At 68.1% G+C, this 55,877-nt stretch carries 54 protein-coding genes (2 of these 54 cut by a window edge); 15 read left to right on the top strand and 39 right to left on the bottom strand.

Features of this window, described 5'->3' with window-relative positions; all coding sequences use genetic code 11:
- The 4 genes in view from KGD87_RS20490 to KGD87_RS20475 are tightly spaced (at most 56 nt apart) and all read right to left on the bottom strand, a layout consistent with a single transcriptional unit that may run on beyond the window.
- Positions 1-820 carry the 5' portion of a glycosyltransferase gene (locus tag KGD87_RS20490; RefSeq protein WP_284661986.1) on the bottom strand. Its footprint begins 1,316 nt before the window's first position, so 820 of the gene's 2,136 nt are visible here — the first part of the coding sequence; the start codon lies at positions 818-820; its stop codon lies beyond the left edge, outside the window.
- Positions 817-1,611 carry a glycosyltransferase gene (locus KGD87_RS20485; protein WP_284661985.1) on the bottom strand — a complete coding sequence of 265 codons (795 nt, stop codon included), beginning with the start codon at positions 1,609-1,611 and terminating at the stop codon, positions 817-819. Before KGD87_RS20485 ends, KGD87_RS20490 begins: the two co-directional genes overlap by 4 nt.
- A 56-nt stretch (positions 1,612-1,667) precedes the next feature.
- Positions 1,668-2,627: a radical SAM protein gene (locus KGD87_RS20480; protein ID WP_284661984.1), complete on the bottom strand. Its 960-nt coding sequence runs from the start codon at positions 2,625-2,627 to the stop codon at positions 1,668-1,670.
- On the bottom strand, positions 2,614-3,507 hold the full coding sequence (locus KGD87_RS20475) for a glycosyltransferase family 2 protein (protein WP_284661983.1): 894 nt from the start codon (positions 3,505-3,507) through the stop codon (positions 2,614-2,616). The genes KGD87_RS20480 and KGD87_RS20475 overlap by 14 nt, the downstream gene beginning before the upstream one ends.
- Positions 3,508-3,846: 339 nt before the next feature.
- Between KGD87_RS20475 and KGD87_RS20470 the strand changes: the two genes are divergently transcribed.
- Positions 3,847-4,194 (top strand): ArsR/SmtB family transcription factor, encoded by a 348-nt coding sequence (locus KGD87_RS20470; RefSeq protein WP_284661982.1) that lies wholly within the window; start codon positions 3,847-3,849, stop codon positions 4,192-4,194.
- Complete coding sequence (locus tag KGD87_RS20465; RefSeq protein WP_284661981.1) at positions 4,191-4,667, top strand: SRPBCC family protein; 477 nt, start codon at positions 4,191-4,193, stop codon at positions 4,665-4,667. Before KGD87_RS20470 ends, KGD87_RS20465 begins: the two co-directional genes overlap by 4 nt.
- A gap of 92 nt (positions 4,668-4,759) precedes the next feature.
- On the opposite strand, the gene KGD87_RS20460 is transcribed toward KGD87_RS20465, so the two are convergent.
- From KGD87_RS20460 to KGD87_RS20450, 3 genes are all read right to left on the bottom strand, one after another.
- Entirely contained in the window at positions 4,760-5,110 is a 351-nt protein-coding gene (locus KGD87_RS20460) for a hypothetical protein (RefSeq protein ID WP_284661980.1), read from the bottom strand.
- Positions 5,111-5,542: 432 nt separating this feature from the next.
- Complete coding sequence (locus KGD87_RS20455) at positions 5,543-6,133, bottom strand: DUF4291 domain-containing protein (RefSeq protein ID WP_284661979.1); 591 nt, start codon at positions 6,131-6,133, stop codon at positions 5,543-5,545.
- A 253-nt stretch (positions 6,134-6,386) separates the two neighbouring features.
- The gene (locus KGD87_RS20450) at positions 6,387-7,052 is read right to left on the bottom strand and encodes a DUF4476 domain-containing protein (protein ID WP_284661978.1); all 666 of its coding nucleotides are present in this window, start codon (positions 7,050-7,052) and stop codon (positions 6,387-6,389) included.
- A 239-nt stretch (positions 7,053-7,291) separates the two neighbouring features.
- On the opposite strand from KGD87_RS20450, the gene KGD87_RS20445 reads away from it, so the two are divergent.
- Positions 7,292-7,984 carry a retropepsin-like aspartic protease gene (locus KGD87_RS20445; protein WP_284661976.1) on the top strand — a complete coding sequence of 231 codons (693 nt, stop codon included), beginning with the start codon at positions 7,292-7,294 and terminating at the stop codon, positions 7,982-7,984.
- A 90-nt stretch (positions 7,985-8,074) separates the two neighbouring features.
- Here KGD87_RS20445 and KGD87_RS20440 read toward each other — a convergent pair whose 3' ends face one another.
- From KGD87_RS20440 to KGD87_RS20395, 10 genes are all read right to left on the bottom strand, one after another.
- Complete coding sequence (locus KGD87_RS20440) at positions 8,075-8,839, bottom strand: RICIN domain-containing protein (RefSeq protein WP_284661975.1); 765 nt, start codon at positions 8,837-8,839, stop codon at positions 8,075-8,077.
- Positions 8,840-8,978: 139 nt separating this feature from the next.
- Positions 8,979-10,112, bottom strand: coding sequence for an alpha/beta hydrolase (locus tag KGD87_RS20435; protein ID WP_284661974.1), 1,134 nt, complete (start codon positions 10,110-10,112; stop codon positions 8,979-8,981).
- 169 nt (positions 10,113-10,281) lie between these two features.
- Complete coding sequence (locus KGD87_RS20430) at positions 10,282-10,767, bottom strand: SRPBCC family protein (RefSeq protein ID WP_284661973.1); 486 nt, start codon at positions 10,765-10,767, stop codon at positions 10,282-10,284.
- Positions 10,768-10,771: 4 nt separating this feature from the next.
- Positions 10,772-11,125: an ArsR/SmtB family transcription factor gene (locus KGD87_RS20425; RefSeq protein WP_284661972.1), complete on the bottom strand. Its 354-nt coding sequence runs from the start codon at positions 11,123-11,125 to the stop codon at positions 10,772-10,774.
- A 252-nt stretch (positions 11,126-11,377) separates the two neighbouring features.
- Complete coding sequence (locus KGD87_RS20420) at positions 11,378-13,306, bottom strand: polysaccharide deacetylase family protein (RefSeq protein ID WP_284661971.1); 1,929 nt, start codon at positions 13,304-13,306, stop codon at positions 11,378-11,380.
- A 251-nt stretch (positions 13,307-13,557) separates the two neighbouring features.
- Positions 13,558-14,829: an SBBP repeat-containing protein gene (locus KGD87_RS20415; RefSeq protein ID WP_502887951.1), complete on the bottom strand. Its 1,272-nt coding sequence runs from the start codon at positions 14,827-14,829 to the stop codon at positions 13,558-13,560.
- 457 nt (positions 14,830-15,286) lie between these two features.
- Complete coding sequence (locus KGD87_RS20410) at positions 15,287-16,042, bottom strand: hypothetical protein (protein ID WP_284661970.1); 756 nt, start codon at positions 16,040-16,042, stop codon at positions 15,287-15,289.
- A 32-nt stretch (positions 16,043-16,074) separates the two neighbouring features.
- The gene (locus KGD87_RS20405) at positions 16,075-16,692 is read right to left on the bottom strand and encodes an imm11 family protein (protein WP_284661969.1); all 618 of its coding nucleotides are present in this window, start codon (positions 16,690-16,692) and stop codon (positions 16,075-16,077) included.
- Positions 16,693-16,697: 5 nt separating this feature from the next.
- Positions 16,698-17,513, bottom strand: a complete 816-nt coding sequence (locus KGD87_RS20400; protein ID WP_284661968.1) for an AHH domain-containing protein — start codon at positions 17,511-17,513, stop codon at positions 16,698-16,700.
- Positions 17,514-17,515: 2 nt separating this feature from the next.
- Positions 17,516-18,631 (bottom strand): hypothetical protein, encoded by a 1,116-nt coding sequence (locus KGD87_RS20395; protein ID WP_284661967.1) that lies wholly within the window; start codon positions 18,629-18,631, stop codon positions 17,516-17,518.
- Between the two features lie 504 nt (positions 18,632-19,135).
- Between KGD87_RS20395 and KGD87_RS20390 the strand changes: the two genes are divergently transcribed.
- Both KGD87_RS20390 and KGD87_RS20385 read left to right on the top strand, forming a co-directional pair.
- The gene (locus KGD87_RS20390; RefSeq protein WP_350099296.1) at positions 19,136-19,603 is read left to right on the top strand and encodes an RCC1 domain-containing protein; all 468 of its coding nucleotides are present in this window, start codon (positions 19,136-19,138) and stop codon (positions 19,601-19,603) included.
- Complete coding sequence (locus KGD87_RS20385; protein ID WP_284668668.1) at positions 19,485-19,901, top strand: RCC1 domain-containing protein; 417 nt, start codon at positions 19,485-19,487, stop codon at positions 19,899-19,901. Before KGD87_RS20390 ends, KGD87_RS20385 begins: the two co-directional genes overlap by 119 nt.
- A 130-nt stretch (positions 19,902-20,031) precedes the next feature.
- Here KGD87_RS20385 and KGD87_RS20380 read toward each other — a convergent pair whose 3' ends face one another.
- Together KGD87_RS20380 and KGD87_RS20375 are read right to left on the bottom strand one after the other, a co-directional pair.
- A complete protein-coding gene (locus KGD87_RS20380; protein ID WP_502887950.1) occupies positions 20,032-21,600 on the bottom strand; it encodes an invertase recombinase-like protein in 1,569 nt (522 codons plus the stop codon).
- A gap of 195 nt (positions 21,601-21,795) precedes the next feature.
- On the bottom strand, positions 21,796-22,179 hold the full coding sequence (locus tag KGD87_RS20375; protein WP_284661963.1) for a carbonic anhydrase family protein: 384 nt from the start codon (positions 22,177-22,179) through the stop codon (positions 21,796-21,798).
- A 434-nt stretch (positions 22,180-22,613) separates the two neighbouring features.
- Between KGD87_RS20375 and KGD87_RS20370 the strand changes: the two genes are divergently transcribed.
- Entirely contained in the window at positions 22,614-23,849 is a 1,236-nt protein-coding gene (locus KGD87_RS20370; RefSeq protein WP_284661961.1) for an FAD-dependent oxidoreductase, read from the top strand.
- Positions 23,850-23,931: 82 nt separating this feature from the next.
- Here the strand turns inward: KGD87_RS20370 and KGD87_RS20365 are convergent, their stop codons facing one another.
- On the bottom strand, positions 23,932-25,266 hold the full coding sequence (locus KGD87_RS20365; protein WP_284661960.1) for a KamA family radical SAM protein: 1,335 nt from the start codon (positions 25,264-25,266) through the stop codon (positions 23,932-23,934).
- A gap of 381 nt (positions 25,267-25,647) precedes the next feature.
- Here KGD87_RS20365 and KGD87_RS20360 point away from each other — a divergent pair, with 381 nt between their 5' ends.
- Entirely contained in the window at positions 25,648-26,067 is a 420-nt protein-coding gene (locus KGD87_RS20360; RefSeq protein ID WP_284661959.1) for a GFA family protein, read from the top strand.
- Positions 26,068-26,106: 39 nt separating this feature from the next.
- Here KGD87_RS20360 and KGD87_RS20355 read toward each other — a convergent pair whose 3' ends face one another.
- The gene (locus KGD87_RS20355; RefSeq protein ID WP_284661958.1) at positions 26,107-26,667 is read right to left on the bottom strand and encodes a hypothetical protein; all 561 of its coding nucleotides are present in this window, start codon (positions 26,665-26,667) and stop codon (positions 26,107-26,109) included.
- A 220-nt stretch (positions 26,668-26,887) separates the two neighbouring features.
- Positions 26,888-28,048: an MBL fold metallo-hydrolase gene (locus KGD87_RS20350; protein ID WP_284661957.1), complete on the bottom strand. Its 1,161-nt coding sequence runs from the start codon at positions 28,046-28,048 to the stop codon at positions 26,888-26,890.
- Between the two features lie 72 nt (positions 28,049-28,120).
- Here KGD87_RS20350 and KGD87_RS20345 point away from each other — a divergent pair, with 72 nt between their 5' ends.
- Positions 28,121-28,660 (top strand): TetR/AcrR family transcriptional regulator, encoded by a 540-nt coding sequence (locus KGD87_RS20345; protein WP_284661956.1) that lies wholly within the window; start codon positions 28,121-28,123, stop codon positions 28,658-28,660.
- A gap of 45 nt (positions 28,661-28,705) precedes the next feature.
- Here KGD87_RS20345 and KGD87_RS20340 read toward each other — a convergent pair whose 3' ends face one another.
- A complete protein-coding gene (locus KGD87_RS20340; protein WP_284661955.1) occupies positions 28,706-29,206 on the bottom strand; it encodes a hypothetical protein in 501 nt (166 codons plus the stop codon).
- 29 nt (positions 29,207-29,235) lie between these two features.
- Positions 29,236-29,877 (bottom strand): DUF6585 family protein, encoded by a 642-nt coding sequence (locus tag KGD87_RS20335; protein WP_284661953.1) that lies wholly within the window; start codon positions 29,875-29,877, stop codon positions 29,236-29,238.
- 516 nt (positions 29,878-30,393) lie between these two features.
- On the opposite strand from KGD87_RS20335, the gene KGD87_RS20330 reads away from it, so the two are divergent.
- Positions 30,394-31,512, top strand: coding sequence for an aldo/keto reductase (locus tag KGD87_RS20330; protein ID WP_284661951.1), 1,119 nt, complete (start codon positions 30,394-30,396; stop codon positions 31,510-31,512).
- 39 nt (positions 31,513-31,551) lie between these two features.
- Here the strand turns inward: KGD87_RS20330 and KGD87_RS20325 are convergent, their stop codons facing one another.
- Complete coding sequence (locus KGD87_RS20325; protein ID WP_284661949.1) at positions 31,552-31,980, bottom strand: VOC family protein; 429 nt, start codon at positions 31,978-31,980, stop codon at positions 31,552-31,554.
- Positions 31,981-32,037: 57 nt separating this feature from the next.
- Here KGD87_RS20325 and KGD87_RS20320 point away from each other — a divergent pair, with 57 nt between their 5' ends.
- On the top strand, positions 32,038-32,625 hold the full coding sequence (locus tag KGD87_RS20320) for a TetR family transcriptional regulator (protein ID WP_284661947.1): 588 nt from the start codon (positions 32,038-32,040) through the stop codon (positions 32,623-32,625).
- A 121-nt stretch (positions 32,626-32,746) separates the two neighbouring features.
- Here the strand turns inward: KGD87_RS20320 and KGD87_RS20315 are convergent, their stop codons facing one another.
- The 8 genes from KGD87_RS20315 to KGD87_RS20280 form a co-directional block, all read right to left on the bottom strand.
- Positions 32,747-33,169, bottom strand: a complete 423-nt coding sequence (locus KGD87_RS20315; protein ID WP_284661946.1) for a hypothetical protein — start codon at positions 33,167-33,169, stop codon at positions 32,747-32,749.
- 225 nt (positions 33,170-33,394) lie between these two features.
- Positions 33,395-34,795: a family 2B encapsulin nanocompartment shell protein gene (locus KGD87_RS20310; RefSeq protein WP_284661944.1), complete on the bottom strand. Its 1,401-nt coding sequence runs from the start codon at positions 34,793-34,795 to the stop codon at positions 33,395-33,397.
- A 35-nt stretch (positions 34,796-34,830) separates the two neighbouring features.
- A complete protein-coding gene (locus KGD87_RS20305; protein WP_284661942.1) occupies positions 34,831-36,240 on the bottom strand; it encodes a family 2B encapsulin nanocompartment shell protein in 1,410 nt (469 codons plus the stop codon).
- 27 nt (positions 36,241-36,267) lie between these two features.
- The gene (locus KGD87_RS20300) at positions 36,268-38,535 is read right to left on the bottom strand and encodes a family 2 encapsulin nanocompartment cargo protein terpene cyclase (protein ID WP_284661940.1); all 2,268 of its coding nucleotides are present in this window, start codon (positions 38,533-38,535) and stop codon (positions 36,268-36,270) included.
- 98 nt (positions 38,536-38,633) lie between these two features.
- On the bottom strand, positions 38,634-39,590 hold the full coding sequence (locus KGD87_RS20295) for a helix-turn-helix transcriptional regulator (protein ID WP_284661939.1): 957 nt from the start codon (positions 39,588-39,590) through the stop codon (positions 38,634-38,636).
- A gap of 16 nt (positions 39,591-39,606) precedes the next feature.
- Complete coding sequence (locus KGD87_RS20290) at positions 39,607-40,500, bottom strand: type 1 glutamine amidotransferase domain-containing protein (RefSeq protein WP_284661937.1); 894 nt, start codon at positions 40,498-40,500, stop codon at positions 39,607-39,609.
- Positions 40,501-40,653: 153 nt separating this feature from the next.
- A complete protein-coding gene (locus KGD87_RS20285; RefSeq protein WP_284661936.1) occupies positions 40,654-42,282 on the bottom strand; it encodes an OmpA family protein in 1,629 nt (542 codons plus the stop codon).
- A gap of 36 nt (positions 42,283-42,318) precedes the next feature.
- Positions 42,319-46,188 carry an HYR domain-containing protein gene (locus tag KGD87_RS20280; protein ID WP_284661935.1) on the bottom strand — a complete coding sequence of 1,290 codons (3,870 nt, stop codon included), beginning with the start codon at positions 46,186-46,188 and terminating at the stop codon, positions 42,319-42,321.
- Positions 46,189-46,573: 385 nt separating this feature from the next.
- On the opposite strand from KGD87_RS20280, the gene KGD87_RS20275 reads away from it, so the two are divergent.
- Positions 46,574-47,050, top strand: coding sequence for a VOC family protein (locus KGD87_RS20275; RefSeq protein ID WP_284661934.1), 477 nt, complete (start codon positions 46,574-46,576; stop codon positions 47,048-47,050).
- 35 nt (positions 47,051-47,085) lie between these two features.
- Here KGD87_RS20275 and KGD87_RS20270 read toward each other — a convergent pair whose 3' ends face one another.
- On the bottom strand, positions 47,086-47,904 hold the full coding sequence (locus KGD87_RS20270; protein ID WP_284661933.1) for a spermidine synthase: 819 nt from the start codon (positions 47,902-47,904) through the stop codon (positions 47,086-47,088).
- A gap of 119 nt (positions 47,905-48,023) precedes the next feature.
- On the bottom strand, positions 48,024-49,667 hold the full coding sequence (locus KGD87_RS20265; protein WP_284661932.1) for an MYXO-CTERM sorting domain-containing protein: 1,644 nt from the start codon (positions 49,665-49,667) through the stop codon (positions 48,024-48,026).
- A gap of 257 nt (positions 49,668-49,924) precedes the next feature.
- On the opposite strand from KGD87_RS20265, the gene KGD87_RS20260 reads away from it, so the two are divergent.
- The 3 genes from KGD87_RS20260 to KGD87_RS20250 are packed head-to-tail and all read left to right on the top strand — an operon-like array spanning position 49,925 to position 52,705.
- On the top strand, positions 49,925-52,339 hold the full coding sequence (locus tag KGD87_RS20260; RefSeq protein WP_284661930.1) for an MXAN_6230/SCO0854 family RING domain-containing protein: 2,415 nt from the start codon (positions 49,925-49,927) through the stop codon (positions 52,337-52,339).
- Positions 52,272-52,520, top strand: coding sequence for a hypothetical protein (locus KGD87_RS20255; protein ID WP_284661929.1), 249 nt, complete (start codon positions 52,272-52,274; stop codon positions 52,518-52,520). The genes KGD87_RS20260 and KGD87_RS20255 overlap by 68 nt, the downstream gene beginning before the upstream one ends.
- Positions 52,521-52,540: 20 nt before the next feature.
- Entirely contained in the window at positions 52,541-52,705 is a 165-nt protein-coding gene (locus KGD87_RS20250) for a hypothetical protein (protein ID WP_284661927.1), read from the top strand.
- On the opposite strand, the gene KGD87_RS20245 is transcribed toward KGD87_RS20250, so the two are convergent.
- Positions 52,699-53,352 (bottom strand): M23 family metallopeptidase, encoded by a 654-nt coding sequence (locus tag KGD87_RS20245; RefSeq protein WP_284661926.1) that lies wholly within the window; start codon positions 53,350-53,352, stop codon positions 52,699-52,701. The genes KGD87_RS20250 and KGD87_RS20245 overlap by 7 nt on opposite strands.
- Complete coding sequence (locus KGD87_RS20240; protein WP_284661925.1) at positions 53,349-54,215, bottom strand: TolB family protein; 867 nt, start codon at positions 54,213-54,215, stop codon at positions 53,349-53,351. Before KGD87_RS20240 ends, KGD87_RS20245 begins: the two co-directional genes overlap by 4 nt.
- 224 nt (positions 54,216-54,439) lie before the next feature.
- Between KGD87_RS20240 and KGD87_RS20235 the strand changes: the two genes are divergently transcribed.
- Positions 54,440-54,685, top strand: a complete 246-nt coding sequence (locus KGD87_RS20235; RefSeq protein WP_284661923.1) for a hypothetical protein — start codon at positions 54,440-54,442, stop codon at positions 54,683-54,685.
- A 1-nt stretch (position 54,686) separates the two neighbouring features.
- Here the strand turns inward: KGD87_RS20235 and KGD87_RS20230 are convergent, their stop codons facing one another.
- Positions 54,687-55,154 carry a hypothetical protein gene (locus tag KGD87_RS20230; RefSeq protein WP_284661922.1) on the bottom strand — a complete coding sequence of 156 codons (468 nt, stop codon included), beginning with the start codon at positions 55,152-55,154 and terminating at the stop codon, positions 54,687-54,689.
- A gap of 5 nt (positions 55,155-55,159) precedes the next feature.
- Positions 55,160-55,877: the 3' portion of a hypothetical protein gene (locus tag KGD87_RS20225; RefSeq protein ID WP_284661921.1), read on the bottom strand. 329 nt of this gene lie beyond the right edge of the window; 718 of the gene's 1,047 nt are visible here — the last part of the coding sequence; the start codon falls outside the window, past its right edge; it ends in the stop codon at positions 55,160-55,162.

The following is a 55,877-nucleotide window of genomic DNA, read 5'->3' as shown; positions in this document are numbered from 1 at the left end:
GCGCAATCCAAATTTCGTCGAGGGTCCCCTCTCGCTGAAGTTGCTGCGCTGAGGAGAGAAGGCATGGAAGATCCCCCGGCGCGTACTCGCGCAGAAACGGTCCGGGGAATGGGTCCACCAGGAGGACGCGTCGCGCGAAGCGGCGCGGCGACTCAAGCTGCCCGACGATGTGACGCACCTGGGTGAGCAGCGCTGCTACGTCCATCGCGCACGCCTTGATGAGGAGCGTCACCTCGGAGGCTGGCGCGAGCTGCCTCGGCTCCATCAGCTCCGCGGTTCGCCACTGTCGGAACGCATGCTCGGTGAGCAGTTTCCGGTAGAAGTCGGCGAAGCCGGGGAGGCTCGTGAGCGCACCGTCCTCGCGCAATCCCTGGCTGCGCTGCCGAAGCTCCTCATCTGTCCACCCGAGCGCAGCAAGGGCGAACGCTCGCGCTGCGGCGTCGCGAAAGAAGTCTACGTTCATTGGGACAATCCACACGCCGATGTCGATGAACGTCAGCCCACCCCCTGGCCGTTGGCGGAAGTTCGCACGCTTGATGTTCGCGCAAACAAGATTCTTTTCAAGGCAGAAGAGGAGAAAGTCCCTGACCTCGTCCAGGGAAAAGTCCTCGGCGGGGAGCGTCTCAAACCAGGGGTAGCGCAGCACCCACGTTTCGTCGGAGAGGGTCCACTCCGGCTCGGGAATGAAGGGCATCGTTCCTCGGAGTGCTCCGCCAAACCAGTCCACCTTCGCCGCGTCGATGGTGCCCCGGTGAAATCGCTTCTCGACGTAGTCGCCAACGCGCCGGACGACTCCTTCTCGTCCTTCCCCGAGAATCATCGTCCACCACCCAGCCGCGCCACCCACACCTGTGCCTGCGCGAACAGGGCCTTCCGCGAAGCGACATAGTGCTCCGAACGTCGGTTCACCGCCGTTACTGCGCCCCCCAGGTTGTAATCGCAGTAGGGAGGGGCTGTGAGCACCGCGCCCGAAGCAGTGTGGTTGAGCAGCAGGTCCGTGACAAGCCAATGGTCCTCCGCACTCTCGACCTCCGGGTAGCGCCAGCCCGTTCGTGGACGGAGCAGGAGGTTGCAGGAGGGCAGTTCATTCTCGGCGGTGCCATTGGCCATGGACTTCAGCACGGAGAGCACGTAATCCGGTCGAAGGAGCGCCTCCGTCGCCGGGTTCTCCCGTTCGAGAAGCCGTCCCTCTTGGATGAGCCGGTTTCCTCCCAGGACCCAGCGTGCATCGCAGTGGTCGCCCTGCGCGCACGCCGCGGCCAGGGAGCGCGCGGTCGAGAAGCAGTCGTCCGCGTCGAGGCGAGCGACCCATCGTGTATTCCGCATCGCTTCGTCGACGAATGAGAGCACCGCGTTTCGTGCTCGATTAGGAGCGCCGCATCGCGCGCGACAGACAACGAGCGGGAGCCGTTTCCAGAATCGTCCGACGGTGGCCGCCCAGGCATCACTTGAGTCGTCATCAAACACCACGACACCCAGTCCGCCGGCGGGGCGCTCCTGCCTCGTGATGGATTCGAGGCATGCGGCGAGCGGCCCGGCTTGGTTGTGCACGTTGACCATGACCACCACCTCGGAGTTCCACACATGCTGCTCGCTGGCGACCGCGGTCACGGAGGTTCCTGCAACGCTCACGAACCGTGTGTGCCCGAACCCGGAGAGGTCCGGCCTCATGACGGCTTCTCGGGATGCGAGCCCTCCGACTCGCGCGCTGTTGCAACGGCCTCGCCGGAGAGCGCGGCAGGCAGTGGTCGGCCAGGCCTGTGTTTCCGCCACCAGGCTCGGTAGAGCGAATGCCAGTGCGGGGACATCAGCTCCTCGAGCAACGCTGGCCGGAGGTTCGTGGGCACGTAGTGCCCGTCGCGGAAGCGTCCGCACAGCCGGCAGTTGCGCTCGACGAGGTCCATCATGTCGTCGTCATCGGCGGGCAACTCGCGTCGGCCGCCGCCCTCGCCGGTGATGCGGGCCACCCCACCCGCCACGGCGCACGGGAAGTAGCCGAGCGGCGTCAATCCCATCCCACAATCCCGCATGATGGCACATCCGTTGCGGAAGTCGGCGTGCCGGTACCTGGCATCGTCCACCGGGGCAAGGTTGAAGGGGCCGAAGCTCGGCTGCACCTCGCCAGTCTTGGCGGAGTTCTCGACCCAGATATCCGCTGGCAGCCGGGCGAGCCGCGACCGGACGGCCTCTCCATATCCGTTGGTCACGACCTCGATAAGGCAATCCGGATACGACTGGCGATAGCGACGCAGTTCCTCAATGACGGCGAAGAAGTCGGGATGGAGCGTCGGCTCGCCGCCAAGCACTCGGATGCGCCGCCAGTGCTTCCTTCGTGCAATGGATTGCTCGACGAACGCGGTAACGGCTTCAAGGGGGAGATGGAGCGCCTCTGGCGCCTGCCGCACCGAGCGGTTGCAGTTGAAGCAGCTCAGATTGCAGAGATAGGTGATGTCTATCTCGATGAACTCCAGGCTGCGGCGGTACTGAGGTCCCAACACTCGCGTGAGGCCACGGGACACCCGTTGGTGGCGCCACCATGCCCGCGCCCGATACCACGCCCGCAGCGGGAACAGCCATCGGTTTGATGTCTGCGGCGGCCTGCCGAAGCTGCTCTCAGACGAACCCATGCAAATCCCCCCATGGCAGCTGATGCGGGGGCACATCCTCCCCGTCCGCTTCGATTTCAGTGCGCCGCACGCCGAAGAGGCTCTCAGCGCGCGACAAGAACGCCACAGCCTGGACCGGCGACATCTCACCACCGTAGAGCCGCCAGAACCAGCGCAGGCCAGAGATCTTCGCTGGTGACCGCGGCGACGACAACGAATCGCCCTGGGTGGACAGGTACCAGGTCGCTGTCCATCGACTGGTGTAGGCAACCCGGCTACCCGGCACTCGCAGCAGGCGGATGGCGAGGTCCCTGTCGTTGAGGCTCCGAAGTCCGTCACGAAAGCCCTGAACCGTCGCCCACAGACGGCGAGACACGAAAGTATTGGACCCCTGCCACCCAGGATTTCCGACGAGGAAGTCGCCAGGGAGAAGCCCATCTGGCAGCGGGCGCTCCCGCTCCTGGCCATCCACTACCAGCCGGAGCCCGGACACGACGACGTCAGCTCGCTCGCGCACGGCAACACGGAGGTTGTCCTCGATGTGCGACGCCTCCCAGCTGTCGTCATCGTCGAGGAGGGCAACGAACCCGGCTCGCGACAAGGCGAGCAGATGCTCCAGTCCGGTGTTCCACGCACCCGCAGCCCCCGGGGTTCTTCGATTGTCGAGCATGACGAGCGGTAGCGGATGAAGCAACCGCCGCAGCGCCGCCTCCTTTTCGGCCTCGAATGGCGTCCCGTCGTTGACTACGACGACCTCGCGGACCGCGCGGGTCTGCCGACGGATGGAAGGCAAGGCCCGGCCGACAAGTAAATTCCAGCGATTGCGCGTGGCAACCAGGGCTGTGCATCCTGGAAGTGGTGTCATCCATTGGCTTTCAGTGCAATCCGGCGTCAAAATCAAGCCGCCTGGTGACCCCAGATGTCAGGCTCCTTGAACCGCCTTCACACCCGATGGAGTCTCGTTTGTCGGACCGCTACCGTAGTGAGCCCGCACGTTTCGGTAGCTGGAGTCCTCGGTGGTGAAAGTTGGGGCGGGGTGCCGGAGCCTCCACTATGTCCTCTTCCCTCACTGGCTCCTCGTTCCTGTCTGGCGCGCCCTGCGTGCTAAACTGCCGGGTACGGACTATCTCGCTTACGTTGGCAGAGAGGGCGGACCTCGACGAGGGCAACGGAGCCTCGCCGGGACTGCGCCGGGGTTCGAGCTTGACTGAGATATGCATGGACGTGTATATACGCCTTCATGCAACTTGACGTCTTTCAGGTGCTCTCTGATCCGACGCGCCGTCGCATCGTCGAGGCGCTTCGGTATGGCGAGCAGCAGGTCAGCGACGTCGTCGAGAAGGCTGGAGTCCACCAGTCCGGTGTCTCGCGGCACCTGCGCATTCTTTCGGAATCGGGCTTCGTCTCGATGCGGCCGGATGGGCAACGTCGCCTCTACGCCTTGAAGCCGGAGCCGTTCAAGGACCTTGACGGGTGGCTCGCGCCGTACCGGCAACTATGGGAGGCGCGAATCGACCGTTTCGGAGCCGCGCTGGAGAAAAAGCAACAACAGACTCGGCGAGTCGAAGGAAAGAGGCAGCGAAAATGAGCAACGAGAAGGCGAAGGTCGTCATCGAGCGCACCTACCGGGCGGGAATCCAGGACATCTGGGCGCTCTGGACGACGAAAGAGGGCTTCGAGTCGTGGTGGGGGCCACAGGGCTTCCGTGCCGAGGTTCAGGAACTCGATGCACGCGTAGGCGGCACCCTCCGGTACGACATGATTGCTGACTCGCCGGAGATGATTGCCGCGATGAAGCAAATGGGCCAGCCGACCTCCCATGCGACCCGTTCCCACTTCACCGAGGTGGCGCCACATTCGCGACTTGTCCTCACGAACGTCATCGACTTTCTGCCCGGGGTCGCGACCTACGAGAGCAAGATCGCCGTGGACTTCCTCCCGAGCGGCGACCGCGTTCGCATGGTGGTCACGCTGGACGCGATGCACAGCGAAGAGTTCACGAAGATGCAGCAGGATGGTTTCACGAGCCAGCTCACGAAGCTGGACTCGCGCTTCGGGTGAGCTGAAGTCCGAATCGAATCCACCACGGAATCACCGCCCGCGGCAACAGCGCCAGCCCTGACGCGGGCTGACGCTGAGCCTCCATGGGTGTATCAGATTCCGCAGATATCCTGGGCCAGCGAGATGCACGCTGCGATGAACTGCGCGGTGGTGCAGCCTCCATTCTGGGTGCAGACGATGTCGCCGGTACCCGGCTCGCTGCACCACTGCAGCGTCACCCAACACGCGGCCTCGGTGACGGTGCGCTCTCCTTCGATGGCTTGGGCGCTCACGTTGCTCTCGCCCGAGGCGTCCCGCACCGTCACGGCCGTCCCGTCGCTCAGCGTGGCCTCGTAACGCGGCCCCTGCTCGCCAGCGACCGCCTCCGGCGAAGACGTCTCACCACAACCCGTGAGCGCACCCATGACAAGACCCGCGACCATCACGAATGACAGTGCTTTCATACGCTTCTCCTGGTGATGGAACTCACCAACCTGAGCTCCGAGGAGCGATATGCAATATTTGCCCGCGCTGCTCTATCGTTGAATGCCACTATCTGAAAAGTTTTCAGACTGGCCCCGTGTATTTGAATGCAGTTGTCTGCAGTCGCTGTGCATGGATTGGGCGTGGCGACAGCTTTCGTGAAAGCTTCCGCTCCGCTTGGGCACGCAGGGGCCCGCGCTCGCGCGGGAACGTTGTCTGGTCGACTTGAGCGAACCATGAAGGCCCAGGAGTGCCGAGGGCCCACATGCTGTGCGCCAATCCGGTGGAGAGGCGGTGCAGCCTTCCCTGTGCACACGCCGGCTCAGGCATCCCATCGCAGCCCGGCGGACGGTGTCAGCGGCGTGCGGGCTCCTGGCCCCGTCGCGGGAGCGGACAAGGCCCGCCCCCACCTGTCACATCCCAAGCCGCCGGACGAGCTCCGCCGGCACGGGGTAGATGGCCTCGGGGGGCAGCAGTCGCGAGGTCTGCTCCGCGCGTCCGGCGTCCAGGTGCTTGCGCAGCTTCTGCACGAGCGGCGTCAAGTCCGTGATGGAGACAATCCAGTCCTCCACGAAGCGCTGGATGATGGCGCGGCCCAGCCCCACCTGGATGCTGTCATGGGGCAGTCCCGCGCCACGCAGCGTGCGCTCGGGGTCCCACTGGACATGGACAAGCGCGGCGTCGAAGGCCTTGCGCCACGCCTCCGATGAGCCGTGGGCCTTCGGCTCATAGGCGGTGAGGACTCCGAGTCCCAGGGCCGCCTCCCAGTCACTGCGCCGGATGCGCACCGCGAGCGTTCGCTCCTGCCCGCGCTTGCGCCCCCAGTTGGAGCGATGCATGAGCCAGAGGAAGCTGGGTTTTATCCAGGTCATCCGTCCGGTGGAGAAGGGCGGACCGAACTTCTGCCGCGCCACCGCCACGTCCGCGATGGCGTCCGGATAAGCCTGATACATCACGATGGAGGTACGGTCGAAGTCGGCACGGACCTCTCGCTGCGCGCTCATGACCGCGCCCCCATCCCGCCCGCCTGTCGCGAGTCCCGCATCATGGCGAGCACGGTAGCAGGCCCCACGCACGCGCGTTGGGCCACCATCCCGGTCCGCCAGGCCGCCTCAGGAGGGGGATGCACCGCGGCCCCCTCCCACCTTGCGGCTGATGTTGCTGCGCTGGCCTCTGGGCTGGGGCCAGTGAAGCAGGGCGCCTGGGCAGGCAGGGATACGGCGGCGCGCGGAGGCTGCTGGGGCGACCTCCAGCGGATTACTGCTCGGTGATGAGCTCCACGTACTCGTCAGCGGAGATGGAGTTGCTCCATTTGGACGAGAACCCCAGCGCGTGCTGCGGGTTCACCACGCGGGGCGCGGCCGTCTTCGCCACGTCCAGGCGGGTGATTTCGTTCTGGAACAGGTCCAGGACCAGGCCGAACTGCTTCGCGGTGAGGAAGGCCCGCTTCATCACCTTCTCCACCATGTCCTCCCGCGTCAGCTCGTTGTGGGTGCTCTTGAGGGACTGCATGAAGCCGCGGAAGGTCTCCGCGTCCATCGCGAAATGGCCGTTGCGCTGCATGGTGCAGCCCGGGTCCTGGTTCGTTCCACAATCGCGGAAGGCGGGCTCGGAGTCGTACCGCACATGCCGGACGGACTCCTCGCGCGGCGCGACTCGCTCACGACGCTCTCTGCGCTCATGTCGCTCCGGCGGCGGTGGCGTCCCGGTGCCCGACACGTTCACTTCCATGCGGGCGCCTCCACCGCGAATCTCCATGTTGACGCCCGCTGCCTCGCCATCCGGGGACATGCCCTCCACGACGATGCGGGTCGACGGCATGTCAATGTCATCGGCTTGGATGTTCATCTCGACGTCCTGTGCGAAGGCGGAGGACGCGGCGAACAGGGATGAGGCAAGCACTGCGCGAGCAATCGGGTTCATCGAGCTTTTTCCTTCTGTGGTGCGGGGAGTCAGTCCCGGACTGGCTCACCTGGACGCACTTGTGGGTGGAATATTCACGGTCCAACTGTCGACGAAGAGCCTCGCTTGTTCGTGATGCCGCGCCTCGGGGCAGGGCGCCGCGCCCAAACATCCGTGGAGGGGACTCGGTACCGGTGGATCCATCTCCTGTCTGGACGCACGGTCATGCATGGCGTCTGCTCCAGGCGTCCTGACACTCCTTGGCTGAACACAAGGGGGCGGTGCTCGTCGAGGAGGGCGAGCCCCCTCCTTCCGGCCCGTGCCTCCGGACGAAGTCCTCACGGCGCTCCAGCGTGGCTTCGAGACGCGCGGGCGATGAAGACCTCTACGACTTGTTTCTCAATGAGGCCGACGGAGCCCTCCATGGCCTGCGCATCCGCGAGAACAACGTCACCCGCTTCGCACGGATGAGAGACTGGCGTCAGGTACAGGGCGTGCGCATGCCCTTTCTGGAGGAGGTGCTCACCGACAACCCGGACTCCGCGAACGGCCAGACAACGCAGGTGCTTCTCGACAGTGGCGCCGAGATGACGGTGGTCGACACGGCCTACGCGCGTGGGCTGGGACTGAAGACACAGGGGCAGCTCGCGGCGGTCGGAAGTGGCGGGCAGGCACAGGCCCAGCTCGCCGGCGGCGTGGACATCACCCTGGGCAACCTGACACTGACGGGGCTGACGGTCGCTGTCATCGACCTGTCCGAGGTCGCACGGTTGATAGGCCACCCGCTGCCCGTCATCCTGGGCAAGGAGGCCTTCAACCAGCTCGTCGTGGACGTGGACTTCCCCAACCGGCGCGTCGCCATTGCGGTATCGCGCCACGGGCAAGACGGTGGTGCTCACGTTGAAGGACGGCGGCAAGCGCCAGCTCACCCTTCGCGACTACTCCTGACGTGAAGCGACGAAGCCCCCGTGACCCGGTAGCGCACTGGGTCACGGGGGCTGCCACACCTGCGCGGTCGTCTGATGCGCCCCGTGGTTATCGGGTCAGATGTCCAACTGCCAGAGCTGGTTGTTCGCCGTCCCGTCGCGCTTCATGGGGAAGGTGATGAGCCGCCCCGAGCCGTCTGTCTTGGCGCCCTCGATGTCAAGCACGAGGCCGTTGAGCTGGCTCTGGATGTAGTAGGTGCCGCGGACGCGGCCGGGCACCAGCTGCCACACCTGATTGGGCTGGCCATGGGCCTCCCAGGTGACGACGCGGGTCCCCTGGGCCTTGTTGGCTCCCTCCACGTCGAGCACGAGCCCGTTGAGCCGGCTGCGGATGAGGTAGCCGCCCCGAGTGGGCACCAGCTCCCACTTCTGGTTGTCATTGCCCACGCGGTTGGACTTGGCCGGGTGGGCGATGAGCCCCGCCCCCGGCGCGCGGTTGCCGCCCGCGATGTCGATGACGAGCCCCGCGAGCCTGCTGCGGATGAAGGTGCTGCGCTGGGGGCGCGTCTCACCTCGGCCATTGCCCCAGTCCTGTCCGCCGGGGCCTCGGCCCGGAGGCGGCGGGGGCGGAGTGCGACGCGCCTCGCCCTGGCACCAGCCCGCGGGGCTGCACGTGCGTGCGCCATCGCACTGCGCGTTGTCGCGGCAGCGGTTGGGCCCGGGGCGATTGCGCGACTCGTCCCAGCGGTAGCCCGGCCCCGGCCCCGCGGCCGCCGTCAGCGGCAGGAGCAGCAGCGCGAGCGCCGCCCAGCCCTTGCCCTTCGCGGACGACCGGTTCTCACGCGCACGAACGCCCTCGGAGCTACTCCGAACTGCCAACATGGGACTTCTCCTTGGTTGAGACTCCCTGGGGAGGGGCCGCTCTCGCAGCCCCCTCGCTCTGTGTCCTTCATGACGGGGGCACCTGGATTTCATTCACGCCCCACTGCGTCCTACCCACGTGCCGCGCGAGGGGTTGCCCTCAATCGACGGGCGCGTGTTGCTGGAGGAACCGCCCCACCCGCGCCCGGGCGAGCTGTCGGCCGAAGCCGCCATCCCAGATGTCGAAGCCGTGCTCCGCGTACGGCAGCGTGAAGAGGGCGTGGGAAACGCCAGCCTGGGCCAGTCGAGCGGCCATCGCTTGCGAGGCGCCGAGCGGCACGACGCTGTCGGCCCCGCCATGGAGCAGGAGTGTGGGCGGGGAGCGTGGCCCGACATGATTGATGGGGGAGAGCAGCTCGTACAGCGCGCGGTGGCCCTCCAGCGGCACCCCCGTGAAGCCCTCGAGCGGAGCAGGGGCGCTCGCGGCGTAGGCCACCAGGTCGCTGGGCGCGTAGAAGCTGATGATGGCCGCCACCGACGTGTCCCCGGGGGCGCAGGAGGAGGGGAGGCGCGCAGCTCCCTCGGTGTACCCCGCCAGGGTCGCGAGGTGCCCGCCCGCGGACTCACCGAAGAGGACGAGCCGGTCCGGGTCGATGCCGTAGGTGGCCGCGTGCTCCCTGGCCCAGCGGATGCCACACTTGACGTCTCCCGGAGCCTTCAATCCGGTGGCAGGGGGAAAGAGCCGGTAGTCGAATGAGATGAGCGCATAGCCCCGCGCGGTGAGGAAGTCGGCCCAGGCGCGGGCATAGCCGCGCTCTCCACCACGCCAGCCACCTCCGTGGAAGTAGAGCACGGCGGGGCGAGCCGTGGAGGCGGAGGGCTCGGGAAGGAAGACGTCGGCGTGCAGGTCGCGTCCCTCGACCACGGCGAAGCGAACGGTGTGGCTCGGGAGGGGACGGGCTCCGACAAGGGGACGGAGATACTCACGGAGGCTGAGTGGAATGTCAGCCGCCCTGGCCATCCGCCACGCGGAGGCGGCGGGCCACACCGCGAGGATGCCGACGAGCAGCGCGGATGCCGCCGTCCCCCAGCGCAGCCACCGCCACACGTCCACATGGGAAATCCAGACGGCCACCAGCGCCGTGAGGAGCGCCGGCAACAGCATCACCAGGCTGTATTCCCGCAGGATGCCCTTGAGCAGGTGGACGAGCGTGGGCACCCCAGCGGGAGCGAAGAAGACGGCCGCGAGCAGCACGCAGCCCACGATGTGCAGTAGCGCCAGGAGGGTTGGCATGGAGGGAAGAGGGCGGGGCGGTGACGACATCCGGCAAGAGGAGCAGACCGCCGCATCGTAGTGCCTGAGGCCCGGCGTCTGGTGCCTGGCGCGCCTTGCACGGTAACGTTCATTGAAGCGGGTGATGCTCACTTCACGCGCCAGCCCAGCGCTGCGCCGGTGCACCGGCTCAGTCGAGGCCCGGCGACGACACGAGCGCGTCGAGCTGCTCCATCGTTTCGCGCAAGCCGTGCTCCATGCCGGACGCGAGGACGGCCTCCCGCACTTCCTTCGACGGATACAGCTCTCGCGAGACCATGTGTGTCTTTCCGTCGCGTTCGTCGAAGGTGACGGTGATGGTGACCGAACCCGCGTCCGCCATCGGCTCGAAGACCTGCGTGTACACGAGCCGCGAGGGCGGATTGATTTCAGTGTACTGGCCTGAGAAGGCCGTCTCACCGCCGTCCGGATTGCGCAGCACGTAGCGGTAGCCGCCGCCAACGCGCACGTCCGCCTCGCAGCTCGCCATGGTGACGCCGAGGGCCTTCGGCGCCCACCAGCGCTTCACCAGGTCCGCGCGAGTCCACGCGTCGAACACGATGCGCGCGGGCGCATTGAACTTGCGAGAAATGACGATGGTGCGGTCCGACTCCAACTCCACTGACGTAAGGCTCATCACTTCATCCCTTCTTCTTTCGAGGATGTCGCTGCGCTGTTTCCAGGTCCTGCGTCTTGAGTTCTTCAAGGAGCGAGTCGAGCTGTCCCAGCCGCTCGTCCCAGATGTCGCGGTAGCGCTCCAGCCACGCGTTCAGCTCGCGCAGCGGCTCGGGCCGCAGCCCGTAGAGGCGCTGCTGGGCGCGCGCCTCCACGTCCACCAGCCGGGCCTCCTTCAGCACGCGCAGGTGCTTCGACACTTGCGGCTGGTTCAGGTGCAGCGCTTCCCCAATGGCACCCACCGAGCGAGCGCCCCCCAACAGGTATTCCACGATGCGAAAGCGGTTCGGGTCGGCGAGCGCCGTGAAGGTCTCAATCACGAGGGTGTATATTCCATGAGGGATATATTCCCGTCAAGGAATGTTCGTGGGCAAGCCGAGTCGAGTGTTCGAACCGCGGGCCGTGGCGTCGGCGGACCGGCCGAAAGTCATCACGCCCCTACGCGCCACGGTGGAGGAGTCCGCCGCGTACTGGAGGCCCTGGGCGTGCTGCCCACGCACCAGGGCCTCCGTGCTCACGTTCTCGTTCAGCCCCCGTCGCGGCACCTGAGATGTTCCGTCTTCGCCGCCGCTTCAGTCGCCACTCTGGCCGTCTTCTTCCCCTCCAGGGGGAGCGCCTTGCTGCCATCGCGCGGAGTGTCGAGGCCGATGTGGACAGCATCCAGGCCCCAGGGATGAGCACGGGTGCGGGGCGCGATGACCACCTCGCGTTGGCGGTGCCTCCAATCTCCTTCTCGCCCGCGAACGCGAGAGGGCAAAGAGGCCGCCAGCCACCGCGAGAAACAACTGACCGGTGCCCGCGCCTCCACATCCCCCACAACCACCGCTCGCGCCTTCCATCTGCCCGTCATCAAGGACCTCCTCGGCAGGCGGCTCCTCGGGAAGCGGCTCCGCGATGCCCGGCTGCGTGGCTTCGGCCAGGATGCGGAAGGGCGCGCTCACGCCCGACACCGTCTCGTCCGCGGTGCTGGCGACGCGCAGCAGTGCCTCCCGGCTCGGCACGTCGGGCACGCGCCAGATGAGCCGCCCCGTGTTCTCCACCGAGGTGGCTACCGGCACCCAGGTGGCGCTCGCCTCGGTGAGGTACGCCACGTCCAGCGTCCGCACGTCGCCGAGCGTGGACCACCTCACCTCCACCTCCTCACCCACGACGAAGTCCTCTCCGCCGGTCGGTGCGTCCAGCACCAAGCTCGCCGCGGGCACCGCCGCGTCCGCCAGCCCGAAGTCGTCCACCAGCGCCCATCCGACCCCTTCCAGGGCGACGCCCACGCTCAGTCCGAACGCGTCGGCCGGCAGCGCGATGGGCAGCTCCCACGACGCCTCCGTCCAAACCTCCGTGGGCGGCAGGCTCGGGCCGCGGTCCCACACCTTCCACGTCCCATCCGCCCCCTTCACGGCTGCTTCCAGGTGCAGCGGGGTGCTGGCGCGGTACCAGACGCTCACCCGCGAGCCGCGCCCCGGCGTGACGGCCGGGGCACAGGTGCCGTCGTCGCGCAGCACCTGGAGGGATGCTACGCCCCCGGACGCGTCCACGCGCTCGAGCCGGTAGGACCAGGCGCCGCTGTGCGCCTCGGCCGAGCGCTCGGCGCGCACGACGCCGCCGTGGGCGGGGCCCAGTTGCCAGCAGTCGGGCACGCCGTCGCCGTTCGCGTCGTCCTCGAGCGAGGGATTCTTCAGCGCGTCCGTGGGCGCCTGGGGCACGGGGTGCACCGCGGGCTGCGCCGCGCCGCCCAGGACGTCCTGCATCGTGCGCACCTCTGTTCCCATGGGTGCCCGCTGCGAGAGCCAGCCCATGAACGCCCGGAGGACGTCGGGCGTCACGCAATAGGTGCGTCTGGTGCAGTCCGGCTCCACGAAGTGGAAGATGACGACCACCCAGCCGCCCCCCGCGGCTTCCGTCGTGGTGACCCACGCCTGCAATTGCTCCAGTCCGTCGTCGCGCGTCACCGTGGCGGGCGTGCGGATTTCGTAGGGGTCGAGGGGAGGGATTGTCTCGGCCGCGGGGCAGGAACCACAGGTGTCCATCAGGCCCCGCACGTCGCGCGCGGAGTTGTAGCCGCACGCCGCTGCCGTCTGGTTCACCACCGCATCGTTCGAGCCGAAGGGGAAGGCGAGGGTGGTGGGCGAGAAGCCCCAACTGAGCAGCCGCAGGCGGTCCTCGCAAATCTCCAGTCGTTGGTTCTCGGGCGTCAGCGTCGCCAACTCCGCGTGCTGCAGGGTGTGTCCTTCGATGTCGTGTCCGGCCGCGGCCAGTCGGCGCAGGTCATCGAGGTTCATGTAACTCGACTGGCCCACCCGCCCGCTGATGATGAAGAAGGTCGCCTTCAGCCCCGAGGCCGAAAGCATGTCCAGTACCTGTCGCTGCTCCTCGAGTCCGTCGTCGAAGGCCAGCGTGACGACCGTCCGCGCCCCTGGCGTTCCGGCCCACGCCCCTCCGCCCCACACTCCCAGCACCATTGCGAGGAGGCAGGTGCCCGCCCGCGCGTTGAGCCTTGCTCGCATGTTTCCCCCTGTCTCAAGCCACGATGCTCCCCTTCGCGATGGCCCCCCTGCGCTCCGCCCCCTCACGTTTTGAGTCCGGGCGGAGCGAGGCGCAACCGGAGCGCTCCCTTGAGGACGAGGGCCATGGCGACGGCGGAGCTGCCACACGCCCTCCCGTCGCGGTTGGAGGCAGGCAGGGGGAGGCGGACCCGGGCCCTGCACGGGGCGGGCAGGGTGGGGGGCGCGGAGGGCCGGTTGGGATTCCCGTCGAATCAGAAGCGGGCGAGGAAGGCGTCGTAGCCGCCAGCGCTGGTGTTGCCGCCCAGGCTTCCGAAGGTCTGCCCGGCGACATAGGCGTTGCCGGCGGCGTCCACGGCCACGCCGCGCGCGATGTCCTGGAACGGGGTGCCCAGGGTGCGGGTGCCTAGCTTGGTGCCGAGCGCGTCGTAGCGGGTGAGGAAGGCGTCGAAGGAGCCAGCAGGCGGGTTGCCGTCGAGCGCGTCGGAGGTGTAGCCGACGAGCTGCACGACGTTGTTCGCGGTGACGGAGACCCCGAACGCGTAGTCGGTCTGCGTGCCGCCGAGCATGCGGCTCCACTGGCGGTTGCCAGCGCTGTCGTAGCGGGCGAGCAGCACGTCGACGGTGCCGTGGTTGGTGTTGCCGTCGAGGCTGCCGAACGTCTCGCCAGCGAGGTAGACGCCGCCGTCGGGGCCCACGGCGACGCTCTTGGCGTCATCGAGCTCGCCCGCGTCGATTTGCCGGACCCACTGCTGGGTGCCGAGGAGGTCGAGCTTGAGCAGGAAGATGTCGGTGCTCACCGGCGTGGAGGTGCCGTCGAGGCTGCCGTAGGTGTTGCCGACGACGTAGACCTCGTGGGCGGGCGTGACGGCGATGCCGCGCGCCAGGTCGCTCACGGGAGTGCCGTACTGCTGGAGCCAGTACGGGTTGCCCGCAGTGTCATAGAGGGCGACGACGATGTCGTAGTTGCTGGGGTTGCCGCCGTTGGCGAAGCTGCCGCCGGTGTAGCCGGTGAAGAAGAGCTTGTCGGGCGCGCCGACGGCGAGGCCCGTGGCGAAGTCGTCCATCTGCGTGCCGTTCTGGCTCAGCCATTGGCGGTTGCCGGCGGCGTCGTACTTGGCGATGAAGTAATCGATGCCACCCGCGTTGGTGTAGAAGTCGAGGCCGCCGAAGGTGGTGCCGGCCACGTACACGTTGCCGGCCGCGTCGGTAGCCACGGCGGTGGCGCGGTCCATCTGCGCGGTCCCGAACTGGCGGACCCACTGGAGGTTGCCGGCGGTGTCGTACCGGGCGATGAAGGCGTCCTGGCCGCCGGCTTGTGGGTCGGCACCGAGCTGGCTGGTCGTCTGGCCCACCACGTAGACGCTCGTGCCCGAGACGGCCACTGCGTGGGCCAGTTCATCATGTTGGGCGCCGAGCTGGCGCACCCAGGACGGGGGCGGGACCTGGGCCTCGGCGACGGAGGGGGCACCCGTGGCGCAGACGACGCAGACGAGCCCGAACATGCTCAAGAGGGGGCGTTTCATCACGAACTCCATTTCTCAGTGGGGAACCGAGCCGTGACGCCGGGTGGACGCCTGTCGCCCACTCCAAGGGGGAAGTCTGTCGCCACGGCACCCTTGCAAGACCACGAGAGACGGGCATGCGGAAGATGGGTAACGAAAGACACGCAGGCGACATTGTCTGACCCGGGGCTGAGTTGTCATGGACCCCCGATGCAAATGATGCACCGTGGCAGCTACAGCGCCGATTCGGCTGTAACACGCATGTGTCGCCCAGGACGTGCTCCAGGCGAGGACGCTGTGGGGTTCGGCGGCGGGCAGGCGGGAGTGTCGGGGCGGCATGCAGGCGCGCTTCGTGGTGGTCCTCGACGTGGGCCCGGGCAACTGCAACGTCGTCTTCAATGCCAACTGGCGCCCGCCCGCGCAAACCGGTGAGCCAGCACCCCGCACTCCAGTTCGTGGGCGAAATCCCCCTCCACGTTCATTTGAGCGATTCCTTCCAGGCACCTGCGCGGGGCAGTGGAGTGTTCGGTGGCACTCTGGCCAATGCGGGAGCGAATTCGAAGGGAGGGCACGGCGGCAATCCTTCCCACTCCGCGACCCTCAAAAGGGCCAGCCCATCGACATAGAGTTGGCCCGTCGTGGCCCCTACCTCCGCATCAAAGTCGAGCCGTCGACGGTACTCGCTGAACTCCCGCTTACGCTCAATCACGAGTGCCTCGAACGCGGCACTGAAGCCATCGGCATCCTTTTGGAGCAGCGCGAGACAGGCCTCGCGCCGGGGATCGAGTCCTCCTTCCAGTACGGCCTCCCAACGTGCCAGCACTTCGTGTAGCGCATCCGTATTGCGGGGAACACCCAACATCTGATGGAGGAAATGAGAGAAGAGAAAGTCCTCTTCGTACTCCAGGCCCTCCTGGTAGCGGCTCGCTGATAGTCCCGCGATGGCTCGCGCGGTGGCCATGTCTCCCGCGGTCAATGCGTCGCTGAATCCAACGTTGTCGCTTCCCAGAAGACGCTCAGCCCGAAGCGGCCAAGTCCGCGCGAGCGTGAGAAGGTGGTGCCGGGCCTGGCCTGCCTTGCAGAGCAACTCAGCGAACTCGTCGATGTTCGCGGTCTGTAACAGCGAGCAGATACCAAGCACCCGGTACGCCACGCAGATGTTGGCCACGTGGTCGGCCTGATGCTCATCCTGGCGCGCCATCCCCTCCAGGCTGGCGCGGAGGGTGAGGGACATGTTGTACCGGGCCACCTCCACGGCGTCGTGACTCATAGCGTGATGTCCACGTCGGAGCCCATGGGATACCAGGTGATGCCCGTGACGCCGTCCTTCTCAAGCTGTTCCTTGAGGTCCTTGCGGACAATCATCAGCCGGGGTGCTGCTGGGATGCGGAAGAGCTTTGCTCCAGGCGGCACCTTGTCCTCCTGCAGTAGCAGGCGGCGCAGGTACATGAAGCGGTCCGGCTTCAGCGGATCCAGGTCGCCTTCTGTCTTCTCCATGTCCACGCAGTCCTGCATGCCGACGACGTTCGCGATGTAGCAGTCCTCGCTCGCGACCCGCCCACGGTGATTCAGCAGCACGAAGCGGAGGAACTCGATTTCCGCGCCGGAATGCTGCTCGAGGAGTTCCTTCATGCGCTTCGACACCATGAAGTAGTTCACGGCATTAGGGATGACGTCAGCAATCTTCAGTCCCGGTTCTTGCTTGGTCATGTTGAACCGCAGCCCGTCGGGATATTCGGCGCCCATGCGGATGCCTCGGGCGGGCTTGTGAATCTTGGGCATGCCTTCCGGGATACTGAAAATGGCGCAATACCCGTCGAGCACCAGCCATTCCAGGATGTAGAAGTCGCTTGTTCCAGTCATTCCCATATTCGTTCCCGCCACCCTGTCTACCTTTTGAAGGCGTCGTTGATTTTGGCCGCAGTCATCCGGGCCAGTGCGGCCGCTTTTCCCGAGGCGACGATGCCACGGTAGGTGTTGTCTTCCCAGGTCTCCAGTTTGGTACGAACCCCGCCCACGTTGGCCGCCGTGATTTCGTGGCCCTCTTCGTCCTCGGAGAGCGACTGTTTGAAGCTGTTGAGGACGTTGATGCACGACTGGTTGTACGCGCGGTGCCAGCCCTTGTGCTTCGGCAGCATCAGCGCATAGGCGGCGTCATGGGTGATGGGCAGGATGATGATGTTCTTGCCGGCGTTGATGTTGTAGTCGGCGGCCTGGAGGGTCTCCGCCTCCTTCTCCGTCAAGGCCTCGGAGATGGCCTCCTCCGGCATGATGTGGTGGTACTCATGTCCGAAGGGAAGGTGCCCGACCTTGTAGTTGCTGCCTTCGAAGTGCCATGCCTTCGCGTTGTGGCGTGGGTCAGTGTTCCGATGGACCTTGCGGGGCAGTCCTAGTTCCTTTTCCGCCTTGGGCTGTCGGCCCGTGGATGAAAAGGTGCCCATTTCGGGAGGCAGGCGTGCCCGTGGATTCCTGTCGATAGGCGTCCCCTCGGGATGGACTTGCGTGAAGTCATACTCGTACAGGGATCGCTTCGAGGTCGTAGTCCCCTTGATGGACTCGCTCAGGGTGGCGTTGTATCCGTTGGGCTTGTAGGCGCAGTTGGGATAGGTCGGGCTGTCGAAGACGACCTCATGCTTGTTGACACATCCCTTCTCGGCCTTGTGATCCTTGAGTTTCACGAGCGCGACGTGTTTGCCTGTTGCCATCTCTATTCCCTCGCCTCCATGAACAATGACCCGCCCGGAGCTCGGACGTAGAAGGCGCTCCGGCTCCCGTCATCTCCAGCGGTCCACACGAGGGCGCCGGAGGTTCTGGCATACCCGCGAGCGAAGGCTCGAACAACCATGCAGAGTCCGACGAGGCCCGTCGCGGCACCGATTTCCCCAAAACTCTGGGCAGGATACCACTGACGTGCGTCACCCAGGCTCAGGTCGCTGAGTCTCACGAGTGCGGTGCCCCAGTCTTGCGCTCGGTAGGCATCCCCATTCAGGCCTGCGATGACCAACCGGGTGTCCTTCCCTTTGTCGGGAAGGGCCTCCAGGGTCGCCCTGATGCACCGGGACAGCGCCTGTCCCGTGGCGGGTTGCCGCGAGCGGCGATGGAAGGGCTCCGACTCTGCCCGAGGACCCTCGAGGTGGGCTTCAATGCCCGCCTGCCGACGGGCGGCCGATATGGGCAGTTCGAGGACCGCGAACGCCGCGGCCTCTCCAGGGAGGACGCCCGTGGGGCGCTCGGGGCCCTTGAGAAGTCCGAGCTGGTCAAGGGCCCACGTCACCTGCGGGTCTACAAGGCTGTCCACGGCTCCGATGATGCAGCGGTCGACCTGGTTGGCGCGGAGACAGGCGGTGGCATCCTTCAGAGCGTCGATGAGCCCGGCCTCTCCGAAGTATAAACGCTGGAGAGGTGGTGGAGCGCGCGGTTTCAGGTGCTTGAGTACGGCAGGGAGTAGCCGCTTCAAGTAGACCTCACGTCGCGCTTCATGGTCCTCCGCGAGGAGGCCTTGTTCCTCCACCCTCCGCCGGTGGAAATCGCTGGGGACGACGAGGTACAGCGCGCTCCGGGACAAGTCGCTCGTGTCGGCACTGAGGGCGAGGTCCTCGAATCCTGCCACTGCGAGCGCGGTCAGCCGCCCCAGCCCGGTGAAGCCCGCGGTGACCCAGGGGATGCAGTGCCCCTTCGCGGGTTCGGTGCCGTTCCCTGGATCGAATAACCGCGGTTCTTCGAGCGGCGCGATACGGACGAGGCCCGCCCTGCTGGCCGCGCACCCCTCCACCACACCGTGCCCCAGCGCCGAAACCATCCCAATTCCCGTGACGGCAAGCATCTCGATTCTCCGAAACATCAAGCGAAGGGCTGGTGCAGGTCTCCATCGATGCCCGGGGACCCGCCATGTGGCGCAATGACCTGCACCCTCACCATACTCAGCGCTGGGAGTTCTTGGGACACTGCTTCCATCCCAAGGCGTTCCATGAAGTTCCGTGCCTGCGCCCTGGCGCTTGTGGCCCTGTGCTTTTCCTCCTGCGGGTCGGACGTGGTGAACACGCCTGGTGTTCCCACACCCCCTCGCATGACGGTGACCGCCTCGGTGTCCGGCTTCGAGTCGGATGACGCCGTGGTCCGGCTGACGGCTGGGTGAACGCGCTGGGGACGCTGGCTGGCCTGACCGCGCGGCTGAACGACGGCGAAGCCATTCCCGCGGAAGTCACCGCGGTCAGCGGCGCCTGGACGTTCGCCGTGGACCTCACCCCGCGCGAGGGTGACAACACGGTGCGCCTGGGGGCGGTGGACCCGTCCGGGGGCAAGGGCTCCCACGTGATGCCGGTGCGTTATGTCCCGGACGCAGAATCGCCCCAGGCGCAGGTGGTGTCTCCGGATGAGGGCCTTGCCATCACCGTGCGCCGCGTGCGCGTGGGAGGCCGTGGCCACGGACAACAAGCGCGTGGCGTCCGCGGGCGGCCTGCACAGCGGCACGGTGCGCAACGGCCTCGTCTACACGTGGGGCCGCAACAACCGTGGTCAACTCGACCTGGGCGCGGATGTGACGACGGACCAGAAGAACCCGCAGGCGGTCCCGGGTTTGGAGTCGGTGACCTCCATCGCCTTCAACCAGAACTTCGCCATGGCGCTCACCGCCGGCGGACGTCACCCCTCGCTATGCCGCCACGCGCGTGCCGGGGCTGTCAGTCGCGGTCGCGGTGGGCCCGGGCTTCCGCCACTCGCTGGTGCTGATGGAGGGCGGCGCGGTGCGCGCCTTCGGCAACAACCAGAACGGTCAGCTGGGCGACGGCTCCACTGAGTCGTGGGACTACCCCATGGTGGTGGCGGGCCTGACGGACGTGGTGAAGGTGACTGGCGGCTCCATGCACTCGGCGGCGCTCAAGCGCGATGGCACCGTCTGGGTGTGGGGGCGCAACGATTACGGCAACCTGGGCACGGGCGTGGCTGACGGTGCCAGCCACCCGCTTCCCACCCCGGTGCCGGGCATGACGGACGTGGTGGATATCGCCAACGGCCGCGACCACATCCTCGCGGCGAACGCGGACGGCACGGTGTCCGCGGGGGGCCTGGACGCTAGCGGCCAGCCCTGGGGCTAGAGCACCAACGGCCAGCTCGGCCCTGATGGCGTCATCGACCGTTGGTCCTGCTCGGGTCCCATCCCGGTGCCGCTGCCCTGAGTCACCGGGCGGGGGCGGAGGGCCGTGTTCGGCGCCTCCGCCAGCCGGGTCAGTCCTTCGTGCAGACGACGTCGTCGACCTGGAGGTGGTCGCGGTCGGCCTCGCTGCGGCTCGGATAGAAGAACAGCCGCCAGTCACGCACGTTGCCCGTGATGCGGAAGAACACCGGCTGCCACGCGTCGCTGTCCACGGTGAGGAAGTCGGTGGCCGGGCTCCATCCGGCGCTCGAGTAGCTGCGATGCCGGAGGGTGCCGTGGCCCCGCACCCGGTACGAGCAGGAGTAGTTGCCGCTGGGGACGTTGAACTTCTCCAACGTGAACCGCTCGGCGACCTGGATGGGGACCACGAACTGCAGCGCCGACGAACCGCCGTGCACCGCCGCCGTGTAGCGCACGAGGCGCGAGGGCTTGATTTCCGTGCCCGGGTCGGCGACGCCGTTGTCGAGCCCGTACCAGTAGTCAGGGATGAGATGGTCCCCGTGGTAGGGGATGTTGTAGGTGTTCCAGCTTTCGAATCCACCATTGCGGATGATGTTCGCGGGGTGGTCGGCGGACACGCAGCGCCCGGTCGCCGTGTCGCAGGCGGGCAGCTCACCCACGCAGTCGTACGTGGTGAAGCAGGCCCCCGCGGACAGCTCGCACACGCCGCTCGTGGGGTTGCAGCTCGTCGCCGGGTGGTTGCACACGACGCCGGCGCAAGGGTCACCCTCGACGCAGAGGTGGCTGGCCGTATCGCAGACCGGCGTCTCCGGCGTCCCCGCGCAGTCCGCGTGGCGCGTGCAGCGGCCGGCGGCGACCACGCACGTGTTCGTCTCGTCGCAGGCCTGCCACTCGCTGCAGTCCGCGGCATCGTTGCACCGGCCGGCGAGCGGCTCGCAGGTCGCCGTGGCGTTCTCACAGCGCTCCCAGGCCTCGCAGGTGACCGCGTCACAGGGCTCGGCGGCCCGCGTGCAGCGTACGTCATCGATGAGCAGATGCTCACCCTGGGTATTGCGGATGCTGAAGATGAGCTCGAAGGTGTCGAAGACGTCGTTGGCGAGGTTGAAGCTGTACGCCACCTGCGTCCACGTCGCGCTGTCGACGGCCGTGTAGGACGAGTAGCTGGAGTAGTCGTCGTCGAAGAAGGCGTTTCGAACGTCGCCGGTGCCTTGCGCCTGGAAGGTGCAGGCGTAGCGGCCCGCGGCCATGGACTTCGCTCCGGTGGTGAAGCGCCGGTGCGTCCCCGAGGTGTTGGTCAGCCGGACCGCGTTCACGCCCTCGAAGGCGTTCGTCGTCACCTTCTGCACGCTGTCCGACGTGATGTTCGACTTGCTCCCGAACCACCGCTCCGGAAGCGCACCGGGCCACTCTTCAAAGCCCCAGTTGTCAATGACGCTCACCTCGGGCTCCACGCCCGCGTCCGGCGTCTCACTGCCCGCGTCCGGGATTTCCTCGCCGGCGTCCGGCGTCTCACTGCCCGCGTCCGGGATTTCCTCGCCGGCGTCCGGCGTCTCGCTGCCCGCGTCCGGGATTTCCTCGCCGGCGTCCGGCGTCTCGCTGCCCGCGTCCGGGATTTCCTCGCCGGCGTCCGGCGTCTCATTGCCCGCGTCCGGCCGCGTCTGGCCGGCATCAGGAGCCACAGCGGGAGCCGAATCACCACCACAGGCGGCAACGAAGATCAGCAGCGAAGTCAGACATACTCGAAACAACGTCAAAGCAATCCTCCGGTTCGCGGGAACGGGCATTTCGTACCACACTTCCCTCGAACGAGACGGAGCCGGCTTCCCAGAGGACCGCAACGTCTTCCCCATGGTTCGGAAGAATTCTGAGAGTCCTCAGCTTCCGTGATTCCTCATCGCCGCGCGCGACACCGCCCAGTCCGGAACATGTCGGCCTGGGACGTGTCCACCGAGACCGCAGTGTCCGCGTTGCGTGCTGACGGTGCGGCCGTTCAGCGGCTGCAGCGGGCGGTTGTTCGGGTTGACGTAGGGCAGACGCTGGAACGCGGCAATCTGCGAGTCCGACATCTCAATGGGGTTCTTCATCACATACCACTGGAGCCCCTCGGTGCATGGGGGCGTGGTGAGTGAGCCAGCGTACGTGGAGAACGCCTTGTTGAACGGCAGCAGTGAGCTGGCGTTGATGCGCGCACCCAGGGGCTGGCTGTGCTCACCGGCGTGCTTGGGCAGGTTTCGCGGGTCCAGTCCCGCCGCGCACAACGCATTGCCCGGGAGTTCGGCCCAGTCCTGAGGGCTGACCGTCTATGAATAACCCCAATGCGCGTCCTCTCCACTCAGGAAGACCGGGGCCGGGGGCCCGCGGAGGTCCTGGGCGAAGGCGCTTGAAGCAAGGCAAATGGATGCCACCAGCGCGCCCCGAAGAGCGCGCACTGAGACAATGGGAAAACGCGACATGTGGATGAGGCCCTTGGGCGAGACGACGGACACACCGGGCTTCAAGCCAGCGGTCGGCGCCCGAGAATTCCACTCTAAATTCAGAAAACTTCTTTAACCATTTCTTGTTCGCCGAGCGGCGCCCCTGTTGAATCGCGATGCTGTCACGGAGATACGTCCGCTCCTGGAATGCCTGGTCGTTCCGGGGGGAGGCGTTCCTAGAATGTTGCTGCCTGGAGCTGACAGGGCGGGGGTCTCACATGGCCGACGAGGTGCGCACCACGCAGTGCTGTGTCGTGGGAGGAGGGCCGGCGGGGATGATGCTGGGCCTGTTGTTGGCGCGCGCGGGCGTGGAGGTGACGGTGCTGGAGAAGCACGCCGACTTCCTGCGTGACTTCCGAGGCGACACCATCCACCCCTCCACCCTGGAGCTGATGCACGAGTTGGGGTGGCTGGACGAACTGCTGGCCCTGCCGCATCAGAAGGCGCCGGTGTTGCGCTTCCAGCGCGGTGCCCATGACGTGGTCGTCGGAGACTTCTCTCACCTGCCCACGCGCGCGCGTTACATCGCGTTCATGCCGCAGTGGGACCTGCTCGACTTCCTCGCGCGGAAGGCCGCCGCGTACCCAGGGTTCCACCTGCGCCGGTGCGCGGAAGTGACGGACGTGTTGCGTGAGGAGGGGTGTGTCGTCGGCGTCCAGGCCCGGACGCCAGAGGGCTCACTGGAGGTCCGTGCGTCGCTGGTGGTGGCGGCGGATGGCCGGACCTCCGTCGTGCGTCAGCGCGCCGGCCTGGAGGTGGAGGTCCTGGGCGCGCCCATGGACGTCCTCTGGTTCCGCGCCACGCGCAAGCCCGGAGACCCCGAGGACCCCATGGGCCGCTTCGAGCAGGGCCAGGTTTTCATCCTCATCAACCGGGGCGACTCGTGGCAGTGCGGGCGCGTCATCGCGAAGGGCAGCTTCGACGCCTTGCGCGAGGCCGGGCTGGCGTCCTTCCGCGAGGACTTCGCCCGGCTGGCGCCCTTCCTGGCGGACCGGACCCACGAGCTGGCGACGTGGAATGACGTGAAGCTGCTCACCGTGCGAGTGGACCGGCTGCGCACCTGGTACCAGGCGGGCCTGCTCTGCATTGGCGACGCGGCGCACGCCATGTCGCCCGTGGGCGGCGTGGGCATCAACCTGGCGGTGCAGGACGCGGTGGCCGCCGCCAACATCCTCGCGGGGCCGTTGCTCGCCCGGCACGTGACGCCCATGGACCTGCGGCGCGTCCAGGAGCGCCGGGAGTGGCCCACGCGTGTCACCCAGCGGGCCCAGGTCTTCATCCAGAATCGCTTGCTCGGGCCCGCGCTGCGAAGCCCGGCGGCGTCCACCGCGCTTCCCTTGCCGCTGTGGCTGGTCCAGCACGTCCCCTTCCTGCGGCGCATTCCGGCGCGCCTGGTGGGCATGGGCGTGCGGCCCGAACACGTGCGCACGCCGGCGGCGTCTCCCAGGGGCTGAGCCACTCAGGCGGCCGTCAAGCCCCATGCACCGTGCGCCCCAGGCGGAAGGCCCGCGACTGGGGCCTCCCGCCGCGTGGCGGCTACGATTGCGCGGGCGGCTGCTCCCACGGGAAGTGGGTGGCGCCCAGCGCGGGCTTGAGGTCGAACAGCCAGGAGGCCTTCTCGTCGTACTTCGCGAAGAAGGGCCGGCCGACGAGCTCCGGGTCGCGCGCCTGGATGAAGTGGAGGACGAAGACCTTCTCGCCGGCAATCTCCGCCACGCCGTCCACGCACACCTTGCCGGGCGTGGCGGACATGGACGGGCCGCGCACCGTGCGCGCCAGGCCGGACACGCGCTGGTAGGCGTTGCGGAAGATGTCGTAGGCCTCCGCGAGCGGCACCGCGAAGTAGTCCTGCGGCCCCGTGTCTCGCTCGACGAACATGTAATACGGCACCATGCCGTGGCGCAGGTGCGTGCGCCACATGCGCTCCCAGGTGTCCGGCGTGTCGTTGATGGTGCGGATGAGCGGCGCCTGGGTGCGGATGACCGCGCCGGTGCCGCGGATGCGGCGCACCGCCTCCTGCACAATGTCAGGCGTCATCTCGTTGGGATGAGAGAAGTGCGCCATGAAGGCCAGGCTCTTGCCGGAGGCGACCACCTTCTCGAACAGGCGCAGGATGTCGTCCGCGTCCGAATCCGTGACGAAGCGCTGCGGCCAGTAGGCCAGCGCCTTGGTGCCGATGCGGATGGCCTCCAGGTGCTCGATGTCCAGCAGCGGCTCGATGTACCTGGCCAGCACGGACTCGGTCATGATCATCGGGTCGCCACCGGTGAACAGCACGTTGGTGACCTCGGGGTGCGCGCGGATGTAGCTCACCAGGGGCTCGATTTCCCGCGAGGCGAACTTCAGGTCCGCGTCCCCGACGAACTGCGCCCAGCGGAAGCAGTACGTGCAGTAGGCGTGGCACGTCTGGCCCTGCTTGGGGAAGATGAGCACCGTCTCCTTGTACTTGTGCTGGAGGCCCGGGACGGGCTCTTCGTTGGCCAGCTTGGGGACGTTGAGCTCCATCTGCCCGGCGGGGTGCGGATTGAGCCGCGCGCGAATCTGGTTGGCGGCCGCGTTCAGCTCCAGGGTGGATGCACCGGAGCGCAGCAGGTCCGCCATGCGCGCCACGTCATCCGCGGGCAGCATGTCCGCCTGCGGGAAGACGAGCCGGTAGATGGGGTCGGCGGGCGCGGCGTCCCAGTCAATCAGCTCGTCCACGACGTAGCTGTTGGTCCGGAAGGGCAGCACGTGCGCCACCGCCTGCACCGCGAGCCGTTCGTCCGTGGAGAGCCCGGCCCGAGTCGTCAGCTCGTCCAGGTGTCGCGTGGTGTAGGCACGGTACCGGCGACCTGTGGACAGAGCCAGTGCTGCGTTTGACATGACGCTCATGTCTCGTTTCTCCTGCGGTAGTCAGGGCGGCCACGAGGTGCACAGCGACCACCCTGGCTGGTGGCCGGGCGTGAGCGCACACCGTTTGACCACCAACGAGGGGGAGAGTCCGGTTACCACGCCGAGGTAGGAAGTGTCATCTTTCAGCGGCGAGCGGGCAGGCTGGATTCCACCTTGGGTTGCGACTGCCAGTAACTCTGCGTCTGTGAGGCCGTAACGCAAGAGGTCGAAACTCGGGGACTCGGCCGTCCGCGCCGGTACCTGGGCTCCGCGAAGCAGGCGCAGCGGGAGCGGGGCGGCCGGCGGATACCTGACATACCCCTGTCATCCGGGCGGATTAGGTCTGGGGGCGTTGGTTCACCCCTTCAGGGAGATTCCGTCATGTCGAAGGACAGCAAGCTGCAGCACTACACCGGGGGATGTCTTTGTGGCGCAGTGCGCTTCGAGGCAGAGATGGACCTGTCGGAGCCCGTGAGCCGCTGCAACTGCACCATCTGCACCAAGGTGGGTGGCGCGCAGGCCTACCCGAAGCCGAGCGACTTCCGCGTCACCGCGGGCGCTGAACACCTGGGGGAGTTCCGGAAGGGCTCGAGCCCGAACTACCGCTCGTTCTGCAAGCACTGCGGCGTCCATTGCTTCGCCGCCGGGTTCGTCGAGGAGCTCGGTGGGGAGTTCCGGTCCGTCAACGTCCAGTGCCTGGACGACGTCGACCCCGGTGAGCTCAAGGTCATGTACTGGGACGGCCGCCACGACAACTGGGAGGCCGGGCTGCGCGACAGGCCCTGGCCCATCCGGAGCTGAGCCCGCGCTCACGTCCCGCGCGTCACAAGGGCGAAGCCGTCAGCCCATGTAGGAAGGCGGGTCGCTGGCGGGAAAGGAGGACATGGAGCCTTCGGCGACGATGTCGCGATTGCCGGCCGCGTCGCGTGACTCGCCAGGGAGGATGTTCCACCGGCCATGCTCGCCCGCGCCGTACCGCGACGGGTGGCGAAGGCCGGAGGCGCGTGCGTCGATGACCACTGGCATGCGGCTGCACGCGTGCCACTGCGCCGCGAGCAGCGCGGCCTGGACGGCCGCGTCGGCCAGGAAGACAGCGGAGCGCCGCTGCCGGTTCGTGGCATACGTGGAGACGTCGACCACCAGGAGCGTGAGCGCGCTCCAGATGCCCAGCTTCCGAAGCTCCGGCGTGACGCGGCCATGGCGGTGCGCGGACAGGAGCGTCGCGCCCACCGTGCCGGCGAGCCCGCCCACCGTCTTCATCAACCAGCCCTCGCGGATGGGGCCGGTGAGCCGCGTGACTCGCTTCGGCTGAAGCCAGGGCAAAAGGCCCTTCAGCAGGAAATACGCGCCCTGGACTTCGGCCGGGTCTCTTCGGACAAGCGCACTGAGTCGTCGGTTCATCCGCCCTCTCTCTCCCGCGCTCAAGGTGCTTCCTGGCGTTGGGAAGGGCACCTGCGCCTGACTGGCGGACAGGCGCCAGCTCGGACGGCGAGCGGGCGTCACGCTCGTTCAGCGCATCCTCCTGTTCGAGCTGATGGCCCACCGGCGGCGCCCCGCCCGCCATGGGTTGTGCGCTCGGTTGCTCTGACTGAGGAGCTCCTGAAGTCAGGCGGCAGGGACGTCAGTCCAACTGGGTGGAGACGATGGGGTCCTGCGCCGCCGTGTTCCACGGCAGGGAAGGCCACCAGCGCTCAAGGGAGTGCGGCGCACCGGGCTCGACGCGCTCACCCGGCTTCGGGACGATGACACTCACCCCCGTGGCCGCACCCGCCGCGAGCACGCGCTCAATGGGCTCCGTCCAGCCGTGGAGCGCGAGGGTGAACAGGCCCCAGTGCACCGGCAGCAGCACGCGGCCCCGGACCCACTGGTGCGCGGTGACGGCCTGCTCGGGGCCGATGTGCCAGTCGGGCCACGCGCTGTGGTACTGGCCCACCTCAATCATCGTCAGGTCGAAGGGCCCCAGCCGCTCGCCAATGTCCTTCATGGCGGGGAACAGGCCCGTGTCGCCCGAATAGTACACGCGGTGCGTGGGGCCCAGGAACGCGAAGCCCGCCCACAGCGTCGCGTCCTTGTCGATGCCCGTCCGGCCCGAGGCATGGCGGGCGGGCGTGCAGACGACCTCCAGCGCCCCCACGCGCGCGCGCTCCCACCAGTCGAGCTCGATGATGCGCGATTCGGGGATGCCCCAGCCCACCAGGTGCGCACCGACGCCGAGCGGCACGATGAAGGACGTGTCCCAGTCCTTCATCGCCAGCAGCGTTTGATGGTCCAGGTGGTCGTAGTGGTCATGGGAGATGGCGACCGCGTCAACGGCGGGCAGCGCCGTCAGCGCCAGGGGCGGGGCATACCAGCGGCGCGGTCCTACCCAGCTCAAGGGGGACGCGCGCTCGCTCCACACCGGGTCGATGAGAATCCGCTGACCGTCCAGCTCCACGAGCGACGTCGAGTGTCCGAACCAGGTGACGCGAAGGCCGGTAACGGGCGGCGCGCTGAACGCGCCCCCTTCCAGCGCCACCGACGGCAGCGCGCCCTGGGCGGGGCTCACGTCGGGGCTGGCGCTGAACATGCTCGCGATGGAGCCCCAGGCGTCATTGCGCAGGGGCTGCGGGTTGTCGAAGTGGCCGTCCCGCCACTGGGGCGAGCGCTCCATGCGTGCCCGCCGCGCGCCGTCCGCGGCCTGCCCCAGCGCCGGCCAGGCCTCGATGGCGACCACCGTCAGCAGCAGGGCCAGCAGCGCCGCCGTCCCCAGTGCCGCATACGCCAGCCTTCTGCGCCACGTCATGCCGTCCACCCACGCTCGTCGTTATGCGGTGGTGAATTGACGAAATAGGTCATTTTTGTCAATTTGTTCCGCATGGCGGGCACCAGGCGCGAGGAGCGTGATGCGTTGCGCCGGGCGGCGATTCTCGATGCCGCCCTGGAGTGCTTCCTGCGCTTCGGCTACGCGAAGACGTCCCTGGATGACATCGCGAAGCGGGCGAACCTGTCGCGGCCGCTCCTGTATTTGAAGTTCAAGAACAAGGAGGACATCTTCGCGGCCGTCTTCGAATCCCTGTTCGAGGCGCGCTACCCCCGCGTGGAGCAGGTGCTGGCGGGACCGGGCTCCGCGCGCGACAAATTGCTCCAGGTGTACGAAATCATCCTCCTGGAGCCATGGGCGCTGATGGTGGGGGCGCCCATGGCGTCCGAGTTCTACGCCGCCTGCGAGCGGCTGTTGCCGGAGGTCGAGGCGAGGCGCCGTCGGCGCTGGCTCAAGTACACGCAGGCCGTTCTGAAGCCGAGGCCGCTCGCCGAGGTGTTCATGCTGGCCGTCGACGGGCTCCTGGCCGACGTGCCCACGACGCGCGTGCTGCGTCAGCGCCTGGCGTTGCTCGTCGAACGCTTCACGGCCTGATGGCACCGTGCCGGCCTTCATGCCGGCGCGGTGCCAGGTTTCTTGCTACGCCCTGGCGGGGGCCAGCGCCGAGTGCTGGCTGTAGGTGTCGCAGAGCTCCAGGTACTCGTCGCTGTCGATGTCGAGCGCCGCCACCCGCATCTTCTTCACCTTGGGCTTCTCCAGGGTGGTCTTGATTTGAATCAGCTTGATCGTGGGAATGCCCATGTAGGACTGGCTGACATAGGTATTCTCGGTCATGTCGGCCCATTCAATCAGCAGGCCGTCCTCGAAGCGGATGCCATCCCGGCCGATAATCAGCGCGGGCTTGTCCAGGTTGCCCAGCGGCCTGATGCAGCCGTAGAGCATCCAGAGCATGCAAAGGGTAATCGCCCCGCAGAGGGCCATGATGCCCAGGCTGTCCGTCAGCCGGGAGGTGAGCGCGCCAAAAAAGGCCGTGGCCAGCGTCCAGATCACCGCGCCGATGATGAGCTTCGTGCGCGAGTAGTAGACCTCGCGCGGCTTCTGCGTCTTCTGCTTGTTCTGCGAGGAGCTGTAGATTTCCATGGCGTGTAACCTGTGAGGGGAAAGGGGAGTCAGGCGGCCAGCCGTTGCGACAGGTAGGCCAGGAGGACGGGCGCGTTGACGATGCGGGCCTCGTCAATCTTGAGCGGCTTGCCCTGGGCGGCGATGATCAGCTCGCGCGTGGACACGCCTTCGTCGAACTCGTCCTGGAAGCGGATGCTCTCAATGTCATCCCAGCGCATCAGCCGCTTCTTGTGCGTCAGCCCGGCGCCGCTGAGCGTCAGGGGCCCGAACTGCACCGCCTTGCCGGCGTCGACCTGCCGGTGCACGCCCTGCAGCAGCACCTCGACGACGTGGTCCGTCACGTGGCCGTACAGCTCGTCCGCGTCGCTCCACAGGTTCAGCCGCAGCCGGTAGGTGCCCCCACGATGGCGCAGGATGAGCCGGTCGTGGTTCTGCACCGTGATGATGGCGCTCACGTTCCGCCACGCGATGTGCGTGTCGCCCGCGCGCAGGCACTCCTCATCCACCACCAGCGTGGGCGGCGCGGACACCCAGGCGAACAAGTCGCTGGCCCGCCAGAAGATGAAGTAGATGCCGCAGGGGATGCCCGCCAGCAGGACGATGGGCGCGGCCTGGTAGCGGAGGAGCCCTTGGATGAAGTCCTGGGGGAGCAGGTAAATCTTGCCGAACGAGAGAAATGCCGCGGCCACCAGGTAAATCAGGGCGAAGCCAGCGGCGAGCCAGTACAGGACCGGCGTGGGAAATACCCGGGTGTGCGAGCGCTTCAGTGAAGCCTCCAGGACTGCATCAAAAGTGCGTGCACGTATAAACAATCGCGTGTGTATTTTCGATGAGATTCGCCACCGCGCTCAGAGTGGAATCGGAGGGTGGATTTTGCCAGCGTCTCATACTCTGTGTGGTGGCTTGGGGATGCTCAGGTGTGGTGAATCCGAGAAATAATCGTCATTCTCACTTCATGAGAGGTCATTGGATGAGGTTGCGTGAAACACAGCCTTTCCGTGGCTGTCGTGCCTGAGGCCATGTGCGGCCCGCCGGGCGCGAGGGCCGATGCGTGGGATTGCGCCCAAGAACGTCACGCACGCCGGCCTGCGCGTCCGGTGAGCGTCAACGGGCGCAAGAAGCGGGCTGCCTTCATGGGGGCGCGCCTCTATTCCTGGCAGGGCGATGGGGAGCACGGCCCATCACAACGAATGGAGAGCACCACCATGTCGACGCGGACGATTGAGTCTTTGGCGAAGTACCACCTGCTCGGTCAAACGGGCCTGCGGGTGAGCCCGCTGGCGCTGGGCACCATGAACTTCGGTACAGATTGGGGTTGGGGCATGCGCGGCGAGGACGCGCACCGCCTGCTGACACGCTATCTGGAGGCGGGTGGCAACTTCCTCGATACGGCGGATGCGTACACCTCCGGCTCCAGCGAGCGCATCATCGGCGACTACTTCGCGAAGCATGGCGGGAGGGAGCGGGCGGTCATCGCCACCAAGTTCTCCGCCAACGTGTCGCCGGGAGATCCGAACGCTGGCGGAAACAGTCGCAAACACATCTTGTCCGCGCTCGAAGGCTCGCTGCGCCGCCTCAAGACGGACTACGTGGACGTGTACTGGCTGCACGTCTGGGACGGACTGACGCCCGTGGAGGAGGTGATGGGGACGCTGACCGGCCTCGTGCGCGAGGGCAAGGTGCGCTACATCGGCTTCTCCGACGTGCCGGCCTGGTACTTCGCGCGCGCGCAAACCCTGGCGGAGCGCAACGGCTGGGAAAAGGTCGCCGCATTGCAACTGGAATACTCGCTCGCGGAGCGCAATGTCGAGCGCGAGCACCTTCCCGCCGCGCTCGCGCTGGGAGCCGCCCTGACTCCCTGGAGCCCCCTGGCCGGGGGACTCCTCACAGGGAGGTACACCCGCGAGGGAGCCCAGCCGAAGGGCGAGGGGCGCGCCCATGCGCTGCTGGCCAGCGGAAACCCCGTGGCGGACAAGTTCCTGCAGGAGCGCCCCTGGCCCATCCTCGAGGCGCTTGTCGCGGTGGCGAAAGAGGTGGCGCGCTCGCCCGCACAGGTGGCGCTCAATTGGGTGGCGACGCGTCCCAGCGTCGTGTCCACCATCATCGGCGCGAGCAGGCTGGCGCAGTTGGAGGACAACCTGCACGCGCTGGACTTCACGCTGCCGCCCGAGCTCTCCGCGAGGCTGGAGGTCGCGAGTCGCCCCGAGCTCGTCAACCCCTACGTGTTCTTCGAGTCCCCCTTCTTCACGAGGGGAATGCTCGCGGGGGACACCACCGTGTGCGCGGAGCCGAGCGGGTTCCGGGGGCCGCTCCAGGCCGAGTAGGCTTGGATGGACTTCCGCAACGGCTTCCGGCCCCGGCCGTCACCCGACGGGGAGCGCGCTGGCCTCGTACTGCTTCGCGAAGTCCTCGCTCGGCGCAATGGGCTTGATGACGTCGATGAGCACCCCGTTGGGGTCGGCGGTGATGAAGTGCCGCTGGCCGAAGGCCTCATCCCGCAGCGGGAGGTGGATGGGCAGGCCAGCCGCCTGCACGTCCCGGTAGACGGCGTCCGGGTCCTCGACCTCGAAGTTGAGAATCGTCCCCGCCACCGTGCCCCGGGCCACCGCCGGCACCGTTTCGTGCCGTCCGTCGAGGATGGCCAGCGCGACATGCTCGACATCGTCCGACTGGAGGTGGACGTACCAGTCGCTGGTGAAGCGCGGGCTGAAGCCGAAGTGCGCCGTGTAGAACGCCGCCGTCCCCGCGACGTCGTTTGTCATGATGACCGGGTAGTAACTGGTGATTTTCATGGGCTCCCTCTCTCCTTCGGGCTTGTCTTTCGACGACGTAACATACAGGCTGTATGTATGCACACGAAGGCGCGAAGAAGCAACGATGAGCGCAGCGCGACGACGCGGCAGGCGCTCGTGGGCGCGAGCCGGGCGCTGTTCGTGGAGAAGGGGTACGCGCAGACGTCGACGCCGGAGGTGGTGGCCGCCGCCGCCGTGACGCGGGGGGCGCTCTACCACCACTTCGAGGACAAGCAGGCGCTGCTGCGGGCGGTGCTCGAGCGGGAGTTCGCCGAGCTGCGCCGTGCCATTGACCGGGCGACGCCGCCGACTCTGAGCGCGCGTGAGGCGCTCATCGCTGGGAGCCTGGCCTATCTCGACGCGATGGCCGTTCCCGGCCGCACACGCTTGCTGCTCATGGATGGGCCGGCGGTGTTCGGCCATGCGGAGATGATGGCGCTCGATGAGGCCTCCGCGGCGGGCTCGCTGCGGGAAGGGCTCGCCGCCGTGCTGGGGGAAGGTCCGCTGGTGCCCGCGCTCGCCAGCCTGCTGTCCGCCGCCTTCGACCGCGCCGCGTTGGCCATCAGCACCGGCGGGGACGCCAAGGCCTACCGCGCCGCGATGCTGGCGCTCATCGAGCGCGTCATCGCTGACGCCGGTCGTTGAGCGGCATGGGCTCCAGCGTGTTCGACGCCGGCTCGCCGGACAGGGCCGAGGTCAGGTGGACGCGGAGGCAACAGCCGCCTGGAGCGCGAGCCCCTCCAGGCGGCTGACAGCGATTGCTGCGTTACTCCACCCAGTGGACCTTGCCCAGGCCAACGGCCACCATGTCGCAAAGGTAGACGGAGTGGTCGTACGGGTTGTTGTCGTAGACGCCGCGGGCGCTGATGCAGCGGGCGTTCTGGGGGTAGGGCGCGTTGTACTCCTCCGCGAGCTCACGGCAGTACGTGTCGCCAGGGCCACCGCACTCCTCCGTGCAGCTGTCCGCGCGAATCCAATACGGGTTGTAGGTGGGGTACGAGTCGGCCTCCGTCCAGCACAGGCCGCTGGCGCATTCGGAGTCGGCGCTGCAGCCCGTGCCCGTGGCCTTCAGACTCTGCTGCTGCTCGGCGGTCGGCTGCGCCTGCTCGGGCGTGCTGCTGCCACAGGCCACCGGGCCCATCAGCATGAGGGAGGCGAGGGCGGCTGTCGTGGCGAAGATGTTCCGCATGGATGAGAACCTCTCAGGGGTGAAGGGGAGCGCGGAAACAATCACGCCATCACGGCTCATCCAAGTCACGTCCATGCCAAACCGGGCGGGGACGGTGTCTTCGTATGTTTCAATGTTGAAATTCTTCAGTCCTGTTGGACCGAAATTCGCTGCATGCGAATGTTTCAGGTGACACAGCGGGTCCCGCGCAGCGCGCCCGGACCCGCCGTGTCATCTTCTGAAACATCAGACGCCGAGCTCCACATTCTCCAGCACACCCAGCGCATCGGGGATGAGCAGCGCCGCGGAGAAGTAGGTGCTGACCAGGTAGTTCGTGATGGCCTTGTCCGTGACGTCCATGCGGCGCACGGAGAGGCCGGGCTCGACTTCGTCCGGCAGGCCGGTGCGGCGCAGGCCAATGACGCCCTGGTCCTCCTGGCCGGTGCGCAGCACGAGGATGGAGCTGGTGCGCTGCTCGGTGATGGGAATCTTGTCACACGGCAGCAGGGGGACTCCGCGCCAGGCCATGCACGGCGTGCCCTGGACTTCCACGGGCGTCGGATAGACACCCCGGCGAGTGCACTCCCGGCCGAACGCCGCGATGGTGCGCGGGTGCGCCAGGAAGAAGCGCGACTTGCGGCGCCGGCTGAGCAGCTCGTCCAGGTCATCGGGCGTGGGCGGCCCGCTGCGGGTGTGGAGGCGCTGCTTGAGGTCGGCGTTGTGGAGCAGGCCGAAGTCCCGGTTGTTGATGAGCTCGTGCTCCTGCCGCTCCCGCAGCGCTTCAATGGTCAGCCGCAGTTGCTGCTCCATCTGGTCCATGGGGTCGCTGAACACGTCGGAGACGCGCGTGTGGACCCGGAGCACCGTCTGCGCCACGCTCAGCTCGTACTCGCGGGGCGACAGCTCGTAGTCCACGTAGCCGCCCTGGATGTCCGGCTCACCGGAGTGGCCGGCGGCCAGGGGGATGGCGGCCTGTCCCAGCTTGTCCTGGGGCTTCTTCAGGCGCTCCCGGTACCGCTCTACCTGGGCGCGCAGCGTGGCGGACCGGGCAATCAGCTCTTCGAACACCTGCTGCGGCAGGGACATCACCGTGCACGGCGTGGTGGCCTTGACGGTGTAGGTCCAGACGTCATCCGACTCCGCCACGGCCTGGTCGCCGAAGTGGTCGCCGTCCGCCAGCACGTCCAGGGTGACGGGCGCGCCATACGGGCCTTCGCGGAGCTTGCGCGCCTTGCCGTGGGCCAGCAGGTACACGTGCTCGGCGGGCTTGCCTTCCTCCGCGATGACGTCGCCCGCCTTGTACTCCGCCTGGGTGAACCGGCTGGCCAGGGCCGCAATCGCCTCGTCGTCGCCGCTCAGGCCCCGCAGCAGCGGCAGCTTGAGCAGCTCCTGCGGGATGATCTGCACCTTCGCGCCGAGGTTGCTGAACACGAGGCGGTCATCCGCCACCGCGTAGCTCAGCCGCCGGTTGACCCGGTACGTGCCGCCCGTCACCTCCACCCAGGGCAGCATGCGCAGCAGCCACCGAGGGGTGATGCCCTGCATCTGCGGGACAGTCTTCGTCGTCGTCGCCAGCTGGCGCGCCGCGGCCGTGCCCAGGCTCAGCCGCGGGGTGTCGTCGCCGCCCGTCTTCACGAAATTCGCCATGTGGATTCCCTCACGTCCTCCGAGCGGAAGGAGGCCTATTCGCCACGGCCGATTTCGACGCTCTCCAGGATGCCCAGCGCGTCGGGCACGAGGACGGCCGCGGAGAAGTAGCTGGTGACCAGGTAGTTGATGATGGCCTTCTCGTTGATGCCCATGTACCGGACGTTGAGGCCGGGCTCGATTTCGTCGGGGATGGTGCCGGGGTGCAGGCCGACGACACCCTGATTCTTCTCACCCGCGCGCATCAGCATGATGGACGTGGTGCGCGACTCGCTGACGGGAATCTTGCTGCACGGGAAGATGGGGACGCCGCGCCAGGCGGGCACCATGTTGCCGTTGAAGTCCACGCTGGTGGGGTAGATGCCCTTGCGGCTGCACTCCTGGCCGAAGGCGGCGATGGCGCGCGGGTGGGCCAGGAAGAAGGAGGGCTCCTTCCACACGGTGGCCAGCAGCTCGTCCATGTCGTCGGGCGTGGGCGGCCCGCTGCGGGTGTGGATGCGCTGCTTGAGGTCGGCGTTGTGGAGCAGGCCGAACTCGCGGTTGTTGACGAGCTCGTGCTCCTTGCGCTCCTTCAGCGCCTCCACCGTCAGCCGGAGCTGCTGCTCCGTCTGGTTCATGGGCTCGTTGAAGAGGTCCGCCACGCGGGTGTGAATCTGGAGCACCGTCTGCGCCACGCTCAGCTCGTACTCGCGGGGCGACGTCTCGTAGTCCACGTAGGTGCCCGGCAGCACCGGCTCGCCGGTGTGGCCCGCGGCCAGCTCGATTTCGGCCTGGCCCGTGGTGTCCTGCTTCTTCTTCGCGCGGGCCTTGAACCGCTCGATGTGCTTGCTCAGCGAGGGCGACTGGGCCACCACGGCCTCGAAGTCGGACTGCTGCAGCACCAGCACGGTGGACGCCGTGACGGCCTTGGCCGTGAACTTCCAGTAGTCCTGCGACTCCAGCAGGGCCTCGTAGCTGTAGTGGTCGCCGTCCGCCAGCACGCCGAGCACGGTGGTGTCACCGTACTTGCCGGCGCCAATCATGTTCACCTTGCCGTGGGCGATGAGGACGATGCAGTCCGCCTCCTTGCCCACCTCGGTGATGACCTCACCGGCCTTGTACGTCTTCTGCTCGAAGCGGTTGGCCAGCGCCGTCAGGACCTCGACGTCGTCGTAGCTGCGCAGCAGGGGCAGCTCGCACAGCTCCTGCGGGATGACCTGCACCTTGGCGCCGGAGGTGGTGAACGTCACGCGGCCGTCCCCCACCGCGTAGCTCAGCCGGCGGTTGACGCGGTACACGCCACCGGACACCTGCACCCAGGGCAGCAGCTTGAGCAGCCACCGCGAGGAGATGCCCTGCATCTGCGGAACGGACTTGGTCGTCGTCGCCAGCTGGCGCGCCGCGGCCGTACCCAGGCTCAACTGGGACTTCTCGGAGTCACCGCCCGGCTTGATGATGTTCGACATGATTGGCCTTTCGATTGGGATGGAAGATCAGGCGCCGGAGCGCAGGTTGGAGAACAGCGAAGCGATGCGTGCGGCGGAGGTGCCCAGGCCGGTGGGGCCCGAGGAGACGCGCAGGCCCAGCTTGCGGGACGCACGCAGCTCGAACTCCTTGTAGCGGTCCACCGTCTGGTGCCAGATGAGCACGCCGCTCATCCACCACTGCAGCTTCTGGACGTGTTGCTTCAGCTTGTCCTGGGCCTTGCCGTCCAGGTTGAAGTTGCGCGCCAGCGGCTCCAGCTCGTTGGCGATGATGTATTCGAACTGCCGCATCCGCGCGGTCATCAAGTCGTTGACGACCAGGACGGCCCGCGCCGGGTCCAGGTCCAGGAAGCGCTGCACGACGAGCACGCCGTTGTTGAGCTCACCTTCGAACTCAATCTCCTTCTGGTAGGAGAAGACGTCGTTGGTGAGGCAGGCGTAATCCGCCGCGGCGTTCTCCAGGCTGCGGATGGGCCGGGTGTGGAAGATTTCGGGCGCGAGCGCATCCCCATGCGCCAGGCGGGACAGGCTCATGGTGAGGTCCGAGCCGAACGTCTGGCGCCGCATCTCCACGTAGTCGATGGGGTCCGGGATGCGGTTCTGGATTTGATTGGCCAGCTCCCACAGCCAGCTCTCCGTCATGTCCAGGATGGCCTTGCGGAACAGGCGCCGTGAGTCGGGCGTCACGCCTTCGGTGGTGCGGGCCCACAGGTCCGCGAGCCCTCGCTCCACCGGGTTGGTGGGGGGCGGAACCACCGCGCCGGCGTCCTCCGGCACGAACAGCGCCAGCCGGGCGTTGAACACCTTGGCGCCGGCCATGTCCTTGGTGTGGCCGTAGAAGGCCGGGAAGTAGTCGTCGGCGTAGGTGCCCCAGACGAGCCAGCAGGCGGACAGGTTGAGCTGCGCCTCGGTGGCGTGGGGATGAATCAACGCGCCGCAGAGCGCTACGTCGGCCACGTCGAACTTGTGGTCATCCCAGATGTAGCCGCCGGGGACCCCGGGGAGGACATCCAGCATGCCCATCCGCCGCGCCCACGCCTTGGATTCTCGCCGCGAGGTGTCCAGGTGAGGGCTGGGCTTCGTGGAGTACGGCATGTAGAACTTCGGCAGGTTCACCGGGCCCACGGGCTGGTACGGCACGTGGGAGAAGCTCTTGAGGCGGGTGAGCCCCAGGGCGGTGGGCGACTGCGGCAGTCGCGCCGCGGAGGTGCCCAGGCCGTTGGGGCCCAGGAAGAAGCCGCCCGCGCCGCCGGAGCCCTTGTTCATGTAGCGGCTGGAGCGCATGTGCCACTCATGCCCGCCGGACTGCCAGTCCTGGAGTCCCCGGACGTAGGTGAGCACCTGGGCCTGCTCCACCGGGTTCAGGCCGAACTCGACGAACAGGGACGGCAGCTCCGTGAGGACGGTGTTCTCGAACTGCTGGAGCCGGGAGGTGAGCACCTCGTTGACGAGGTGCGCGGCGCTGGGCGGGGAGATGTCCAGGAACTTCTCCATCACCAGGACGCCGTTGGAGAGCTCGCCTTCCTCCAGAATCTCCCGTTCGTAGGAGAACAAGTCGTTGCGCAGGTGGACCGCGTCGGAGAACGTGTCCTTCAGCACCCGCATCGGGCGGCTGGCGGCGACCCGGTCCGGGACTTCGGCGAAGACGGCGTGCTCCACCAGGTTCGCGGACCACGGGGCACCGCCGACCTTGCGGCGCATCTCGATGTACTCAATCGGGTTGGAGACGCGGCGGTCGCTGATGTTGGACAGCTCCCAGCTCGACTCGTCCAGCAGGTGCTTGGTGCTCTCGAAGAACCGGCGCCGCCACGCCATGGAGCGGCTGGGGACGGTCCGGTTCCACAAGTCCAGCAGCCCCGCCTCGACCGGGTTGGTGGGGGGCGGAGGCGTGGTCGCCGGGTCGACCGGCATGAACAAGGGCAGACGGTCCAGGTAGGCCTTCGCGCCGACCTGGTCCTGGGAGCGCTTGAAGAGCTCCAGGAAGTGGTCATCGAAATAGAAGACCCAGACGTACCAGTCGGTGATGAGGTCCAGCTCCGGGCCCGGTGCCTCCGGATGCGTGTAGGCACAGAGCAGGGCGTAGTCCATGGCATCGAACTTCGTTTCGCTCCAGATTTCCGGAGCGCTGCCATCCTTCGGGCGGCCAATGATTCCCAGCTCGCGCGCCCAGGCCTTCGAATGCACCCGGGCGCCTTCAAGGTTGGGATTCAAGCGCGCCGGCCAGGGAACGTAGAAGTCTGGCAGTTCAAATGGCTGCTTGTTTTTCGCCGTACCCATGCACGCCCCTCGTTGAACTCAGGGGGGCGTTATAGTTTCAGACTGAACGGTCTTCCAGGGATTTTTGGCTGTTGAGAATTTCCAAGAAAATGTTGTTTTCACCCTGGGGATTTGTTTGATCGACTCGCCGTGACGGAGCGGGTAAGCACGAGCTCGCGCAGCGCGGAGGGCGGGACGTCGTTGTGCTTGCGGAACGTCCTCGAGAAGTGGGCCTGGTCGGAGAACCCGGTACAGAAAGCGACGTCCGTGAGCGTCAGGCGTGCATCCGCCAGCAGCGCGTGTGCCGCGCCGACGCGGACGCGTTGAAGGGTTTGCGAGAAGGTGGTCCCTTCCTGCTGCAAGGCGCGCTGGAGGCCGCGGCGGGACAGGGCGAGCCGCTGCGCGGTCTCCTCGAGCGTCCAGGGGTGCAGCAGGTCGTCCCGCATCACCTGTTCGAGCCGCTCGCGGACCTCGCGGGGGGCAGCCTCGGGCGGCGCGGCAGGCACCTGGAGGTGGAGGGGCTTCCCAGGCCTCCAGTGGAACGTCGCCACGTTCGTCGTGGCGGGCAGGCTTCGCGTGTCGTCCACCCGGGCGGGGCCATGAATGACCATGGGCGCTTCGCCTCCGGAATCGAGTGTGACGGAGAGCTCCGTGACGCCCGCGGTCTCCAGGAGCGCGACGAGCACCCCCCAGATGAACAGGTCGTTGACGGTGAGAATCGCCCCGCCGTCGATGGCGACATGTCGCAACGTCATCTGGGCGCGGGCCAGGTCGTGTGAGAGCAGTTGCGTGCGGTGGCGGGAGTGAAGGAAGCGCTCCAGGGTGGTCCACCGCTCCACGGCGTGCCGGGGCGTGGGCCCGGCGACGAGCGCCCGGAGGACGGGATGGGACGCAAGGGCTCGCAGCTCGCGGCCGAGCTCCAGCACGGGTCGCCAACCATGGGCATCCATGACGGCCTGGAGGACGGTGACCTTGTCGCGCCCCTCGGTTGGAATCTCCGGGTAGGTCCGCGCGACGGCCGCCTTCAGCAGGGCGTTCAAGGACGGGCTCGTCATGGTGCCTTGGTCCACGCCCATGTCCGGCCACTCCTGGTCAGCGCGAGGCGCGCGGTGGCTCGTTGGTGTCCACGGCGCACCGGCCCGCGTTGCGCCAGTCTCTCAGCGCGGCGAGGAAGTGCACGTTGAAGTCGGCACCCGAGAATGGATTCTGGCTGGTCACCAGGTTGCAATCCCGCACGGCGCGGGAGCGGCCCGGAAGCGCCGTCTCATGGCGGTAGCCGGCGTCTTCGAGCTGGTCTCCAATCCCACGAACCTGGGCGCGTGCGTCCATGACGAAGGTTTCGATGTACCACTCCTCGAAGCCGGAGACCGAGGTGACGCTCCGGCCCGCGAAGGGGCTGTGCTGCCTTGGCAGCCGCGTGAGGAGCGCCGGGGCATGACAGACGAGCCCCACGGGACGGTCCGTGGCTCCGAAGCGGATGAGCAAGCCGTGCAGGTCCGCGTCCTCGAGCAGGTCCACCATGACGCCCTGTCCTCCTGGGATGAGCAGCGCCTGGAAGTCGTCCGCGCGCGCGCGGACCTCGGACAGGTTCAGCGGCGTGTGCAACTGGGGAAGCTGCGTGATGAGCGCCTGGGCTTCGGCGAGCGCCGCGGGGTGCTCCTTCCAATACGTGGGGTTCATGCCCTCGGGGTCGAACGCCGGTGCGCGGCCCTCGGGGGTCGCGACCACCACGTCGTAGCCGGCGTCGATGAGCGCGCGGTAGGGCTCATAGAACTCGTTCAGGAAGACGCCCGTCTGGCGCGTGCTTCCATTCGCGAGCTTCTGCTCCGGCGCGGCCGAGAGGACCATGAGGACGCTCCCGGGGGGATGGACCTCCGGGGGTTGTCGCTCCGCGGAAGGAAAGAGGACCTGGTGCGTCGGCGCGGTGGCGCAGCCCAGTGCGCCCGCGAAGCATGCGAGCGCGAGCTGGGCGAGGCGCCGCGTCATGTTCCCTCCAGCGCGAAACGCTGGAGTCCGAATCGAAGGGGGTGCTCCCATGTCGCTCCTCCTGGTGACAGCTTCATCACCAGGGTAGGAGCGCAGGGGAGGGCGGGCTTGAACGAACGCGCCAAACCCTGGCCGCGAGCCTGGCGCGGGGGCTCAGCGCGCCGGTGACGCGCCTCCGGACTCGGTGACGAACTCCACGCGGCGGTTCGTGCCGCGGCCCTCGGGCGTGTCGTTGGTGGTGAGGGGGCGGTCGGGCCCGTAGCCCTTCGCCGTCAGCCGCGAGGACGTGACGCCGCGCTGAATGAGGTACGTGCGCACCGCGTCCGCGCGCTCCTGGCTCAGCGTGCGGTTGAGCTCGTCGGGGCCGGTGCTGTCGGTGTGCCCTTCGATGCGCAGGGATACGCCCGGGTTGGCCTTCAGGTAGTCCGCGACGGCGTCCAGGTTCCGCAGTTCCTCGTCGGAGAGCGTCGACTGGCCCACCCGGAACTGGACGTGGTGCTCGGTGGGCAACCGCGTCGGCGCTTCGGTGGCGGGCGTCTGGGGCTCGGGCTCCGGCTTGGGCTCGGGGCAGCCACGGTGGGCGGCGACACCGGCCTCGTTCGGGCATGCGTCCTCGCGGTCCACGACGCCGTCACCATCCGAGTCGGTGTCCGGGCAGCCCTTGTTCTCGGGCGGGCCGGCCTCGTTCGGGCACGCGTCCTCGCGGTCCACGACGCCGTCGCCATCCGAGTCGGTGTCCGGGCAGCCGTCGTTCTCAGGCGGGCCGGCCTCGAGCGGGCAGCGGTCCTGCCCGTTGGGCACCGTGTCGCCGTCGTCATCCAGCGCGGGGCACTGCTCCGGCGTGTGACTCCGGCCGCTCCGGCACACGTCCTCTTGAGCGGGCGGCTGATGGGCCCAGGCGATGCCCGCCGCCGCGCGGATGGATGGCGTGCCCGGGATGTCCGTGAAGCCATGTCCGGCCACCGCGAAGGCCTCGAAGCCGCCGCCCACGGGCAGCCGCACGCCGCCCAGCAGCTCCAGCGCGAAGTCCGGCTCCACCAGTGACTCCGCGGCCTGCAGCGCGATTTCGGCGCGCAGGCCCTTGCCGCGCGTGGCCACGACAATGCCCTGCTCCAGCTCCGTGCCGTAGTCGCGACCGGGCTCGTTCTCCGTGGAGCGGAGCCGCACGCCGGCGCTGGCGCCGAGCACCACGGGGCCCAGCTCCCGGCTCACGGCCACGCGGGGCGCGACCTGGAGACCCGCCCAGCCCTGCTGCCGGCCGAACGCATCCGCGGTGCCACCCGGCGTCCCCACGTCCAGGCCCAGGCTGAGGAAGACGGGGTCGCCGTCCTCGCGCCGCAGCAGCGCGTAGCGGGCGCCCAGCTCCGGCGTGCCGAGCCCGAAGGCGTCCGGCGCGGAGATGCCCACCAGCGAGTCCGCGCCACTGCCGCCCTGATGGATGATGACGGGCAGCCGCGCGGACAGCTCCAGGTTGTCGACGGGCGACCAGGCGCCCGCGAGCCAGCCGGAGACGCGGTAGTCGATGATGGAGCGCTCCTGGCCATCGCTGCCCTTGAGCAGGAGGATGCCGCGCTCATAGCCGGCCATGAGCATCAGCCGGTAGGCGCCCTGGGGGAGCACGTGTCCCGTGTCCACGAGCATCGAGTCCGTGGCCGCGGGGGTGAAGCGAAGCCGCTCCAGGTCAATGGGGACGATTGCGCCCGTGGTGCTTTGTGCCAGGGCATTGGGCGCGATTGAGGCGATGAGCGCTGCCAGCGCCCAGCTCCGAGCCTGTGTACGCAAGGTGAAGTCCATTCGCGAAAGAGGGTGACGTACGGGTCAGTGCGAGGCGTGACGCGAGCGGCGACGCAGGCCGCTCCACGATGCCAGAACCACCAGGAGGGCCAGGGACGAGGCAGCGCCGCCGCCAGAGGCCTGGCAGCCGCCTCCAGCGATGGAGATGACCGTTGCCTGGACGGTGACCTGGAACGTGCAGCGGGCTTCATTGCCCGCGGCGTCCGTGGCGGTGACGGTGACGGTGTTGTTGCCGTGCCGGAAGGTGCTCCCCGACGCCGGCGAGGACGTGACGGAGGGCGTCGAGACGCCGTCCGTGGCCTCGGGCAGGTCGAAGGTCACCGCCGTGCCCGACGCATCATCGGACGTCGTCCGGATGTCGGAGGGGCACGTCAGCGTGGGCGGGGTGGTGTCCCGCACCTCGACCTGGAACGTGCAGGTGGCCTGCGCGCCCGAGGCGTCCTCCGCGGTGGCGGTGACGGTGGTGGTCCCCAGCGGCAGCGTGCTGCCTTCCTCGGGGTCATAGGTGATGGTAGCCGGCCCTCCGTCCCCGGGAGTCGCGGTGGCGGGCGGCCAGCTGCCCGGGGCGCCCTCCGGTCCCGTTGCTTCCAGCACGGTGTCCTCGGGGCAGGTGATGGCCAGGACCGCGGCTGGCTCCACCTCGACGTCCACCGAGGCCTCGTTGCTGTCCAGGCCGCAGTCACTGACGCGGTAGGTGAAGCTGTCGGCGCCCACGTAGCCCGGGTTGGGCGTGTACCGGAGGTTCGGCGGCGTGCCACTCAGGGTTCCATGCTGGGGCGGGGTGACGATGGTCCACGTCAACGTCTGGTCCGCGTCCGGGTCGGTCGCGGTGAGCGTGACGTCTTGAGGGAGGCCGGAAATCGTGGCGATGCGTACGGCCTCCGCGGTGGGCGCGGTGTTGGCGCGCACCATCACCATGCGTCCGCCCGGAATGGCGTTGGCGAAGAGGGACAGGGCATACGGACCCGGAAGCATCTCCGCGGGCACCCGCACCGTCGCGCGCGTGGCGGACATGTCCGTGGCGGGGAGCGTCCAGAGCCGGCCGCCCCCGGCGGCGCCCAGGCGCACCAGGGGGAAGTCCGTCGGCGAGTCCAGGTAGCTGCCGCTGGACGCGCCCGAGATGCCCCGGAAGCCCTGGCCTTCGATGACGGCGGGGCAGGCCTGGTAGAGCGTCTCCGGCGCCGTGACGACGGGCCGCCAGGCGGGGAGGGCGAGGACGTCGTCGTAGCGCTGGGCCGTGGTGACGGCCGTGCCTCCCGCGAGCAGGACCTCCCCCGAGGGCAACGCGACGGCGGTGGCTCCGCCGCGCACGTCTGGCGCGCTGACGAGGGTCCAGGTCCGCGAGGGGGCGCCGTAGGCCTCGGCCGAGGCCACGTAGGTGTCGGGCGCGCTCAGGCCGCCCGCGACCAGGAGCGTACCGGAGGGCATCAGGGTGGCGGTGTGGCGCCAGCGCGCTTGTGTCAGCGGGCTGTCTGGCGTCCAGGAGTTCGTGACGGCCGAGTACCGCTCCGTGGTGGCGAGCCCCACGCCTCCCGCGGCGCCGCCCGCCGCCAGGAGTGCACCGGAGGGCAGCAGCGTCAGCGTGAAGTCCGCACGCCCCTGGGCGAGCCCGCCGGCGGGGGTCCAGGTGTTGGTGGCGGGGTTGTACACCTCCGCCGCCGCGAGGGTCGCTCCGCCTGTGCCGCGTCCTCCCGCGATGAGCACCCGTCCATCGGGAAGCAGGGCGGCGGCGTGCGCGGTGCGCGGTGCGGCCACGGACGCCGCGGCGGTCCACGCCTGGGTGGCCGGGTCATACAGCTCCGTGGAGGCGAGCACGTCCGCGCCGTCCTGCCCGCCGACGACGAGCACCCGGCCATCCGGCAGGCGCGTCGCGGTGTGCAGGTGCCTCGCGCGGGCGAGTGACGCCGCGGGGCTCCAGGTGTCCGTGGCGGGCGTGTAGCGCTCCGCCGTGTTCAGCGTGCCGCCCGCGTTCGCGCCGCCCACGACGAGCACCTCGCCCGAAGCCAGCGTCGTCGCCGTGGCATCCGCTCGCGCGGTGGAGAGGCCCGCCGCCGCGGACCATACGTTCGTCGTCCCGTCATACAGCGAAGCGGACGCCAGCGCGGCGCCCGCTCCGTCACGGCCACCCGCCACGAGGACGCGGCCGGTGGGCAGCAGCGCCATCAGCGGGTCAACCCGGGGGCCGCCCAGGGTCCCCGCCGCGGACCAGGCCTGGACGCCAGGGTCATAGGTCTCCGTGTCCGCGTAGAACGTGAGTGACGGATTGGAGCTGTAGCCCCCGGCGGTGAGCACCTTGCCGGAGGGGAGCAAGGTCGCCGTGCTGTTCTCCCGGCCAATCACCATGGAGGTCGTGGCGGTCCACGTGCCGGTGGCGGGGTCGTAGAGCTCGGAGACCGGTTGGGTATCCCTCGCTGCGTTGGAGCCGCCCATGACGAGCACCCGGCCGTCGGGCAGCAGTGATGCGGTATGGCCGTTGCGCGGGAAGTTCAGGGCGCCCGTGGCCGTCCAGGTGTTGGCCACCGGGTCGTAAAGCTCGGCATGCGTGGTGATGCCGGTCGAGGTGAAGCCACCCACGAGCAGGACGCGGCCATCGGGGAGCAGGGTGGCGGTGGCGTAGTGCCTTGGGACCAGGGGCGCGGCGGCGGCGGTCCACGTCCCCGCCACCGGGTCGTAGAGGTCGGCGCCCGGGACCTCGCCGTCCACGCTGTTGAAGCCGCTCACGGCGAGCACCTGTCCGCTCCGCAGCAACGTGGCGGTGTGGGCGCGCCGGACCCTCGGCAAGTCGCCGGTCGGGAGGAACGTGTTGCTCACGGGGTCGTACAGTTCGGCCGTCGCGAGGTTGCCGCCGCCTGCGATGAGGAGCTGACCGGAGTCGAGCCGCGTGAGGGTGGGCAGGGAGCGGGTCGCGGCCATGGGGCCCGTGGCCGCCCAGGTGTCCGTCGCGGGGTCGTAGAGGCGCCCCGACGTGGAACCGTCCGTCATCACGAGCGCCCGCCCATCGGAGAGGCGCGCGGAAATGGTGACGTTGCCTGAAATCCCGGAGACGGCCGCCGCGCTCCAGGTGTCGGTGTCGGGGTCGTAGCGTTCGGACGAAGTCACGAAGCCCAGGCGGTTGACGCCACCGACGACCAGCAGCTCCCCGGTGCCGAGCAGGAGGCCGGTGTGCTGCGCGCGGGCGGTCGCCATGGTGGCGGTGGAGGACCAGCCCGGGTCGACGACGAGCGGCGCGGTGAGCCCGGAGAGGGAGACCTCGGTCGTGATGCGCACCTGCGCGCCGTCCACGGCGAACACCCGGGTGCTTGGATTCACGCGTCCACCCGCGAGCCGCGTGCGGCCCGCGCGGGACTGGCCGTTGGCGTCGCGCACCACGGCGGGATGGAAGCGGAGCACGGGGCGCGCGCCTTCATCGAGGAACTGGAGGGCGTCGCCCGTGTCCTGGATGCGCCGGACGGAGGGCGGCAACGTGACGGTGTACTCGGCGCGGTGCGTCGGCTTGCCGTCGCGTGCCTCCGGCAGCGCGTCCAGAATCCAGGCCTCCTCGACCCGCGAGGTGCGCCAGCCCTCGGCGGTGGTCTGCGTGCTCCCCACGGGCCACCAGAGGTGCCGCTCGCCGTGGAACGCGGCGAAGCGCTCACGGTGGAGCGCGCCCGTGGCGGAGGCGGCCGGGCGGACATGGAAGCTCAGGCCGCGCGTGGTCAGCGTCAGCGCTCCGTCATCCGCGAGCTGGGCCTCGAGCTGCCGGGCCGAGGGCGCCGCGGGCGCTGGGAGCGTTCCGAGGTCGGGGAAGGAGGCCTGCGCCAGCGCCAGGGCGGTGGTGGCGGAAGGGGCCTGTTTCCACTGGGACAGGGCCTGGCCTCGTGCGGAGGCCAGTGCGGCCTCACCGGGCGGCGTCAACCCCTCCTTCCCGCATGACAGGAGGATGACGCTCCCCACGAGTATCAGGCGCCTGCTCCATACCGCGCGATGTGACTGCATCCAGGAACTCCGGTTCGAAAGGAGCGGCGGGACGGCGCGTGCCGTGCCCCCGACGCTGTGAGTCATTTTCAACGGATTATCCGCTCCTCGGCAGGATGGGCAACGCGAACCGCGTCGCAGGCGTGAGTTGTGCGCCGTGGGGGGGCTCCAGGTGCTCGACGCTGGAACCTTCCGTTCTGCCTGTCGCGGAGCGGGTACGTCACCCCGCGACTTGACGGGTTGGGCGTGGCCTCACTACGTGCTCCACGACTGCAAGCCGAGCGCGCCTGACACCGGGCGCGGCCTGAGCGGAGGAGAACGCACCATGCAGAAGATCACGCCCTTCCTGTGGTTCGATGGCAACGCGGAAGAAGCCATGAAGTTCTACGTGTCTGTCTTCAAGAGGGACTCGAAGATTCTCAGCCTCAACCGCGCCGGGAGCTCGGACGCCGCGCCCGTCGTCTCCGGCACCTTCCAGTTGCATGGGCAGCAGTTCATGGCCTTGAACGGGGGGCCTCAGTTCAAGTTCACGGAGGCCATCTCCCTGTTCGTGGACTGTCAGACGCAGGAAGAGGTGGATGAGCTGTGGTCGAAGCTCCTGGAGGGCGGAGGGCAGACGCAGCAGTGTGGCTGGCTCAAGGACCGCTTCGGGCTGTCCTGGCAAATCGTCCCGTCCGTGCTGGGGAAGATGCTGAGTGACAAGGACCCGGAGAAGGCGCGCAGGGTCATGGAAGCCATGCTGGGCATGGTGAAGCTTGACATCCAGGGCCTGCAGCGCGCGTATGACGGTGCGGGTCAGTAGATTGACTGCTGGCGCCATGGGACTGCCTGTAAAGACTATCGCGTCTTGACTGTCTTCCGGGAGAGGCCTTGGCTCACACGCCGGGCCACTCGCGCGCGGAGGTTGAAGGGCACGCCCCACTCGCGCGCGAGCCGCCCGGCGCGTGCCAGCAGCTCCGCCCGGAGGGGCCTGTGCGCGTGGGGCAGCCCCACGAGGATGCGGTTGTCCGACGTCTTCACGTCGAAGGCATAGAGCTGGGGGAAGCTGGCTTTCCACAGTGGGTCCATCAGCGAACCGGGCCTGCCTGTCTTCCGGAGCACGTTGCCCACCACCACCCCGTCCGGCGTCAGCCTTGCCTGTGTGGCTTGCATGAACTCCCGCGTCGCCATCGTCGGAGGGATGGTGCGCGCGCCGTAGGCATCCAGGATGATGACGTCATACGGCGCCCCGGGTGATTCGATGAAACGCCGTCCGTCCGTGAGATGGGCGTGCAGGGCCTCGTCTTCGTGGAAGTCGAAGTAGCGCCGGGCCATGTCCAGCACCTGGGGCTGGATTTCCACCGCGTCGATGTGCGCGTGCGGGAGCACCGCGCGGAGGAAGGTGGGAATGGCGCCGCCTCCCAGTCCCACGACGAGAATGCGCGAGGGCTCCGGCACGAAGACCAGCGTCGCCGCGACGGCTCGCGTGTAGTCCAGCTCCAGGCGCAGGGGGAAGCCCGGCCACACCGCGCTCTGGAAGGCGCCAATCCACCCGAACTGGAGGTAGCGGCGGCCCTCGTCATCCTCACTGACGATGATGGGGCCACTCGGGGACTTCGCGACGTGCAGAATCGTGCGGGGAAACTCGAAGGCGCGGGAGACGCGACCCAGGGCCACGACGGTCCGGTGGAGCTGCCTCGCCCGCGAAGGCCCCTTCGGTTTCCGCCGGACGGGGCTGGCGGTTTCCTGCCTCCAGGGACCCAGGCCCCACGCTTGTCCTGCCTGACGCATCCACCTCACGCCTTGAGCATACGGGCTACTCGGCGCAGGGGAAGGATGCGTCGAGCGTCCCGCTTCCGCCTGCGTCCCAGGACACCGAGGAGCGCGAAGGCCAGTGGGCCCGCGAGGCTGGCTCCAGAGGCCGCGCAGCCGCCCGAGCTTCCCGAGCCCTCGTCATCCGGCTGCTGGGGCGTCGTACCCGCGTCGGCCGGCGTGCCCGTACCCGCGTCGGTCGGCGTGCCCGTGCCCGCGTCAGTCGGTGTGCCCGCGTCCGGCGTCTCCGTTCCCGGGGCGGAGGCATCCCCATACGCGCCGATGTGTGCCGGGCTCACCTGGGTGCGCGGCTCACTCGCGGTGTGTTTCACGTACTGCCGGGTGACGGGTTCGCTGCTGGCCTCGGCGGGGAGCGCCACCGCCTGACTCCGCGGGGCGGAGCTGGTGGCCAGGCGGAAGTCCTGTCCGGCGAGGTCGATGAACCCCGGGTCGGCTCCGGTGAGATTGCCTCCCGCATCCACCACGGCGCCGGTGAGCGTGCCGAAGGTGCTCACGTAGCCGGGCTTGTACCAGTTGCCGCCATGCCGGAGCGTGCCCGCCGCGTCCGTGAGGGACAGGGTGTTGCCATGGGCCGCGGCCACCAGCACCACGTTGTTCGTCACGTGCGCCGTCTGGTCCTGGTGCGACAGCCGCAACAACGTGGTCCGGTCCGTCCGGCTGGACACCACGGTGTTGTGGAAGAAGTAGAGCGTGCCCCGGTAGTTGGCCGTGGTGCCAGAGTCGCCACCGAAGTGGACGATTTGCCGGTTGCCCGCACCCTCGGGCTCCAGCAGGACGTTGCCGTAGACGAACGTCCGCGCATACGACGGCGCCGCGCGCAGCGTGCCGCTGGACGAGTCCACCAGGTCGAGCTGCCGGTTGCCGCCCTCAATCCAGTTGTACCGGATGACGCTGCCCGCCGAGCGGTCCTTCAGGTTGTTGCCCTGGCAGCCGGCGCAGAGCGGACCGAAGCGATTGAACTGATAGGTGATGCCCAGGGCCTCGGTGTACGCGTTGTGCTCGAGGATGCTGCCGGAGTTGCCGTTGCCCAGGAGATGGCTGTGCTCGACGGTGACATTCGATGCCTGGTTGGCGATGAACAGGCCGTTGCCACTGTCCTCGAGCACGCAGCCCCGGATGGTGATGTGCTCGCCTTTCTCGATGAAGATGGCGGCGGCGTTGTCCAGGTAGGTGGACGCGCCATTGCGGCCGGTGAAGGCGCCGCGTGCCCGGCGCAGGTGGAGGTTCTCCACCACCAGGTGCGCGGGCATCGTGTCCGCGGGCTGGTTGGAGCCGCCAATCTTCAGGATGCCGCGCTCCTCGCCCCAGTAGTTGAGCTGCGTGCGCGTGGTGGCGTTCTCTCCGACGATGACGGGCAGGTTGCCCTGTGCGTCCTTCACGCCGCGCACGGTGATGGGCGCGGCGGCCGTGCCCCGGCGGCCCAGGACCCACTTCTCCGCGTAGGGCGTGGGCCGCGCGTGGACGAAGACGGTGTCCCCGGGCTCGAGCGACTCCCAGGGCACGTCACCCAGGCGGGTGTACTGCTGGTCGGGGCCCACGCGGTAATCCGCGGCCTGGGCGGCCAGCGGCTGGAGCAGGACGAGAAGGGCGGCTCGCGGGAGGTTCATGTCTCGCAGTCTGACGGCTCCGCCCGGTCCAGGTCCACGTGGGCCTGACGCTCCTCATGGACGTGGGTGAAGTGCACCGGGAAGTTTGTAGGCGGAGCGTCCAGCTCCGGCGCGAGCCCCGCGTGTTTCAGCGATAGCGGCGCCCCTCCGGGCCCTGATAGGGTTTCCCATGGGGCGGCCCTGGGTTTGCTTCCTTCTCACTCCAGAGGTAGCGGATCCGCTCTCCGCCCCGTTTTCTCCTCCCGCTTGGAGTCACCATGGGCGCCCCTTCGCTCGATGTGACGGGCGATACCGCCGCGCTGCTGCTCCGGACCACGGGGCGGGTCTTCCTCCCCTCCGGACTCTCGCCCAGCGGTGACCCGCGGGCGCGGGAGCAGGGCATGGAGGCCTTGGAGGCGGACCTCGCGGGGGTGGGCTACACGCTGGACGGTCCGCTCCGGGCGGCGCTGCTCGCGCTGCCCACCGAGGTCATGGCGGCCTCCGGCCGCTTCGTCTACGACACCTGCGCGGCGGCCCTGGGGGCCAACCGGCCCTTCGTTCCCTTGTTCCGGAACTTCCCCGAGAGCGTGCCGCACGACACCCATCGGCTGTACGTGCAACGGATGCTGGGCTGGTTGTTCCAGTCGCCCGAACAGCCGTGCATCCACTGCGGCGCGCAGGACACGGTGCATGCGCTGTCGCCGTGCGCCCACCTGGTCTGCGAGCGGTGTTACGACGGAAGCGACTACAGCGCGTGTCCCAGTTGTCACAGCCGCTTGTCACCGTCGGAGCCGTTCCTCAAGCCCACGGCGCACAAGGCCGCCGGCAGTGTGTATGGCCAGACCGCCGGTCGGTTGACGCGGCTGTCGCTGGGCATCGACCCGGACGCCACGGCGAGTGAGGTGCTGCGGCGCCTGGTGTCCCGGTCCACGGTGCTGCGTCCGGGCGAAGTGATGTTGCTGAAGCTGCTCGTCTCGTCCTTTGGGGTGCGCATCCTGGGGTGGCTCCCACCGCGCATCCCGGTGAAGGAGACGCTGGCGCACGTCATGGGGCTCCTGCTTCAAGATGCCCACACGGCGGGAGACGTGCTGGCCAGCGCCGCGGCACACGTGAAGACCGCCACGGATGTGCTCCGGGTGCTCGTCGCGTGGGCGGGCGGCAACCCCGACCTCACCGTCAGGATTCCACTGAAGAGCCCTCCGCGTCCGGTGCGGCGCGCCGTCCTGCGGATGCTGGAAGGCTGCTCCGTGCTGAACCTCACCGAGGACCTCCGGCGCCACCCTGGCCTGTGGAAGGCCCAGGCGAAGCTCCTGCATGTCTTCGAGGAGTGGCAGCGCCATCCGAAGGTCGCGCTCGCGTTCGCTGTCTTGCGTGAGACGGTGTTGGCGCCGGAGACACCATTCGGAGCCGCCGTGCTGGGGCTGGCCAGCGAGCATCCGGCGGACTTTGAAAGGCTTGAGGTCGACGGAGGCGTCCGCCTCTCCTTCCGCTCCTGGGCCTCGCACGTCGAGGCGGCGCTGGACGCGTGCGATGTCCGCGGCGCGCTGCGGCTGCTGCGGCAGCGGCCCGGCGAGCTGCTGCGCCGGTTGGATTATGTGAGCCGCCTGTCGGTGGCCCAGTCGGGCTCCGCCGCGCTCGACCCGGAGCTGCTCGCGGCGCTCGAGGCGGTGCTGCCTCGGGGCGCGCCCGCGCTGCTGCTCACCGCCGCGGCGCACCTGCGCCAGCGGCACAAGCCGTTCGCCAGGCGCGTGTTCTTTCCCAAGGGCGAGGCCACCCACGCCTGGGGCATGGAGGACCGGCGCCCCTTGCTCCCCGGTGACGTCATTGGCCAGCTGGTGGCGCCGCTGGAGCGGGAGCTGCTGCGCCGGGCGGAAGCCCTGCCGACCTTCCCTCAAGCGGTGCTCGACGAGGCCCTGGCCGACCTGCTGGTGCCGCTGGCGGAGAAGACGGCCTCCCGGGCGTTGGTGGCGGTTCCTCGTGGAAGCCTGCTGCCGCTGCCGGAAGGGAAGACTTTGCGCTTCTTCGTCCATTGGACGGAGCCCAAGGGGACGCGGGTGGACCTGGACTTGTCGGTGGCCTTCTACGACAAGGATTGGTGGTTGGTGGACCTGTGTGACTTCACCAACCTGCGGCTGGCGGACGACGCCGCGGTGCATTCGGGGGACGTCACGTCCGGGCCGCTGCCGATGGGAGGCGCCGAGTTCCTGGATGTCGATGCCCCGCGACTGCTGGCGCAGGGCGTTCGCTACGCCATCCCGGTGGTGTTCTCCTACAACAGCGTCTCGTTCGACCGCATTCGCGGGCTTCATGGTCCGGGAGGGAGCTGGCGGACCGCACTTCGATGCGCGCGCGGTGGAGCAGCGCTTCGACCTGCAAGGGAGCGGACAGATTTCAGTGCCGCTCGTCATGGACCTCGTCGAGAAGCAGCTCCGGTGGGTGGATGTGAAGGTCCCTCCCGAGGATGGCTTCCAGAGCGTGCGCCGCTCGCGGGGCGAGCTCGCGCACCTTGGCAAGGACACCCTGGCCTATTTCGGCACCGGCGCCCGCCCCACGCTCTGGGAGCTGGCCTGCCTTCACGCCGCCGCGCGCAGCCGCACGGTGCAGGTCCGGCGCCGGGATGGCTCCGTGTCCGTCCTGAAGCGGGCCCCGGGCGAGGACACCGCCGCCTTCCTGCGCAGGCTGCGTGGCATTGAAGCGGATGCCACCACCCACGCCTTCACGCTCGGCACGGCGCCCACGTTCTTCGCGGGGATGACGGACGTCCCGGCGCTCCCTGCCGGCAGCGAGGGTTATGCGCTGCGCTTCCTCCACACGTCCGCGGAGTCCGCTACACGGCTGGCCGCGGGTGACCTGGTGTCCGCGCTGAAGGCCTGACGCGGTCCTGGTGCACCTGGGTGGAAGGGCAGGGCGAGGCCATCGAGTGCCAGGCGGACGGCGCCGGCTACTTCACGATGAGCGAGAGCCCGGTGCCGACCCGGCTGAAGCGCGTCGCCCGGCAGTCGCCGGTGGAGGGAGCCCTGGCCTGGTGCGGCCAGGGCCCCCTGTCCGCGCGTTACTGACAGGCGATGCCAGGCAGCCCGCGGTAGGCGCCTTGCGACGTCCAGCGCGTGAAGGGCGTCCCGCAGGCGCCGCCGTAGGGGTCATCCGTGCCGTAGCCGGGCACCCAGTATTCGAAGTGCAGGTGCGGTCCGGTGGATGCGCCGGACGAGCCCACCTGGGCCACCCAGTAGGCACACGAGAGCGAGGTGTTCCGGGCGAACTGCTGGGTGAACTTCTTCAGGTGCCAGTACAGCGTCTTGGAGCCGTCGCCGTGCCGCATGATCATGTAGTTGGCGGTGTAGAGGCCACAGGCGGCGTAGGGGTTGCTCTGGTTCCAGTAGTTGCAGCGGTCGTAGTAGCCATCCACCGAGGACTCGATGACGCCGCTGGCGGCGTTCATGACCCAGACGCCGTAGTCCATCTTCCCGAACCCACCCGACAGGGCGTAGTCCGTGCCGGTGTGGCCGCTGTAGCGCACGCCGCCGCACGCGTAGTCCCTGCCGCCGTAGTCCTTGTAGGCACTGACGACGCAGCCTCCGTTGCCGCACTGGTCCCCGAGCATCGAGATGGGGAAGCGGAACATCGTCTGGGCCTGAGACGCGGCGGGGAGCGCCAGCAGGGTGAGGGCCAGCGCCAGGGTGAGCTTCCGTGTCAGCGCGCGAATCATCGGGTATCTCCCAGGTCCGGAGCCGCCTGACCCGTGCGTACATTGATTTTCCAGAACGCGCCGCCGCCGGCGTTGTAGCGAAGGACGTCAGGGCCGAGCCATTCCATGTGGTGGCTCGAGACGGGTGGGGGCACGAAGTGGGCGGGGACCCCTTCGAAGAGCATCCAGTTCTCCATGCCGACATTGGTGAGCTGCCGCGGGGCCTCACCCTCCACCGACGTGACGTAGAACGACGCCACGCTGGTCCTGCCGGACACGAAGACCACCGTCTTTCCGTCCGGAGAGATGGAGGGCGTCGCGTCCACGCCAGGCCCGTCCGCCAACACCTTCACGCGGCCGTTCAGGTCGATGATGCCCACGGACGTCTCGTGCGCCTCGTTCCCGCGGGCCTTCAGCGTGGCCACCAGCGCGTCACCCTTCGCTGTCGGGAACAGGTCTCCGCCCACCCCCTGTGCCAGCAGCTTCTCGCGGACGCCGGGGCCGCGCAGGCGCAGATTGCCCTCGCCGTCCAGCAGCGCCACGTTGGGCCCCACCGTGCGCGCCTCGCGGTACTTGAACTCGCGGTCCACGACCTTCACGGCGCCGGTGGTCTCGTCGTACTGGACGATGGCCAGCAGCGGCAGGTCATCCGTGCCCAGGGGCTGCGTTGGGATTTCGGCGACGATGCCCGCGAGCATTCCCGGGCCCTGTCCGAAGAGGTTGATGAACCGGGCCTTGGGGCCGAACTCTCTCTGGACCGCGGGGGCGATGCTCTCGCGGGCCTTGGTGACGCGGCGAAGGTCCGCGGGGTTCATGCGCTCTGTTGCCGTGGCGCTGGTCGCGGCCAGCGTCAGTGTCGCGAGCGCGAGGATTGATTTTTTCATCTCTCACCGAGGAAGGAGGAAACAACGCGGGGGGACACCCCATGGCGTTATCGGGCGCTCCTTGTCTCGGTTTCTTGGAATATTTGTTTTATTGTCTTGTCGTAATATTCCTGTTTCGGGAGGGTCGGTGTCTGGCGGAACATGACTCCGGGCGCACTTTCACAGGAGAGACGGAAAGTGAGATAGTCGTGAAGGCAACCAATGCCTTCAGGGGAGCGACTGACATGCCTTTGTACTACGTGCAGAACTTCACTTACGACGGTCCTGGCAGCTCGAAGATGTATGGCGCCATGGGAGCCCACAACCACGACCAGGCCAATCAGTTCACCAAGGACTGTGTTGCCTACCTGAAGGGCATTGGCTGCACGAACGTGCAGGAGACGGGCAGCTTCGCGAGCAACCAGGCCGAGCCGTTCAAGGGCAAGGAGATGAGCTGGGACGTGCTCCAGAGCAAATGGGTGAAAGCCTAGGCTAGAGGCCCCGGAGCAAGGGCCGGCCGTGGGACAGGCCGGGCCAGGGGATGGCCAGGGCAACGAACAGCATGGCCAGCAGGAGCCCCACCGCCCAGGTGCGGTGTCTGGACCGCGAGGGCGCCTCCCGCCGCGACATCGCCGAGGTGGCGTGCGCGGCCGTGAGGGCCAGGAGCATCAGCAGCGGGTGCTCCAGGCCGAAGAAGCGCAGGTGGCCAACGGACATGCTCATCCGCAGCGCGTCCAGGCTCCGGGGTGTGACGGGGCTGAGCGCGAAGTAGAGCGTCATCCCCAGCAGCATCTGGGTGTCGAAGGCGGAGACGAAGAGGCGCTGGAGCCGCCGGTCACCGGCCGTCCAGTCACGGCCTCTCGCCCAGCCCACCAGCGCCCTCACGAGCGCGAGCACGCCCAGCACCACCACCCCCCAGCGCAGCCAGGAGTGGAGGAGCAACACCCCCGAGTAGAGCATGGTGCCTACCCTTCCTTCTTCGCGGGCATCGCTTCAATCCAGCGCTGGATGAGCGCCCGGCCCTGCTCGTCCACCACGCGGGTGCCCAGCGGCGGCATCTGCATGAAGTCCCCGCGCTGGCTCATGCGGTGGAGCAGCGAGCTGTGCTGGACGTCGCCTGGCGCGACGCGCTGCGAGCGCTTCCCGAACATGCCCGACGTCTGCATGAGCGCCTTCACGTTCACGGACGTGCGCCAGGTGTCCGTCTCCTGCACGGAGCCGAGCTCGCCCGCCTCCAGGCGCAGGTGCAGGCCGGAGCCGCTGCCCAGCGCCATGCGGTTGGCGCTGTGGCACGACACGCCGCAGTTCATGTGCAGGTAGCCCAGGGCGGCCTGCTCCACCGGCGTGCCGGGAATGCGAGGCACCTTCGCGGGTGGGTGGCTCAAGCGCCCTTCCGCCACCAGCTTCGTCAGCGTGAGCCCGCGCGCGCCTTCATGGGCCAGGGCGACGGCCTCGAAGCCGAGCACCTCGTCGCCGCGCCCGCGGTGACAGGACTGGCAGGCCAACTGGCTGGGGATTTCGTAGCCCTCCGTGCCGGGCACGTCCTTCTCGCCGTCGGTCAACTCGAGCGCCGTCTTCCCGTCGTCGCTCCAGCGGTAGGTGGTCCGCAGCCAGCCGCCGTCCGGGCGCTTCCAGAGGAAGCGCGTCTCGATGGGGCGCCCCTTCCAGCGGAACTCCTTCCAG

The organism is Myxococcus sp. SDU36 (assembly GCF_030168875.1).
GTDB classification, from domain to species: domain Bacteria; phylum Myxococcota; class Myxococcia; order Myxococcales; family Myxococcaceae; genus Myxococcus; species Myxococcus vastator.
The sequence above is the reverse complement of the archived record's forward strand: the minus strand, read 5'-3'. Positions and strand labels throughout refer to the sequence as shown.

What these genes read in the sequence shown, in the direction of transcription:
- KGD87_RS20480 (WP_284661984.1), bottom strand. Translation starts at nt 2,627, where the DNA reads ATGGGTTCGTCTGAGAGCAGCTTCGGCAGGCCGCCGCAGACATCAAAC.
- KGD87_RS20470 (WP_284661982.1), top strand. Translation starts at nt 3,847, where the DNA reads ATGCAACTTGACGTCTTTCAGGTGCTCTCTGATCCGACGCGCCGTCGC.
- KGD87_RS20465 (WP_284661981.1), top strand. Translation starts at nt 4,191, where the DNA reads ATGAGCAACGAGAAGGCGAAGGTCGTCATCGAGCGCACCTACCGGGCG.
- KGD87_RS20460 (WP_284661980.1), bottom strand. Translation starts at nt 5,110, where the DNA reads ATGAAAGCACTGTCATTCGTGATGGTCGCGGGTCTTGTCATGGGTGCG.
- KGD87_RS20455 (WP_284661979.1), bottom strand. Translation starts at nt 6,133, where the DNA reads ATGAGCGCGCAGCGAGAGGTCCGTGCCGACTTCGACCGTACCTCCATC.
- KGD87_RS20450 (WP_284661978.1), bottom strand. Translation starts at nt 7,052, where the DNA reads ATGAACCCGATTGCTCGCGCAGTGCTTGCCTCATCCCTGTTCGCCGCG.
- KGD87_RS20440 (WP_284661975.1), bottom strand. Translation starts at nt 8,839, where the DNA reads ATGTTGGCAGTTCGGAGTAGCTCCGAGGGCGTTCGTGCGCGTGAGAAC.
- KGD87_RS20435 (WP_284661974.1), bottom strand. Translation starts at nt 10,112, where the DNA reads ATGCCAACCCTCCTGGCGCTACTGCACATCGTGGGCTGCGTGCTGCTC.
- KGD87_RS20430 (WP_284661973.1), bottom strand. Translation starts at nt 10,767, where the DNA reads ATGAGCCTTACGTCAGTGGAGTTGGAGTCGGACCGCACCATCGTCATT.
- KGD87_RS20420 (WP_284661971.1), bottom strand. Translation starts at nt 13,306, where the DNA reads ATGCGAGCAAGGCTCAACGCGCGGGCGGGCACCTGCCTCCTCGCAATG.
- KGD87_RS20415 (WP_502887951.1), bottom strand. Translation starts at nt 14,829, where the DNA reads ATGAAACGCCCCCTCTTGAGCATGTTCGGGCTCGTCTGCGTCGTCTGC.
- KGD87_RS20410 (WP_284661970.1), bottom strand. Translation starts at nt 16,042, where the DNA reads ATGTCCCTCACCCTCCGCGCCAGCCTGGAGGGGATGGCGCGCCAGGAT.
- KGD87_RS20400 (WP_284661968.1), bottom strand. Translation starts at nt 17,513, where the DNA reads ATGGCAACAGGCAAACACGTCGCGCTCGTGAAACTCAAGGATCACAAG.
- KGD87_RS20395 (WP_284661967.1), bottom strand. Translation starts at nt 18,631, where the DNA reads ATGCTTGCCGTCACGGGAATTGGGATGGTTTCGGCGCTGGGGCACGGT.
- KGD87_RS20390 (WP_350099296.1), top strand. Translation starts at nt 19,136, where the DNA reads ATGTCCCGGACGCAGAATCGCCCCAGGCGCAGGTGGTGTCTCCGGATG.
- KGD87_RS20370 (WP_284661961.1), top strand. Translation starts at nt 22,614, where the DNA reads ATGGCCGACGAGGTGCGCACCACGCAGTGCTGTGTCGTGGGAGGAGGG.
- KGD87_RS20365 (WP_284661960.1), bottom strand. Translation starts at nt 25,266, where the DNA reads ATGAGCGTCATGTCAAACGCAGCACTGGCTCTGTCCACAGGTCGCCGG.
- KGD87_RS20360 (WP_284661959.1), top strand. Translation starts at nt 25,648, where the DNA reads ATGTCGAAGGACAGCAAGCTGCAGCACTACACCGGGGGATGTCTTTGT.
- KGD87_RS20355 (WP_284661958.1), bottom strand. Translation starts at nt 26,667, where the DNA reads ATGAACCGACGACTCAGTGCGCTTGTCCGAAGAGACCCGGCCGAAGTC.
- KGD87_RS20350 (WP_284661957.1), bottom strand. Translation starts at nt 28,048, where the DNA reads ATGACGTGGCGCAGAAGGCTGGCGTATGCGGCACTGGGGACGGCGGCG.
- KGD87_RS20345 (WP_284661956.1), top strand. Translation starts at nt 28,121, where the DNA reads ATGGCGGGCACCAGGCGCGAGGAGCGTGATGCGTTGCGCCGGGCGGCG.
- KGD87_RS20340 (WP_284661955.1), bottom strand. Translation starts at nt 29,206, where the DNA reads ATGGAAATCTACAGCTCCTCGCAGAACAAGCAGAAGACGCAGAAGCCG.
- KGD87_RS20330 (WP_284661951.1), top strand. Translation starts at nt 30,394, where the DNA reads ATGTCGACGCGGACGATTGAGTCTTTGGCGAAGTACCACCTGCTCGGT.
- KGD87_RS20325 (WP_284661949.1), bottom strand. Translation starts at nt 31,980, where the DNA reads ATGAAAATCACCAGTTACTACCCGGTCATCATGACAAACGACGTCGCG.
- KGD87_RS20320 (WP_284661947.1), top strand. Translation starts at nt 32,038, where the DNA reads ATGCACACGAAGGCGCGAAGAAGCAACGATGAGCGCAGCGCGACGACG.
- KGD87_RS20315 (WP_284661946.1), bottom strand. Translation starts at nt 33,169, where the DNA reads ATGCGGAACATCTTCGCCACGACAGCCGCCCTCGCCTCCCTCATGCTG.
- KGD87_RS20310 (WP_284661944.1), bottom strand. Translation starts at nt 34,795, where the DNA reads ATGGCGAATTTCGTGAAGACGGGCGGCGACGACACCCCGCGGCTGAGC.
- KGD87_RS20305 (WP_284661942.1), bottom strand. Translation starts at nt 36,240, where the DNA reads ATGTCGAACATCATCAAGCCGGGCGGTGACTCCGAGAAGTCCCAGTTG.
- KGD87_RS20300 (WP_284661940.1), bottom strand. Translation starts at nt 38,535, where the DNA reads ATGGGTACGGCGAAAAACAAGCAGCCATTTGAACTGCCAGACTTCTAC.
- KGD87_RS20295 (WP_284661939.1), bottom strand. Translation starts at nt 39,590, where the DNA reads ATGGGCGTGGACCAAGGCACCATGACGAGCCCGTCCTTGAACGCCCTG.
- KGD87_RS20290 (WP_284661937.1), bottom strand. Translation starts at nt 40,500, where the DNA reads ATGACGCGGCGCCTCGCCCAGCTCGCGCTCGCATGCTTCGCGGGCGCA.
- KGD87_RS20275 (WP_284661934.1), top strand. Translation starts at nt 46,574, where the DNA reads ATGCAGAAGATCACGCCCTTCCTGTGGTTCGATGGCAACGCGGAAGAA.
- KGD87_RS20265 (WP_284661932.1), bottom strand. Translation starts at nt 49,667, where the DNA reads ATGAACCTCCCGCGAGCCGCCCTTCTCGTCCTGCTCCAGCCGCTGGCC.
- KGD87_RS20260 (WP_284661930.1), top strand. Translation starts at nt 49,925, where the DNA reads ATGGGCGCCCCTTCGCTCGATGTGACGGGCGATACCGCCGCGCTGCTG.
- KGD87_RS20245 (WP_284661926.1), bottom strand. Translation starts at nt 53,352, where the DNA reads ATGATTCGCGCGCTGACACGGAAGCTCACCCTGGCGCTGGCCCTCACC.
- KGD87_RS20240 (WP_284661925.1), bottom strand. Translation starts at nt 54,215, where the DNA reads ATGAAAAAATCAATCCTCGCGCTCGCGACACTGACGCTGGCCGCGACC.
- KGD87_RS20235 (WP_284661923.1), top strand. Translation starts at nt 54,440, where the DNA reads ATGCCTTTGTACTACGTGCAGAACTTCACTTACGACGGTCCTGGCAGC.
- KGD87_RS20230 (WP_284661922.1), bottom strand. Translation starts at nt 55,154, where the DNA reads ATGCTCTACTCGGGGGTGTTGCTCCTCCACTCCTGGCTGCGCTGGGGG.